This is a genomic window from Roseomonas sp. TF40 (assembly GCF_057219975.1).
Map to the genome: position 1 here is coordinate 109,910 of NZ_JBXVVR010000008.1, position 55,079 is coordinate 164,988.

At 69.3% G+C, this 55,079-nt stretch carries 52 protein-coding genes, 2 tRNA genes and 1 pseudogene (2 of these 55 running past the window's edge); 13 read left to right on the top strand and 42 right to left on the bottom strand.

Annotation, left to right across the window (positions count from 1 at the left end; genetic code table 11):
• On the bottom strand, positions 1-121 hold the 5' end (the start) of the coding sequence (locus AC2D9U_RS20285) for an SDR family oxidoreductase (protein WP_484752298.1). It extends 647 nt beyond the left edge of the window; 121 of the gene's 768 nt are visible here — the first part of the coding sequence; its start codon is at positions 119-121; the stop codon falls past the left edge of the window.
• Between the two features lie 65 nt (positions 122-186).
• On the opposite strand from AC2D9U_RS20285, the gene AC2D9U_RS20290 reads away from it, so the two are divergent.
• Positions 187-1,227, top strand: a complete 1,041-nt coding sequence (locus AC2D9U_RS20290) for a C-terminal binding protein (RefSeq protein WP_484752300.1) — start codon at positions 187-189, stop codon at positions 1,225-1,227.
• Between the two features lie 11 nt (positions 1,228-1,238).
• Positions 1,239-2,000: a class I SAM-dependent methyltransferase gene (locus tag AC2D9U_RS20295; RefSeq protein WP_484752302.1), complete on the top strand. Its 762-nt coding sequence runs from the start codon at positions 1,239-1,241 to the stop codon at positions 1,998-2,000.
• Here AC2D9U_RS20295 and AC2D9U_RS20300 read toward each other — a convergent pair.
• On the bottom strand, positions 1,988-2,746 hold the full coding sequence (locus AC2D9U_RS20300) for a hypothetical protein (protein ID WP_484752304.1): 759 nt from the start codon (positions 2,744-2,746) through the stop codon (positions 1,988-1,990). The two genes, AC2D9U_RS20295 and AC2D9U_RS20300, sit on opposite strands and share 13 nt — an antisense overlap.
• A gap of 166 nt (positions 2,747-2,912) precedes the next feature.
• Here AC2D9U_RS20300 and AC2D9U_RS20305 point away from each other — a divergent pair, with 166 nt between their 5' ends.
• The 3 genes from AC2D9U_RS20305 to AC2D9U_RS20315 all read left to right on the top strand — a co-directional run bounded on the left by AC2D9U_RS20305 (position 2,913) and on the right by AC2D9U_RS20315 (position 7,445).
• On the top strand, positions 2,913-3,371 hold the full coding sequence (locus AC2D9U_RS20305) for a hypothetical protein (RefSeq protein ID WP_484752306.1): 459 nt from the start codon (positions 2,913-2,915) through the stop codon (positions 3,369-3,371).
• Positions 3,371-5,938 carry a glycosyltransferase gene (locus AC2D9U_RS20310; RefSeq protein WP_484752308.1) on the top strand — a complete coding sequence of 856 codons (2,568 nt, stop codon included), beginning with the start codon at positions 3,371-3,373 and terminating at the stop codon, positions 5,936-5,938. Before AC2D9U_RS20305 ends, AC2D9U_RS20310 begins: the two co-directional genes overlap by 1 nt.
• A gap of 73 nt (positions 5,939-6,011) precedes the next feature.
• Complete coding sequence (locus tag AC2D9U_RS20315) at positions 6,012-7,445, top strand: NAD-dependent succinate-semialdehyde dehydrogenase (protein WP_484752310.1); 1,434 nt, start codon at positions 6,012-6,014, stop codon at positions 7,443-7,445.
• Between the two features lie 40 nt (positions 7,446-7,485).
• Here AC2D9U_RS20315 and cysN read toward each other — a convergent pair whose 3' ends face one another.
• A complete protein-coding gene (gene cysN / locus AC2D9U_RS20320) occupies positions 7,486-9,360 on the bottom strand; it encodes a sulfate adenylyltransferase subunit CysN (RefSeq protein ID WP_484752312.1) in 1,875 nt (624 codons plus the stop codon).
• 158 nt (positions 9,361-9,518) lie between these two features.
• On the opposite strand from cysN, the gene cysQ reads away from it, so the two are divergent.
• The 4 genes from cysQ to AC2D9U_RS20340 all read left to right on the top strand — a co-directional run bounded on the left by cysQ (position 9,519) and on the right by AC2D9U_RS20340 (position 14,188).
• The gene (gene cysQ, locus AC2D9U_RS20325; protein WP_484752314.1) at positions 9,519-10,301 is read left to right on the top strand and encodes a 3'(2'),5'-bisphosphate nucleotidase CysQ; all 783 of its coding nucleotides are present in this window, start codon (positions 9,519-9,521) and stop codon (positions 10,299-10,301) included.
• A 67-nt stretch (positions 10,302-10,368) separates the two neighbouring features.
• On the top strand, positions 10,369-11,874 hold the full coding sequence (locus AC2D9U_RS20330; RefSeq protein WP_484752316.1) for a hypothetical protein: 1,506 nt from the start codon (positions 10,369-10,371) through the stop codon (positions 11,872-11,874).
• The gene (locus AC2D9U_RS20335) at positions 11,867-13,144 is read left to right on the top strand and encodes a glycosyltransferase (protein WP_484752318.1); all 1,278 of its coding nucleotides are present in this window, start codon (positions 11,867-11,869) and stop codon (positions 13,142-13,144) included. Before AC2D9U_RS20330 ends, AC2D9U_RS20335 begins: the two co-directional genes overlap by 8 nt.
• A gap of 33 nt (positions 13,145-13,177) precedes the next feature.
• Positions 13,178-14,188, top strand: coding sequence for a glycosyltransferase (locus AC2D9U_RS20340; RefSeq protein WP_484752320.1), 1,011 nt, complete (start codon positions 13,178-13,180; stop codon positions 14,186-14,188).
• A gap of 48 nt (positions 14,189-14,236) precedes the next feature.
• Here the strand turns inward: AC2D9U_RS20340 and AC2D9U_RS20345 are convergent, their stop codons facing one another.
• From AC2D9U_RS20345 to dnaE, 3 genes are all read right to left on the bottom strand, one after another.
• A complete protein-coding gene (locus AC2D9U_RS20345) occupies positions 14,237-15,367 on the bottom strand; it encodes a hypothetical protein (protein WP_484752322.1) in 1,131 nt (376 codons plus the stop codon).
• A gap of 8 nt (positions 15,368-15,375) precedes the next feature.
• The gene (locus AC2D9U_RS20350; protein ID WP_484752324.1) at positions 15,376-16,056 is read right to left on the bottom strand and encodes a hypothetical protein; all 681 of its coding nucleotides are present in this window, start codon (positions 16,054-16,056) and stop codon (positions 15,376-15,378) included.
• 113 nt (positions 16,057-16,169) lie between these two features.
• On the bottom strand, positions 16,170-19,619 hold the full coding sequence (dnaE, locus tag AC2D9U_RS20355; RefSeq protein ID WP_484752326.1) for a DNA polymerase III subunit alpha: 3,450 nt from the start codon (positions 19,617-19,619) through the stop codon (positions 16,170-16,172).
• Positions 19,620-19,652: 33 nt separating this feature from the next.
• On the opposite strand from dnaE, the gene AC2D9U_RS20360 reads away from it, so the two are divergent.
• Entirely contained in the window at positions 19,653-20,120 is a 468-nt protein-coding gene (locus AC2D9U_RS20360) for a nucleoside deaminase (RefSeq protein WP_484752328.1), read from the top strand.
• A gap of 2 nt (positions 20,121-20,122) precedes the next feature.
• Here the strand turns inward: AC2D9U_RS20360 and AC2D9U_RS20365 are convergent, their stop codons facing one another.
• The 25 genes from AC2D9U_RS20365 to AC2D9U_RS20485 form a co-directional block, all read right to left on the bottom strand.
• The gene (locus AC2D9U_RS20365; RefSeq protein WP_484752330.1) at positions 20,123-20,989 is read right to left on the bottom strand and encodes an O-fucosyltransferase family protein; all 867 of its coding nucleotides are present in this window, start codon (positions 20,987-20,989) and stop codon (positions 20,123-20,125) included.
• 4 nt (positions 20,990-20,993) lie between these two features.
• A complete protein-coding gene (locus AC2D9U_RS20370) occupies positions 20,994-21,674 on the bottom strand; it encodes an ABC transporter ATP-binding protein (protein WP_484752332.1) in 681 nt (226 codons plus the stop codon).
• A complete protein-coding gene (locus tag AC2D9U_RS20375; RefSeq protein ID WP_484752334.1) occupies positions 21,667-22,917 on the bottom strand; it encodes a lipoprotein-releasing ABC transporter permease subunit in 1,251 nt (416 codons plus the stop codon). Before AC2D9U_RS20375 ends, AC2D9U_RS20370 begins: the two co-directional genes overlap by 8 nt.
• A 2-nt stretch (positions 22,918-22,919) precedes the next feature.
• Entirely contained in the window at positions 22,920-24,224 is a 1,305-nt protein-coding gene (gene proS / locus AC2D9U_RS20380; protein ID WP_484752336.1) for a proline--tRNA ligase, read from the bottom strand.
• 453 nt (positions 24,225-24,677) lie between these two features.
• The gene (locus tag AC2D9U_RS20385) at positions 24,678-24,977 is read right to left on the bottom strand and encodes a DUF1467 family protein (RefSeq protein WP_484752338.1); all 300 of its coding nucleotides are present in this window, start codon (positions 24,975-24,977) and stop codon (positions 24,678-24,680) included.
• A 6-nt stretch (positions 24,978-24,983) separates the two neighbouring features.
• Positions 24,984-25,577 carry a YdeI/OmpD-associated family protein gene (locus AC2D9U_RS20390; RefSeq protein ID WP_484752340.1) on the bottom strand — a complete coding sequence of 198 codons (594 nt, stop codon included), beginning with the start codon at positions 25,575-25,577 and terminating at the stop codon, positions 24,984-24,986.
• Between the two features lie 4 nt (positions 25,578-25,581).
• Positions 25,582-27,219, bottom strand: a complete 1,638-nt coding sequence (locus AC2D9U_RS20395) for a ribonuclease J (protein ID WP_484752342.1) — start codon at positions 27,217-27,219, stop codon at positions 25,582-25,584.
• An 80-nt stretch (positions 27,220-27,299) separates the two neighbouring features.
• Positions 27,300-28,100: a type III pantothenate kinase gene (locus tag AC2D9U_RS20400; RefSeq protein WP_484752344.1), complete on the bottom strand. Its 801-nt coding sequence runs from the start codon at positions 28,098-28,100 to the stop codon at positions 27,300-27,302.
• Between the two features lie 5 nt (positions 28,101-28,105).
• Entirely contained in the window at positions 28,106-28,819 is a 714-nt protein-coding gene (locus AC2D9U_RS20405) for a biotin--[acetyl-CoA-carboxylase] ligase (RefSeq protein WP_484752346.1), read from the bottom strand.
• Complete coding sequence (gene nuoN / locus AC2D9U_RS20410) at positions 28,816-30,234, bottom strand: NADH-quinone oxidoreductase subunit NuoN (RefSeq protein WP_484752348.1); 1,419 nt, start codon at positions 30,232-30,234, stop codon at positions 28,816-28,818. The genes AC2D9U_RS20405 and nuoN overlap by 4 nt, the downstream gene beginning before the upstream one ends.
• Positions 30,235-30,239: 5 nt before the next feature.
• Positions 30,240-31,751, bottom strand: coding sequence for an NADH-quinone oxidoreductase subunit M (locus AC2D9U_RS20415; protein WP_484752350.1), 1,512 nt, complete (start codon positions 31,749-31,751; stop codon positions 30,240-30,242).
• Positions 31,748-33,664, bottom strand: coding sequence for an NADH-quinone oxidoreductase subunit L (gene nuoL / locus AC2D9U_RS20420; RefSeq protein ID WP_484752352.1), 1,917 nt, complete (start codon positions 33,662-33,664; stop codon positions 31,748-31,750). Before nuoL ends, AC2D9U_RS20415 begins: the two co-directional genes overlap by 4 nt.
• Before the next feature lie 4 nt (positions 33,665-33,668).
• Complete coding sequence (gene nuoK / locus AC2D9U_RS20425; protein WP_484752354.1) at positions 33,669-33,980, bottom strand: NADH-quinone oxidoreductase subunit NuoK; 312 nt, start codon at positions 33,978-33,980, stop codon at positions 33,669-33,671.
• The gene (locus AC2D9U_RS20430) at positions 33,980-34,660 is read right to left on the bottom strand and encodes an NADH-quinone oxidoreductase subunit J (RefSeq protein ID WP_484752356.1); all 681 of its coding nucleotides are present in this window, start codon (positions 34,658-34,660) and stop codon (positions 33,980-33,982) included. Before AC2D9U_RS20430 ends, nuoK begins: the two co-directional genes overlap by 1 nt.
• A gap of 10 nt (positions 34,661-34,670) precedes the next feature.
• Positions 34,671-35,159, bottom strand: a complete 489-nt coding sequence (nuoI, locus tag AC2D9U_RS20435) for an NADH-quinone oxidoreductase subunit NuoI (protein WP_484752358.1) — start codon at positions 35,157-35,159, stop codon at positions 34,671-34,673.
• A gap of 2 nt (positions 35,160-35,161) precedes the next feature.
• Entirely contained in the window at positions 35,162-36,178 is a 1,017-nt protein-coding gene (gene nuoH, locus AC2D9U_RS20440; protein WP_484752360.1) for an NADH-quinone oxidoreductase subunit NuoH, read from the bottom strand.
• Between the two features lie 6 nt (positions 36,179-36,184).
• Positions 36,185-38,209: an NADH-quinone oxidoreductase subunit NuoG gene (nuoG, locus tag AC2D9U_RS20445; protein WP_484752362.1), complete on the bottom strand. Its 2,025-nt coding sequence runs from the start codon at positions 38,207-38,209 to the stop codon at positions 36,185-36,187.
• A complete protein-coding gene (locus tag AC2D9U_RS20450; protein WP_484752364.1) occupies positions 38,209-38,481 on the bottom strand; it encodes a pentapeptide repeat-containing protein in 273 nt (90 codons plus the stop codon). Before AC2D9U_RS20450 ends, nuoG begins: the two co-directional genes overlap by 1 nt.
• Positions 38,482-38,486: 5 nt before the next feature.
• A complete protein-coding gene (gene nuoF, locus AC2D9U_RS20455; protein WP_484752366.1) occupies positions 38,487-39,785 on the bottom strand; it encodes an NADH-quinone oxidoreductase subunit NuoF in 1,299 nt (432 codons plus the stop codon).
• Entirely contained in the window at positions 39,785-40,396 is a 612-nt protein-coding gene (locus tag AC2D9U_RS20460) for a complex I 24 kDa subunit family protein (protein ID WP_484752368.1), read from the bottom strand. The genes nuoF and AC2D9U_RS20460 overlap by 1 nt, the downstream gene beginning before the upstream one ends.
• The gene (locus AC2D9U_RS20465) at positions 40,393-41,634 is read right to left on the bottom strand and encodes an NADH-quinone oxidoreductase subunit D (protein WP_484752370.1); all 1,242 of its coding nucleotides are present in this window, start codon (positions 41,632-41,634) and stop codon (positions 40,393-40,395) included. The genes AC2D9U_RS20460 and AC2D9U_RS20465 overlap by 4 nt, the downstream gene beginning before the upstream one ends.
• On the bottom strand, positions 41,631-42,326 hold the full coding sequence (locus tag AC2D9U_RS20470) for an NADH-quinone oxidoreductase subunit C (protein WP_484752372.1): 696 nt from the start codon (positions 42,324-42,326) through the stop codon (positions 41,631-41,633). Before AC2D9U_RS20470 ends, AC2D9U_RS20465 begins: the two co-directional genes overlap by 4 nt.
• Complete coding sequence (locus AC2D9U_RS20475; protein WP_484752374.1) at positions 42,268-42,843, bottom strand: NuoB/complex I 20 kDa subunit family protein; 576 nt, start codon at positions 42,841-42,843, stop codon at positions 42,268-42,270. The genes AC2D9U_RS20470 and AC2D9U_RS20475 overlap by 59 nt, the downstream gene beginning before the upstream one ends.
• On the bottom strand, positions 42,840-43,208 hold the full coding sequence (locus AC2D9U_RS20480) for an NADH-quinone oxidoreductase subunit A (protein ID WP_484752377.1): 369 nt from the start codon (positions 43,206-43,208) through the stop codon (positions 42,840-42,842). Before AC2D9U_RS20480 ends, AC2D9U_RS20475 begins: the two co-directional genes overlap by 4 nt.
• Before the next feature lie 307 nt (positions 43,209-43,515).
• A tRNA-Asp gene (locus AC2D9U_RS20485) sits at positions 43,516-43,592 on the bottom strand.
• Between the two features lie 221 nt (positions 43,593-43,813).
• Between AC2D9U_RS20485 and AC2D9U_RS20490 the strand changes: the two genes are divergently transcribed.
• On the top strand, positions 43,814-44,131 hold the full coding sequence (locus AC2D9U_RS20490; RefSeq protein ID WP_484752379.1) for a hypothetical protein: 318 nt from the start codon (positions 43,814-43,816) through the stop codon (positions 44,129-44,131).
• A 164-nt stretch (positions 44,132-44,295) separates the two neighbouring features.
• On the top strand, positions 44,296-44,460 hold the full coding sequence (locus AC2D9U_RS20495; protein ID WP_484752381.1) for a nucleotide-binding protein: 165 nt from the start codon (positions 44,296-44,298) through the stop codon (positions 44,458-44,460).
• Between the two features lie 486 nt (positions 44,461-44,946).
• On the opposite strand, the gene AC2D9U_RS20500 is transcribed toward AC2D9U_RS20495, so the two are convergent.
• The 8 genes from AC2D9U_RS20500 to AC2D9U_RS20535 all read right to left on the bottom strand — a co-directional run bounded on the left by AC2D9U_RS20500 (position 44,947) and on the right by AC2D9U_RS20535 (position 51,662).
• The gene (locus AC2D9U_RS20500) at positions 44,947-45,981 is read right to left on the bottom strand and encodes a D-2-hydroxyacid dehydrogenase (protein WP_484752384.1); all 1,035 of its coding nucleotides are present in this window, start codon (positions 45,979-45,981) and stop codon (positions 44,947-44,949) included.
• 406 nt (positions 45,982-46,387) lie between these two features.
• A complete protein-coding gene (locus AC2D9U_RS20505) occupies positions 46,388-47,089 on the bottom strand; it encodes an ABC transporter ATP-binding protein (RefSeq protein WP_484752386.1) in 702 nt (233 codons plus the stop codon).
• 5 nt (positions 47,090-47,094) lie between these two features.
• Entirely contained in the window at positions 47,095-48,228 is a 1,134-nt protein-coding gene (locus AC2D9U_RS20510) for an ABC transporter permease (protein ID WP_484752388.1), read from the bottom strand.
• The gene (locus tag AC2D9U_RS20515) at positions 48,225-49,349 is read right to left on the bottom strand and encodes an efflux RND transporter periplasmic adaptor subunit (protein WP_484752390.1); all 1,125 of its coding nucleotides are present in this window, start codon (positions 49,347-49,349) and stop codon (positions 48,225-48,227) included. The genes AC2D9U_RS20510 and AC2D9U_RS20515 overlap by 4 nt, the downstream gene beginning before the upstream one ends.
• Before the next feature lie 176 nt (positions 49,350-49,525).
• Positions 49,526-49,993, bottom strand: a complete 468-nt coding sequence (locus AC2D9U_RS20520; RefSeq protein WP_484752392.1) for a DUF411 domain-containing protein — start codon at positions 49,991-49,993, stop codon at positions 49,526-49,528.
• A 10-nt stretch (positions 49,994-50,003) separates the two neighbouring features.
• Positions 50,004-50,912 carry a CopD family protein gene (locus AC2D9U_RS20525; RefSeq protein WP_484752394.1) on the bottom strand — a complete coding sequence of 303 codons (909 nt, stop codon included), beginning with the start codon at positions 50,910-50,912 and terminating at the stop codon, positions 50,004-50,006.
• On the bottom strand, positions 50,909-51,265 hold the full coding sequence (locus AC2D9U_RS20530; protein ID WP_484752396.1) for a copper resistance CopC family protein: 357 nt from the start codon (positions 51,263-51,265) through the stop codon (positions 50,909-50,911). The genes AC2D9U_RS20525 and AC2D9U_RS20530 overlap by 4 nt, the downstream gene beginning before the upstream one ends.
• 166 nt (positions 51,266-51,431) lie before the next feature.
• Positions 51,432-51,662, bottom strand: a complete 231-nt coding sequence (locus AC2D9U_RS20535) for an ATP-binding protein (protein WP_484752399.1) — start codon at positions 51,660-51,662, stop codon at positions 51,432-51,434.
• A gap of 13 nt (positions 51,663-51,675) precedes the next feature.
• Here AC2D9U_RS20535 and AC2D9U_RS20540 point away from each other — a divergent pair.
• Positions 51,676-51,939 (top strand): annotated as a pseudogene (locus AC2D9U_RS20540) (integrase core domain-containing protein); the annotation flags it as partial.
• A gap of 146 nt (positions 51,940-52,085) precedes the next feature.
• Here the strand turns inward: AC2D9U_RS20540 and AC2D9U_RS20545 are convergent.
• From AC2D9U_RS20545 to lon, 3 genes are all read right to left on the bottom strand, one after another.
• Positions 52,086-52,160, bottom strand: a tRNA-Val gene (locus AC2D9U_RS20545).
• 109 nt (positions 52,161-52,269) lie between these two features.
• Positions 52,270-52,545, bottom strand: a complete 276-nt coding sequence (locus AC2D9U_RS20550) for an HU family DNA-binding protein (RefSeq protein ID WP_484752401.1) — start codon at positions 52,543-52,545, stop codon at positions 52,270-52,272.
• A 269-nt stretch (positions 52,546-52,814) separates the two neighbouring features.
• Positions 52,815-55,079, bottom strand: partial view of an endopeptidase La gene (lon, locus tag AC2D9U_RS20555; RefSeq protein WP_484752403.1) — the 3' portion only. Its footprint extends 168 nt past the window's final position; the window shows 2,265 of its 2,433 coding nt (coding positions 169-2,433); its start codon lies off the right edge, out of view — the gene reads right to left on this strand; it ends in the stop codon at positions 52,815-52,817.

The window sequence follows — 55,079 nt, forward strand, 5'->3', positions numbered from 1 at the left end:
GGCGGCCGGTGAGGACCAGTTCCGCCCCCTCCTCCGCCAGGGCCAGGGCGGCGGCCTCGCCGATGCCCGAACCGGCGCCCGTGACCCAGGCAATCCGTCCCTCGAGACGTGGCATCTGCATGTCCTCCCCTTGATGCGTCCCGGAGCCTAGAGCAACGTCGCGCAACTGACACCGGGGGACGCGCCATGCGCACATTCACCATCCTGACGCCCAAGGCGCCGGCCTATACGGCCGCGAATGGCTATGACTACGAGATGGAGGCGCTGGCGCGGCTTGGCGCCGAGATCGTCGAATGCGAGGCGACCGAGGCCGCCTTCATCGCCGCCGCGCCCACGGCCGATGCGGTCTATGCCAAGGGTATGAAGTTCACCCGCCCGATGATCGCCGCGCTCAGCCGCTGCCGCATCATCGCCTGCGCCTCGGTCGGCGTGGACTACGTCGATGTCGTGGCCGCCACCGAGCACGGCATCCCGGTGACGAACTGCCCGGACACCTTCATCGAGGAGGTCGCCGATCACGCGATGATGCTGCTGCTGGCGACGCATCGCCGCTGCATCGAGCAGGACCGCATGGTGCGCGAGGGCCGCTGGGGAGAGGGCCGCCCGGCGCTCTACCAGGTGCCGCGTCTGTTCGGCCTCACGCTCGGCTTCGTCGCCTTCGGCCGCGTCGCGCGGCTGGTGGCGCAGCGGGCCAAGCCCTTCGGCCTGCGGCTCATGGCCTATGATCCCTTCGTGGACGAACTCACCATGTCGGCGCTGGGCGTGCAGCCGGCGAGCCTGGACGAGGTGCTGACCCAATCGGATTTCGTCTCCATGCACGCTCCCGCCACGCCCGAGACGGGGCGGATGCTGGGTGCTGCGCATTTCGCCCGCATGAAGCCCAGCGCCATCTTCATCAACACGGGGCGCGGGCCGACGGTGGATGAGGCCGCGCTGATCGAGGCGCTGGCGACCCGGCGCATCGCCGGCGCCGGGCTCGACGTGCTGGAGCAGGAACCGCCAGCGCGCGACAACCCGCTGCTGGCGATGGAGCATGTGATCCTCTCGCCGCACAACGCCTCGGCCTCCGCGCGCTTCGACCCGGCCCGCAAGCGCCGGGCGGGGCAGGAGATGGCGCTGGTGCTGAGCGGACGCTGGCCGATGTCCTGCGTGAACCCCACCGTGCTGCCCAGCGGCGGGCTGAAGCGCTGGCAGCCCTATGCTATGGAACGCGGACCGAACAGCTAGGAGCCGCCTCGATGCAGCATGCGGATGTGCTCGCCTATCTTCGCGGACCCTTCCAGCAGGTCGGCGGCTGGTGCTCGCCCTGGCTCTGGCAGCTCATCACGCCGCTGGCGGAGCGCCAGGCAGCGCTGGGCTGCCACGCGCCGGTGGCCGAGATCGGCGTCTATCACGGCAAGTTCTTCCTGGGCCTGGTGAAGACGAAGGGCGTGGGCGCGCACAACTACGCGATCGACGTCTTCGACATGCAGCAGTTCAACCTCGATGGCGCCGGCAAGGGCGACATGGAGCAGTTCCGCGCCAATATCGAGAAGGTCGGCCTTGCCCCGGGGGCGGTGACCATGCTGCGCGCCGACAGCATGGCGCTCGGCGCTGCGGATATCGAGCAGATCCGCATCGCCGCGGGCGGATTCTCCTTCTTCAGCGTCGATGGCTGCCACATGGTGGAGCACACGATCAACGACGTGCGGGTGGCCATGCAGTTGACGGTGCCGGAGGGCATCATCTTCGTCGACGACTACACCAACCAGGACTGGCCCGGCGTGCAGGAAGGCATCGCCAAGCTCTACCTGATGGACAGCCCGCGCTTCGTGCCGCTGGCCGTGCTGCACAACAAGCTCTTCCTCTGCCACATCAGCCATCACGGCGCCTATCTGAAGCACATCCAGGCGGCCGCGGCGAAGCTGACCGGCGCGCGCACCAAGCTGGTGCAGCGCTTCGGCTACCCCTCACTGAACCTGTTCCCGGCGGTAGCGGGCAGCGAGGCCTATCTGGGCTGAAGGGAGCCGTCGAGCTGGCGGTGCATCCAGGCCACCAGTTCGAACAGGTGCTGGTCCTGGCGATTGGCCGCGTGGAAGGCGGCCGCGAGATCCGGGCCGAGCGCCTCCTCGGCCGCGGCAATGCGCGCGGCAAGCTGGTCATCCGCCGCGCGGGTGGTGTTGGCCCGCACGACCTCCAGCGACTGCCCGCCAAGCTGTTCCGACAGCTTCAGCGAGAAGACGTGCATGGAAAAATCATAGGTCTCGACCAGGCCGATGAAGGGCAGGCGTCGGATGCAGTCCAGCGCGCTCAGCAGTTCCTCGGCCGTGTCGGGGGCGGCGTTGCGCGGCAGGTGGCTCAGCTTGTTGGTCTGGAAGTTGCGGATCGAGCGGTCATGCGGCTGGGCGAGGCGCGCGCGCACATAGCCGGCGAAGTCATGCGTCTTGGCCAGCCGCGTGCCTTGCGTGTCCGCCACCTGCTTGCGCTCGAACTCATAGGCGGAGCGCACGCGGTCCAGCGGGTGGCGGAGCAGCACGATCGGCAGCAGGCGCACGCCCGGCACCTCGAAGGGGGGGCGGAAGGTGTGGGAGGAGAGCGCGCGCAGCTCAGGCTCGCCGGCCAGCAGCGCGCCAAGGTCGGCCGCGGTGAGTTCCCGCCCCTCCCCTTCAACATTTCGCCAGCGTGGGCCGAAACAGCGCCGCAGTGCGACATCCACCGAGGTGCCGGCGTTCTTGAACAGGTGGTGGTGGAAGATGACGCTGCGCATGGTCCCTGACTTATACAAACCGCGGGCCGGGGCCGCTACCCGTCCGGGCCGGGGGGTCCCCGCCCCCGGAAACGGGCATGTCATTTCCCCTTCAAATCAACATCCTCGTGCGCTTGCCAAGCTCCGCGCGCCTTCGCTACCAAAGCGCGGCGTGGCGGGAGATTTCATGCAACCCCTGAGTGCAACGATCTACCGTATCGGCTCGGAACTGGAGTTCGGGCCGAACGGCAATGGCGCCGCCCTGCTGCACAGCGGCTGGTCCACACCCGAGCCGGATGGCTTCACCTGGTCGGACGCCCCGGATGCCGTGCTGCGCTTCACCATGGCCACGCCCACGCGCGACCTCGCCTGCCATATCTCGTTGATGCCCTTCGTCGCGCCCGGCGTGGTGCAGGAACAACGCGTCAGCATCTTTTTCAACCACTTCCGCGTCGGCTATGCTGAGTTGCGGGCAGGGCGGCAGACCGTCTCCTTCGCCCTGCCGCGGGAGTTGTTCATCATGCGATCGGCCTCTCTGTTGCTGCATATTCCGGGTGCGGCCTCGCCCCATGACCTGGGCATCGGCGATGACCGGCGACGCCTCGGCGTGGCGCTGTGGTCGCTGCTGATCGCACCGGCCGGCTGATGGCGCGCAGCAGCGCCGCCCCGCCCGCGGCCGAGGAAGCCGCGCCGGTCGAGATCGCCGAAGCCCCCACCACCCCGCCGGCACGCCCGCATGGCATGGTGGAAGGCTCCACCGACGCCAATGTCTGGGGCTGGGCGCTGGACCCCGCCAATCCGCATGTCCCCGTCTCCGTCGAGTTGTGGGACAGCGAGCAGCTGGTCGTGCGGCTGCGCGCCGACACCTATCGCCCGGACATCGAGGTCGGCGGCAAGCCCGGCCTGTGCTGCGGCTTCAACCTGCCTATCCCGCAACACCTGCTGACCTCGCCGCGCCATGTGCTGCATCTGCGCATCGCCGGCCAGGCCGAGGATCTGGAGAACTCGCCCCTCGTCGTGCAGGCCGATCGCCCGCCGCTGAGCTGGGAGGATTTCCAGGCCCTGCTGCCGCGCGTGGAGGCCGCCGCCGAGGCCGCCACCTCCACCGCCGCGCTGCGCGACCTGCTCGGCCCCGTGATGGGCACGCTCGGGGCGCTGCTGCCGCGCTACCTGGCCGTCGCCGAGCGCAATGGCGAGGCACCGGTCGAGGCGATGCTCGACCTCGCCTTCTCCTATTCCGACCGGATCGGCGAGCTGGTGCAGGACTTCACGCGCCGCTATCCGCGCCTCGTGCTACCCGAGCATGAGGCGCCCGAAGTCAGCGTCATCATCCCGGTCTATGGCAAGTTCGCCTACACCTACCAGTGCCTCGCCTCGATCGCGAAAGCGCTGCCGCGCGCGAGCATCGAGGTCATCATCGTCGACGACTGCTCGCCGGACGAGACCATCTTCACCGCGAGCGTGGTGGGGGGCGGCATTCGCTACCTCCGCGCGCCGCGCAATGGCGGCTTCATCGCCTCCTGCAACCTGGGTGCCGCGGCGGCGCGCGGGGCGCAGCTGCTGTTCCTCAACAACGACACCGAGGTGCAGGAAGGCTGGGTCGATGCGCTGCTCGACACCTTCCGCGACATGCCCGAGGCCGGGCTCGTCGGCTCCAAGCTGCTCTTCCCCGATGGGCGCGTGCAGGAAGCGGGCGGGATCATCTGGCGGCTCGGCGATGGCTGGAACTATGGCCGCAATGCCGAGGCCAATGACCCGCGCATCAACTATTTGCGCGAGGTCGACTACGTCTCGGGTGCGGCGATCATGGTGCCCAAGGCGCTGTTCGACGATCTGGGCGGCTTCGACACGCACTACGCCCCCGCCTATTACGAGGACACCGACCTCGCCTTCCGCATCCGCGCGGCGGGCAAGCGCGTCTACTACCAGCCGCGCAGCGCCGTGGTGCACCATGAGGGCGTGACCTCGGGCACCGATGTGAAGGGCACGGGGGCCAAGCGCTACCAGCTCGTCAACGGGCGGAAGTTCTTCGATCGCTGGCGCGGCGTGCTCGCCAGCCACCGCCTCAACGGGCAGGAGCCGGAGCTGGAGAAGGAGCGCCAGGTGCGCCGGCGCGTGCTCTTCATCGACGAGACCACGCCCACGCCGCAGGAGGATGCCGGTTCGGTCGCCGCCCTCAGCCATATGCGCGCGATGCAGCGGCTGGGCGCCAAGGTCACCTTCGTGCCGGCCGACAACATGGCGCATCTCGGCGCCGTTACCGAGCATCTGCAGGGCCTGGGCATCGAGGTGCTGCACGCGCCCTGGTACTGGTCGGCCGAGGAGGTGGTGCGCAAGCGCGGCGCGGAATTCGACGCCGTCTACCTGCACCGCTTCGTCAACGCCTTCAAATATGCCGGCGTCATGCGCGCGGCGATGCCACATGCGAAGCTGATCTACTCGGTCGCCGACCTGCACCATCTGCGCCTGGAGCGCGAGGCGGCGATCACCAGCTCGCCCGAGATCGCCGAGAAGGCCGCCGCGGTGAAGGCGCGGGAGATGGCGGCCCTGGCCGCCGTCGATCAGGTCATCGTCCACTCGGCGCATGAGGGCGACTACCTCGCGAGTCTCGTGGAGCCGGGGAAGCTGAACGTGATCCCCTGGGTCGTGCCCGCCGCCCCGCCGAAGACCGGCTTCGCGACGCGCCGTGACGTGGTGTTCCTCGGCGGCTACCGGCATCCGCCGAATGTCGATGCGGTGAATTTCTTCGTGGGCGAGGTCATGCCCATCCTGCGCCAGCTCGTGCCCGGGATCGGCCTGCGCATCGCGGGCTCGCACATGCCCGACAGCTTCCACGACCTTGCGGCCGCCGATGTGGTGCTCGACGGGTTCATTCCCGACCTCGACGCCTATTTCGCCGATATCCGCGTCATGGTTGCGCCGCTGCGCTACGGCGCCGGGGTGAAGGGCAAGGTGCTGGACAGCCTGGCGCGCGGCCTGCCCTGCGTGGCCACCTCCGTCGCCGCCGAGGGCATGGGCCTGGCCGATGGCGTGGAGATCGCCATCGCCGACAGCCCCCGCGCCATCGCCGAGGCCATCGCCTGGCTCTACCAGGATGAGGAAGCCTGGACCCGGCTGCAGCAGGGTGGGCTCGGCTATATCGAGCGCACCTGCTCGGTCGGTGCGATCACCGGGCTGTTCGGGCAGATGTTCGCGCGTCTCGACCAGGGCTGAGTTGCGCGGGCGGGTGTTCCCTGCCCCGCCGCGCTGTGCCAGTTTCCGCCCGACCGTGAGCCGGAGGAAACACATGTACGCCGACGTCCAACTGTTCATCGATGGCACCTGGCGCGCCGCCCGCGCCGGTCGCTCCATCCCCGTGATCAACCCCGCGACCGAGGAGGTGATCGGCCGCGTCGCGCATGCCGGGACCGACGACCTCGACGAGGCGCTGGACGCCGCGGCCAAGGGCTTCGCCGCCTGGAAGCGCGTCTCGGCCTTCGACCGTTCGAAGCTGATGCGCAAGGCCGCCGAGATCTTCCGCACCCGCGTGGAAGAGACGGCGATGCTGATGACGCTCGAGCAGGGCAAGCCGCTCGCCGAGGCGAAGATGGAGGCGCTGGCTGCCGCCGACATCATCGACTGGTTCGCCGAGGAAGCCCGCCGCGCCTATGGCCGCGTGGTGCCCGCGCGGGCCGAGGGTGTGTACCAGCTGGTGGTGAAGGAGCCGGTCGGCCCCGTCGCCGCCTTCACGCCCTGGAACTTCCCGATCAACCAGGTGGTGCGCAAGCTCTCCGCCGCGCTGGCCACGGGCTGCTCGATCATCGTCAAGGCGCCGGAGGAGACGCCGGCCTCGCCCGCCGCGCTGATCCGCGCCTTCGCCGATGCGGGGCTGCCCGCGGGGGTCGCCAACCTCGTCTTCGGCGTGCCGGCCGAGATCAGCGAATACCTCATCCCCCATCCGGTGATCCGCAAGGTGACCTTCACCGGCTCCACCCCGGTGGGCAAGCATCTGGCCGCGCTGGCCGGGGCCCATATGAAGCGCGTGACGATGGAACTCGGCGGCCATGCGCCGGCGATCGTCTTCGGCGACGCCGATCTCGACCATGCGGTGAAGACGCTGGCCGGCGCCAAGTTCCGCAATGCCGGGCAGGTCTGCGTCTCGCCGACGCGCTTCCTGGTGCAGGACTCGCTCTATGAGGGCTTCGTCGAGCGCTTCGTGGCGCACGCCAAGGCGCTGAAGGTGGGCGATGGCACGGCGGCCGACACGCAGATGGGCCCGCTGGTGCATGACCGGCGCATCCCCTGGATGGACAGCCTCGTGGCCGATGCCCGCACCAAGGGCGCCGAGCTGCACACGGGCGGCGGGCGCGTGGGCAACAAGGGCTATTTCTACGCGCCGACGGTGCTGACCGGCGTGGCGAAGGAGGCGCGGATGATGAATGAGGAGCCCTTCGGCCCGCTGGCCATGATCGCGCCCTTCCACGACCTGGATGAGGTTGTGGCGGAAGCCAACCGCCTGCCCTATGGCCTCGCCGCCTATGCCTTCACGCGCAGCGCCAAGACCGCGAATGCGGTGGCCGCGCGGGTCGAGACCGGGATGATGACGATCAACCATCTCGGCCTCGCGCTGCCGGAAGTCCCCTTCGGCGGCGTGAAGGACAGCGGCTATGGCAGCGAGGGCGGCTCGGAGGCGATCGAGGCCTATCTCAACACGAAGTTCGTGACCCAGGCCGGGCTGTAAGCAGGCGAGGCCGCGCGCGCCCCAAGGCGCGCGCGGCGCTTCACCCCTGCACCGCGCCGCGCAGATGCGCCAGCACCTGCGCGGCCGCTTCCTCGGGCGTCAGCCCCACCGTCGTCACGCGCAGTTCCGGCGATTCGGGCGCCTCATAGGGGCTGCTCACCCCCGTGAAGTTCTTGATCGTGCCGCGCATCGCCTTGGCGTAGAGGCCCTTCGGGTCGCGCCGCGCGCATTCCTCGAGCGGCGTGTCCACGAACACCTCGATGAACTCGCCCGGCGCCAGCATCTCGCGCACCATCCGCCGCTCGGCGCGGAAGGGCGAGATGAAGGAGCAGATGACGATCAGCCCCGCATCGACGAAGAGCTTCGCCACCTCGCCCACGCGGCGGATGTTCTCCACCCGGTCCTGGTCGGTGAAGCCGAGGTCGCGGTTCAGCCCGTGGCGGAGATTGTCGCCATCCAGCGTGTAGGTGTGCCGGCCCTCGCGGTGCAGCACCTGCTCCACCAGCTTCGCGATGGTGGACTTGCCGGAGCCCGAAAGCCCCGTGAACCACAGCACCATCGGCTTCTGGTGGTCGAGCGCGGCGCGCGCCGCCTTGTCCACCAGGAAGGTCTCGGTGTGGATGTTCGTGGCGCGGCGCAGCGGGAAGTCGATCATGCCCGCGCCGGCGGTGCGGTTGGTGAAGCGGTCCACCAGCACGAAGGCGCCGGTCAGCCGATTCTCCGCATAGGGGTCGAGCGGCACGCGCTGCGTGGCGGCGAGGTTGCAGAAGCCGATCTCATTCAGTTCGAGCTTCTTCGCCGCCTGCTGCTCCAGCGTGTTCACATCCACGCGATGCTTGATCGCGGTGACCGAGGCGGGCGTCCAGAGATTGCCGATGCGCATCAGGTACTGCCGCCCGGGCAGCATCGCCTCCTCATCCATCCAGAGGAGGTGCGCGGCGAACTGGTCCGCCACCTCGGGCCGGTCGGCGAGCGGGGCGAGCACGTCGCCGCGCGCCACATCCACTTCATCGGCGAGCGAGATGGTCACGGCCTCTCCGGCGCTGGCGGTGGATTGGTCGCCATCGGGCCCCAGGATGCGCGAGACATGCGAGGTGCGGCCCGAGGCGGCGACGACGATGTTGTCGCCCACCGCCACGCGCCCGCTCGCCACCGTGCCGGAGAAGCCGCGGAAATCGAGGTTCGGGCGGTTCACCCACTGCACGGGGAAGCGGAAGGGCTTGTGCTGCAGGTCGCCCTCGACATCCACCGCTTCGAGATGCGCCATCAGCGTCGGGCCGCGATACCAGGGCGTGTTGCCGGATTTCGTGGTCACGTTGTCGCCGAAGCGCGCGGAGATCGGGATCGGCACCATGGTCTGGAAGCCGAAGCCGCTGGCGAAGGTCAGCCAGTCGCCCACGATGCGGTCGAAGACGTCGCGGTCGAAGCCCATCAGGTCGATCTTGTTGATCGCCAGCACGACATGGCGGATGCCGAGCAGCGAGCAGATGTAGCTGTGCCGCTTGGTCTGCGTCAGCACGCCCTTGCGCGCATCCACCAGGATGATGGCGAGGTCGGAGTTCGACGCCCCCGTCGCCATGTTGCGCGTGTACTGCTCATGCCCCGGCGTGTCGGCCACGATGAAGCTGCGCCGCGGCGTGGCAAAGAAACGGTAGGCCACATCGATGGTGATGCCCTGCTGGCGCTCGGCCTCCAGCCCATCGACCAGCAGCGCAAGGTCGATATCCTCGCCCACAGTGCCGTGCTTGCGGCTGTCCTTGGCGATGGTCGCCAAGGTGTCTTCCATGATCAGGCGGCTGTCATAGAGCAGGCGGCCGATCAGCGTGGACTTGCCGTCATCGACCGAGCCGCAGGTGAGGAACCGCAGCAGGCCATGCGTCTCGCTGCCCGTGCTCAGTTCCATCGGCGTGTCCATCGGCGGTCGGTCCTCATGCTTGCGCAACCCAGGCCCGGGACACGGGCCGGTTGCCCCGTGGTCATCCCACGATCAAGCTGAAGGCGGCAAGATGCGCCGCCATCGTGAACAGGCTCTTCACGCACCTATGGCATGATGGAAAACCCCTCGCGGATTCGATGATGCACGACCTCCCTGCCCTGCTTGAACGCCTCGTGCCGCTCGCCGCCGAGGCCGGCGCGCGCATCGTCGCCATCCGCGCCCGGCCGCATGAGGTGCAGGCCAAGGCCGATGGCAGCCCGCTGACCGAGGCCGATCTCGCCGCCGAGGCCATCATCGCCGCTGGCCTCCCCGCCGCCGCGCCGGGCATCGCCGTGGTGTCCGAGGAAGCGGCCGCGCATGTGCTGCCCGCGGGCGGCGCGCCCTTCCTGCTGGTCGATCCGCTGGACGGCACGCGCGAATTCGTGGGCCCCTCCGGCGAGTTCACGGTGAACATCGCCCTCATCATGGGGGGCCGCCCGGTGGCGGGCGTGGTCTATGCCCCGGCGCTCGGCCGCATCTGGCGCGGTGCGGCGGGCCATGGCGCGGCGATGGCCGAGCTGCCCCCCAACGCCCCGGTCGCCGCTGCCGCCTGGCAGCCGATTCGCGCCCGGCCCCGGCCCGAGGGCGGGCTTACCGCCGTCGCCAGCCGCAGCCATCTCGACCCCGAGACCACCGCCTTCCTCGCCACCCTGCCCATCGCCGAGCGCCGCTCCATCGGCTCCTCGCTCAAATTCTGCCTGGTGGCGGAGGGGGTGGCCGATGTCTATCCGCGCTTCGGCCCGACCATGGAGTGGGACACGGCGGCGGGCCAGGCGGTGCTGGAAGCCGCGGGCGGGCGCGTGACCGACCCCACCGGCGCGGCCTTCACCTACGGCAAGACAGCCTTCCGCAACGGCGCCTTCATCGCCTGGGGCGGTTGACAGCGACCGGCTAAGGCTTTTGACCACAGGCGCGGCGCCCGCGCCGCAGGATGGAGACCCTCGGCGCGTGTCCGGCGATGCCCTGCTGCACCTCGGCCTGGAATGCCTCGCCCCGCTCAGCCCGCGGCGCTGGATCGCCTATGGCGTGGCCGAGGCGCCGCGCGGCCAGCCGGGCCGGCTCTCGGTCACGGCCGGCGGCGGCGGCGATTGCGCGATCGAGCATGTCGCCTTCCACCCCGACCCCGCCGGGGGCGAGGCCGGGCGCGCCCGGCACCGCTTCACCCTGGTCTATGCCGTCCCCGAGGGCAGGCAGGCCGAGGCGCTGATCCTCTCCGCCGGCGGCGCCACCATGCACGCCGATTTGCGCGCGCCGGGCCTGCCCGCCGACCTCGCCGCCGCCACCACGACGCGGGACTGGTCCGCGACCTTCGCCCTCTTCGCCGCCTGCGCCGAGACACCCATCCTCGCACCCCTGCTCCAGGGCGGCGATTTCGGCGTCTTCGCGGGCTGGCTAAACGCCCTGCCCGCCCTGCCCGGCCGCGGCGGCAAGACCGGCCCCTTCCAGGAGATCGAGGCGCTCTGCTCACCGGCCGGGGAGGTGCTGCTGGTGCTGCGCGGCCTCGCCCCCCTGCCCGCCGGCGCCGGGGGCCGCATGGCCCTGGCGGCGCGGCCGGACCCGGCCGAGGCGCCGCGCGTGCTGCCGCTGCTCGACCGGGCGGAGGGCGCGCATCTGCACGGCGTGGTGCTCTATGGCCGCGTCCCGGCCGAGCATCGCGGCCGGCTGCACGGCGCCGAGATCCTGGCCGACATCGAGGCCGGGCCGGGCCAGGCGCTGCGGCTGCGCGCGCATCCGCGGCTGGTCGCCGCCCCTGATCTCCTCGACGCCGCCGCGCGCCTTACCGCCAGCCCGGGCCCGCAATCGGGCGCCCTCGCCCTGGCCGGCGCGGCGCTGGTGGCGCGCATCCTGGCGACGCGCGAGGCGGCCTTCGCCCCCCTGCTCGCCGCCGCCCCCTGGCCCGCGGCCCCGCCCGGCCAGCCGCGCCTGATCGCCCTGCTCAATGCCGATGACCCGCTGGCGGCAAGGCTGTTCCAGGTCACCGCCGGGGCCTTCGAGACCCGCGCCGAGCGCCTGCTGATCCTGGGCGAGGCGGCGGATGAGGTGGCGGCGGTTTTCCTCCGGCGCGGACGCATCGCCGTGGAGACCGGCGCCGCCGCCCTCGCCAGCCTGCGCGGCGCGGCGCAGGGCGTGATCGCGGTGGAGGCGGCGCATTTCGCCGAGGCCGTCATCGCCGACCGGCTCGACCATGCCTTCGCCGGGGTGGTGGAGGCCGGCGCGCTGGCCCGGCTGCTCACCCTGCATGATCTCGCGGGCTTCAGCCTCGCCTTCGATGACAGCCTCGCCCGGCTGCTGCGCCGCGCGCGGATGGCCGGCGAGGGCCGCGGGGCGGAGGCCGCGCTGGTGCCGCTGGTGCGCGCCTGGAGCAGCGCGCTCGCGGCGGAGCGCGTGCATGACCACCTCGCCCGCCTCTGGGCCGGGCTGCCCGCGGCGGAGAGGAGCCCGGTAGATGCCTGATCCGCGCCCCGCGCCCTTCGCGGGCGGCATCTGCATCCTCAGCCACTCGCACCCGGATTTCTCCAAGGGCGGCGGCGAGTTGGCGGCGATGAACCAGTTCACCGCGCTGCGCGCCGCGGGGCGCAAGGTGGTGATGGTCTCGGCCAGCGAACCGGCCTCCCACTACGCCACCAGCCGCCCGGTGGAGACCATCCTGCGCCATGCCGGGGACGAGTATTTCTACAGCTTCGCCGGCATGACCGATGACCGCCTCGCCTGGGCCGATCACCAGCAGCGGCGGCTGCTGGTGGAGTTCCTCGCCGGGCTCGGCTGCGCCGTCTACCACCTGCACCATTACTGGCGCGTCGGCACCGACCTCATCACCGAGCTGATGGACGCCCGCCCCGACGCCACCTTCGTGCTGACGCTGCATGAGATGCTCGCCATCTGCCTCAACCGCGGCCAGATGGTGATGACGCGCTCCGACGAATTGTGCCGGCGCGAGAGCCTGATGCGCTGCCTCGCCTGCTTCCCGGAACAGTCGCTGGACCGCTTCGCCTTCCGCAAGGCGACGCTGCTGGCCACGCTGCGCCGCTTCGACAGCCTGCTCTACCCCAGCGACTTCATCCGCGACCGCTACGAGGCCTGGGGCCTTGTTGGCCCGCGCGCGGCGGTGGTCGAGAACTACCTGGGAGATGCGGTGCTGGCCGAACCCCGCCCGGCCACGCCCGCGCCAGGGGCCACCGCCACCCATTTCGGCTTCTTCGGCGTGCCGAGCGCGTTCAAGGGGCTCGACGTGCTGGTGCGCGCCCTGCCGCTGGCGCTGCGCGCCCGGCCCGACCTGACGCTGACCGTCTATGGCGCGGACCGCGCCGATGCGCTGCGCGGCTTCCCCGCGCTGGAGCCGCTGCTGGACTCGCTCGGCCCCGCCGTGACCTTCGCCGGGCGCTACGACCCGGCCGATGCGGTGGCGCTGATGCGCGGCGTGGGCTGGGTGGTGATGCCCTCCATCTGGTGGGAGAACTCGCCCATGGTGATCCAGGAGGCGCGCCATGCCGGGACGCCCCTGATCGTCTCCGACATCGGCGGCATGGCGGAGAAGGTGCTGCCCGGCGTGGACGGGCTGCATTTCCGCCGCGGCTCGGGCATGGATCTCGCCCGCGCGCTGGTCGAGGCGGCGGATCCCGCACTGCGGGCGCGCCTCGCCGCCAGCATCCGCCCCGTCATCGACCAGGCCAGCTTCCTCGCCGCGCTCGACGCGGCCTACCAGCCCCGCCCGCGGGCCATCTGAAGGATCCGCTCCGCCTTGCGCATCGCCATCGTCATGAGTCACGCCAGCCGCAAGCTGCTCGGCGCACTGCGCGACCTGCACTTCACCGCGGCGCTGCGCCGCCAGGGGGCGGAGGCGCGGATGTTCCGCGTGCATGGCGGGACGGCGGTGGAGCACGAATGGCACCTCGACGGCGCGGTGCAGGCCAGCTTCTGCCCGGCTGACAACCCCGACCAGATCCCGCATCGCCAGGTCTCGGAGGCGCTGCGGCGGGAGGTCGCGGCCTTCGCGCCCGACATCGTGCTCTACAAGGGCCTGGGCTACGCGGTGAACGCGCATCTGCAGGCCGGGCTGCCGGCGGGCACGCGCTTCGGCCTCGTCATCGGCGGCAGCGTGAAGGACCCGATGGCCGGGCAGGCGGCGCTGATCCTGGGCGAGTATCGCGAGCAGTTGATGGCGCATTTTCCGGCCGCCTTCCGCGCCGGCCACGCGCTGGTGCTGCCGAAATACGTGGACCTCGCCATGGCCGGGCCGGGCACGCCGGTCGCCGCCGAGGCCGCAGCCTACGACATCATCAATGTCGGCACCTTCGCCGAGAAGCGGAAGAACCAGGAGGCGCTGCTGCCCTTCGCGGCGCGCCATCGCCTGGCCTTCGTCGGCGCCGGGCCGCGCCTCGCCGAGATCAAGGCCATGGTGCCGCAGGCGGACCGCGCCCGCGCCCTGTTCCTCGGCCACAAGCCGCATGAGGGCGTCTTCGCCGCGCTGCGCCAGGCGCGGGTGATGGTGCATGTCTCGAGCATGGATGGCCTGCCCCGCGCGACGGTGGAGGCGATGGCCTGCGGCGTGCCGGTGATCGCCCGGCGTGCGACCATCGCCGGGGGCATCCCGGCCGCCGCCGGGCTGCTGGTGAGCGACGAGGCCCTGCCCCATGCGGTGGAGATGCTGCTGGCGGATGAGCCGATGCGCCTGCGCCTGGGCCGCGCCGCGCGCCGCCATGTCGAGCAGCGGCACAGCATCGCCGCGCTGGAGGAAACCGCCGCGGCGGTGCTGCGAATTCTCGCTTGATCGCGTGATTCAGACCTCCGGTGCCTGCGCACCTTCGGTCATCACGCTTCAACGCAACCGCCGCTCCGCGTCCCGTGCCGCGGCGAGGTCCCAGGGGAGCTGGTGCGTCAGCTCGTCATGCCCCCAGAACTGCCGCAGCGAGCCGCGCAGCGCGTCGGGCGGCAGCACGGGCCGCTGGCCGTCCGGCGCCGTGACATCCAGCAGCGGCGCCAGCAGATCCCGCCAGAAATCCGCCCAGAGCCAGGCATGGGGCACGGAGGCATGCAGCCCCGGCGCCAGGGCGGCGCGATCGCGCGCGATGCGCATCGGCGGCGTGCCGAGGAAGATGCCCTCCTTGCCGAAGAAGCGCGCCTCGGCCACCACGGAGGAGGAGATGCCGATCACCCGCTGCACGCTCTCCTGCGCCAGCAGCACATAGATGTTCTCGCTGACCTCGCGGATGCGCGCGAGCGGCAGGCCGATGTCGTGCAGGCCGAAGCCGCCCGGATTGTAGGGGTGCGGCTTGAACAGCACGCGGCCCCTGGGACCGATCAGCCCATGCAGCGGCGCGGCGAATTGCGCGAGGTCGAGCAGGGCGCCGGCGCGGATCAGCGCGCGGTCGATGCGCGTCTGGCCGATGATGAGCGTGCTCTCCTGCACCGGCAGCAGCGGCGGCAGCTTCACCGCCGTGGCCGCCACCAGATCCGCGAAGGGTTCGAAATGGCTGTCCGGCGCGTGATGCGCGGCCAGCGCGCCCAGCACCTCCCGGTCCTGCGTCTGAATCGCGAACAGCACGTCCGGTCCGAAGCGGTAGGGGTGGATGTTGAGGTCGATCCACACCACCCCCATCCGCTCGAGGATGCGCTTGAGCAGCGGCGGCAATTCGAAGCCGATGACGCAGGCCGCGCCTTCGAAGGCGGCCGCGAGCATCGCCGCGGCCTCGCGCGGCAGGTCCGGCGCGTCGTAGAGGCTGACCCAGCCCTCGATATCCGGCGCGATGCCGGCCAGGGCGTAGAAGGCCGGCGTGTCGAAGCCGCCCGGCCCGCCCCAGAGCAGCGGCGTGACCTCCAGCCCCGACGCCGCGGCCAGCGGCCGGCGCAGCAGCCGGTGCAGCCATTGCGTGTTGCCATTCTGCGAGGCGCGGAAGGCCTCGTCCTGCGGCCGCAGGATGTCGCCCACGACCAGGATGCGCGCGGCCATGCCCCGCGCTAGCCCCGTTCGATCCGCACCCAGGCGAGGCCGAGGCCCAGCACGCGCGTATCCCGGCGCGGCCCGCTGGCCGGGTCTACATCCTGCCGGCCCATCAGCAGCAGCGTGACGCGCGAGCCCGTCGGGGCGGCGGGCAGGGTGATCCGCGCCTCGAAGATTCCCGTGGTGCCGTCATTGCTCACGGTCGTCAGGCTGAGCGGCACGCCATCGAGGAACCAGTCATGTTCAGCCATGTCGAGCTTCACGCCGAAGGGCGAACGCAGCGCCAGCGTCAGCAGCAGCGCCCCGCCGCCGAGCGCCGGCAGGGCGAGGCTCGCGCAGCGCGCCGCGCCGGACCAGCGCAGCGAGCCGCCCTCCGTGCGGTCGGGCGTGAACCAGCCATGGCCGGCGAAGGCCGGATCGGCCGCATCGATGGCCACCGCATCGGCCGCCTCGGCCTGCTCGGGCGCGGCGGCGGCGCGCAGGCGCGGGCCCGGGACGTTCCGCAGCGGGTCGATGCGCAGCCGCTCGGCGCGCGACAGCGCGGCCTCCCGGTGCTGCTGCGCCAGCGCATCCAGCCCGGCGGCAAGGCGCGCGATCTCCTCCACCAGATGCTCGCCGAAGATCCGCGCGGCCGGGTCGAGACCCGCGAGCAGCGGCGCGGCATCGGCGCGCAGCCGCGCGGCATGCTGGCGCTCCATCGCCGCATCGATCAGCGTGGCCGCCAGGCGATCGGGCGAGAGGTCGAGCAGGGCGCGGGGGTCGGTCAGCTTGCGTCTCCTTCTGCGGTGAGCCTAGCCGTGCGGGGCGGGGCTCACAATTCCTGCACCTCGGCGATGCCAGGCAGCACCTTCATCGCCTGCATCAGCCGCGGCGAGACGTTGAAGAAGCCGGGCAGCGCGATCTCCACCTCCTGCCCCGGCCCGGTCATGGGGACGAGGATGACGCGCCCGCGCCCCTTGCCCTCGCGGCCCAGCATGGTGCGGATGTGGTCCACCGCCTCGGCGGTCTCGAACCACAGGCGCAGCCCCTGGCCGAGATTCTGCGCGACCTTCTCCAGCGGCTCGACCTCCTGCGCCGTCAGCCGCACCGTGTCGCCATCCACGCGCACCTCGGTGGTCACCAGCAGCGCCTGGCCCTCGCCCAGCAGGCCATCGGCACGGGCCAGCGTCTCGCTGAAGAAGGTGATCTCGAAACTGCCCTGCGCGTCGGAGAAGCGGACCCAGGCCATCTTGTTGCCGCTCTTCGTGCGCCCGCTCTTCACCGCCACCACCGTGCCGGCAAGCTTCATGCGGCCATTGCCGCCGCGCGCGCGTTCGGCGATCTGCGCCGAGGGCACCGCCCCCAGCTTCTGCAGCACGCGCTTGTAGGTATCGAGCGGATGGGCGGAGAGGTGGAAGCCCACCGCCTCGGCCTCGAAGGAGAGCTTCTCCAGCATCGGCCAGTCGCCGGCCTCGGGCAGGCGCAGCGGCACGGGGGTGGTCTCGGCGCCGAACATGTCGCGCGTCGGGTTCAGGCGCCGCTCCGCGGCTTCCTGCGCGGCGCGCAGCACGGCCTCCGCCCCCTGCACCAGCTTCGCGCGGTTGCGCTCCAGGCTGTCGAAGGCGCCGGCCTTGGCCAGGTTCTCAAGCTGCATCTTGTTGAGCAGCTTCGGGTCCACGCGCGCGGCGAAATCCGACAGCGAGGCGAAGGGCCCGCCGGCGTCGCGCGCGCGCACCAGATCCTGCATCGCGCCCAGCCCCACGCGCTTGATCGCGGCCAGGGCGAAGCGGATGGCCGCCTGCCCGTCCTCGCGCGTCTCCAGCGTGAATTCGGCGGCCGAGCGGTTCACGTCGGGCGGCAGCACCGGGATGCTCAGCCGCGCGGCTTCCTGCATGTGGCCCGCGAGCTTGTCGGTATTGCCGAGGTCGAGGGTCATGGAGGCCGCCAGGAAGGCGACCGGGTGGTTCGCCTTCAGCCAGGCGGTCTGGTAGGCGACCAGCGCATAGGCGGCGGCGTGCGACTTGTTGAAGCCGTATTCGGCGAAGCGCTGCATCAGGTCGAAGACCTCGCCGGCCTTCGTGCCGTCCACGCCATTCGCCACGGCACCTTCCACGAAGGTGGCGCGCTGGCGCTCCATCTCCTTCATGTCCTTCTTGCCCATGGCACGGCGCAGCAGGTCCGCCCCACCGAGCGAGAAGCCCGCCATCACCTGGGCGATCTGCATCACCTGTTCCTGGTAGACCATGATGCCGTAGGTCTCGGCCAGGATGGCGTGGATCGAGGGGTGCGGGCTTTCCCACGCCTCGCCATGCTTGCGCTGGCAATAGGCGGGGATGTTCGCCATCGGCCCCGGTCGATAGAGCGAGACGGCGGCGATGAGATCCTCGAAGCGGTCGGGGCGCATCATGCGCAGGCAGTCGCGCATCCCCTGGCCTTCGAACTGGAACACCCCGGCGGCGTCGCCGCGGGCGAGCATCGCATAGGTCCTGGCGTCATCGAGCGGCAGGCGATCGAGATCGACCTCGATCCCCTGCCCTTTCAGCAACGCCACGGCGCGCTGCAGCACGGTCAGCGTCTTGAGGCCGAGGAAGTCGAACTTCACGAGGCTCGCCTGCTCGACATACTTCATCGAGTACTGCGTCACGAGCATGTCGTTGCGCGGGTCGCGATAGAGCGGCACGATGTCGAGCAGCGGCTTGCGCCCGATCACCACGCCGGCGGCATGGGTGGAGGCGTTGCGGTAGAGCCCTTCCAGCTCCTGCGCCACCTCGAGCAGGCGCGCCACCTGCTCGTCATTCGCCTGCATGTCCTGCAGCTTCGGCTCACCCGCGATGGCCTGGCCGAGGGTCACGGGCTTGGCCGGGTTGAAGGGGATGAGGCTGGCGATGCGATCCACCTGGCCATAGGGCAGGCCCATCACCCGCCCCACATCGCGCACGGCGGCCTTCGCCTGCAGCTTGCCGAAGGTGATGATCTGCGCGACGCGATCCGCGCCATATTCGCGCACCACGTAGCGGATCACCTCGTCGCGCCGGTCCTGGCAGAAATCGATGTCGAAATCGGGCATCGACACACGCTCGGGATTCAGGAAGCGCTCGAAGAGCAGGCCCCAGCGCATCGGGTCGAGATCGGTGATGGCGAGCGCCCAGGCGGCCACGGAGCCCGCGCCCGAGCCACGCCCCGGCCCCACCGGAATCCCCTGCGCCTTCGCCCATTGGATGAAATCCGCGACGATGAGGAAGTAGCCGGAGAAGCCCATCTTCTCGATGACGGTCAGCTCATAGGCCAGGCGCTCGCGATAGGGCGCGCGTTCGGCCTCGGGCCGGCCTTGCGCGTCCATGCGCGCCTCCAGCCCCTGGCGCGCCATCTCGGCCACCGTCTCGGCCTCGGTCATGCCGGGGCGGACCTTGGGGCAGATCGGCAGTTCGGGCTTCTTCGATTCCGCCATCACCGCGCAGCGCCGTGCGATGGCCAGCGTGTTGTCGCAGGCCTCGGGCAGGTCGGCGAAAAGCTCGCGCATCGCCGCAGCGGGCTTGAACCAATGCTCGGGCGTGACGCGCCGGCGCTCGGGCTCAGCGATCACGCGCCCGGCCGCGATGCAGAGCAGCGCGTCATGCGCGGCGTGCATCTTCGATTCGGCGAAGTAGACGTCGTTGGTGGCGACGATCGGCAGGCCGGCCGCCTCCGCCAGGGCGAGCAAACCGGGCTCGACGATCTTCTCGATGGGCAGGCCGTGGCGCTGGAGCTCCACCACCAGGCGATCATCGAAGCTCGCCTTCAGCCGTTCCAGCAGCCGCGCCGCGGCGTCGCGCCGGCCTTCGGCGAGCAGCCGCCCGAGCGGGCCCGTGGTGCCGCCGGTGAGCAGGATCACGCCCCCGCTGTGTTCCTCGAGCTGGGCGAGGGTGATGCAGGGCTCACCCGAGGGATCGTCGTTCAGGAAGCTCTTGGAAGACAGGCGCTGGAGATTCTCGAGCCCCTGCGGGTTCATCGCCAGCGCCACCAGCACGTCGGGCCGGTTGCGCTGCGCGTCACGCGCCGCGCCCCCCTCATCGGTCGCGCTGCGGCCGAGGAAGAGCTGGCAGCCCATGATGGGCTGCACGCCCTTCGCCGAGCAGCCTTGCGCGAATTCCAGCGCGCCGAAGAGATTCGCGGTATCGGTCAGCGCCACGGCGGGCATGCCCAGCTGCGCGGCCAGGGCGGGCAGCTTCTCGGCCTTGATCGCGCCCTCGCTCAGCGAGTAGGCGGAATGGACATGCAGGTGGATGAAGCCGGTGCCGCTCATGGCGCCAATCTACCATGGCAGCGGAGGTTGGACATGTCGGATGACGAGCGCCTGTTGCGAGAGGCGATCGCGCTCGCCGCCGAGAGCCGTGCGGCGGGCAACCACCCCTTCGGCGCCCTGCTGGCCGATCCCGGCGGGCGGGTGCTGATCCGCGAGGGCAATGGCTTCCACCCGCATGGCGATGGCACCGCCCATGCCGAGCGCCTGGTCGCCACCCGCGCCTGCATCGAGCTTTCGCCCGCGCAGCGCGCCGAGGCGACGCTGTATTCCTCAGCCGAGCCCTGCGCCATGTGCGCGGGCGCCATCTACTGGGCCGGGATCGGGCGCGTGGTCTATGGCCTGGCCGAGTCGCGGCTCAAGGCCATGATCGGCCCGCATCCGGAGAACCTGACGATGGACCTGCCCTGCCGCAGCGTCTTCGCCGCCGGGCAGCGACGGATCGAGGTCGTGGGCCCAATGCTGGAAGAGGAGGCCGCGCTGGCGCATCGCGGCTTCTGGTAGCGCTACAGGACCACGTTCGTCTGCACGAGTTGCAGCGCCGCATCGCGCGAGAGGTCCTGCCCGGCCTCCTTGCCGCCGATCACCTCGGCAAGCTCGGCCTCGGTGCCCTTCCAGTCGCCATGCGGCAAGAGGTGGAAATGGTAACGCGGGTCGGTCAGCGGCAGCAGGTCCACATCGGCGCGCTGGCGCGGATGCAGCATGCCGGCCAGCGGCAGGTGGATGCTCTGCGCCTGCGAGAGCCAGGCCGCGAGCCAGGAGAAGGTGCTGACCGCGACGCAGATGTGGGATGAGGCGCGCAGCGTCTCGAAATCCGCCATCGGCCCGCGCGAGGGCACGAACGCCGCCTGCGGAAAGCGCGCGCGCAGCGCATCGGAATAGCGATCCTCGCCGATCTGGCCGAGGAAGACGGGGTGCAGCCCGGTCTGGTCGATCAGCCGCGCGAAGAAGGCGAGCGGCAGCGGGCGATAATCCTTGTGCCGCGCGCCGAGAATCTCATCGGCGCGGACATTGATGACGAGGGTATCCGCGCCATAGCCCTGCATGGGCGGGCCGGGTGCGCGGAACAGGGCGCGCACGCGCTCCAGCGGCTCCAGCAACTCCATGCGGCAGCCGAGCGCGGTGGTCTCGATGCCCTCGATCAACCCCTGGTCGATCAGGTAGCGCAGCCGCCCGATATCGATGCGGTGCCCGCCGAGCTTGATGTGGCGTGCGGGCAAGGCACGCCGCCGGGGCGCGATTTCCCATTCCGGCAGCGCCTCGCCGGTGACGAGGCAATCGCCGAGTCGCCGGGCCAGGCTGTGCGCCAGCATGATCTCGAACATGCGGTTGCCGAGGCGACCGCCGAGCACGTAGCGGATGACGGTCGGCATCGGCTCAGCCCGCCACCACCCTGCCCTCGCGCAGCGTCACCACGCGATCCATGCGCGCGGCGAGTTCGGGATTGTGGGTCGCGATCAGCGCCGCCATGCCGCGGCCGCGCACCGCCTCTAGCAATTCGTGGAAGACGCGATCGGCGGTGCCGACATCGAGATTGCCCGTCGGCTCATCGGCCAGCAGCACGCGCGGATCATTGGCCAGGGCGCGGGCGATGGCCACGCGCTGCTGCTCGCCGCCCGAGAGCTTGCCGGGGCGATGCTGCTCCCGCCCCTTCAGGCCGAAGGCGCCGAGCAAGTCATGCGCCCGCGCCATGGCGGCCGCGCGCGCGACGCCATTGGCCATCTGCGGCAGGGCGATGTTCTCCTCGGCGGTGAATTCCGGCAGCAGATGGTGGAACTGGTAGACGAAGCCGATGCCCTGCCGGCGGATCGCGGTGCGCGCATCGTCCGAGAGCGTGCCGGCCGGCTGGCCCTGGTAGAAGACCTCCCCGCCATCGGGTTTCTCGAGCAGCCCGGCCAGGTGCAGCAGCGTGGACTTGCCGGTGCCGGAGGGCGCGACAAGCGCCACGATCTCGCCGGCCACCAAGCTGAGATCCGCCCCGCGCAGCACGGCAAGCTCGCCGGCCTCGGTGCGGAAGCGGCGCTCGACGGCGCGGAGTTCAAGTGCCACGTCACTCATTGCGCAGCGCCACCACCGGGTCCGTCTTCGCCGCGCGCCAACTCGGATAGATGGTGGCGAGCAAGGAGAGGCCGAGGCCCATCGCCACCACCTGCATGACCTCGTTCGGGTCCACCACCGCCGGCAGGCGCGTGAGGAAATAGACCTCGGCGCTGAACAGCTCGGTGCCGCTCAGCGCCTGGATCGCCTGGCGGATGCTCTCGATGTTCGCACAGAAGGCGATGCCGATGAGGAAGCCGATCAGCGTGCCGACAACGCCGACACTCGCGCCGCAGAGCAGGAAGATGCGCAGGATCGCACCGCGTGTCGCCCCCACCGTGCGCAGCACCGCGATGTCGCGCCCCTTGTCCTTCACCAGCATGATCAGGGAGGAGACGATGTTGAAGGCCGCGACGATGATGATCAGCGTCAGGATCAGGAACATCACGTTCCGCTCCACCTGCACCGCGGCGAAGAAGCTGCTGTTCGCGTCCTGCCAGTCCAGGATGCGCACCGGCGTGCCCTGCAACGCGCTGCGGATGCCGCGCGTCACGGCGCGGACATTGGTAGGGTCGGCGACGAAGACCTCCACCTGCGTCGCGGCATCGCCGGTCTGGAAGAAGGTCTGCGCGGCGCCCATCGGCAGGAAGACGAAGGAATTGTCGTATTCATGCATGCCGATCTGGAAGACCGCGACCACCGTATAGGCGCGCACGCGCGGCACCGTGCCGAAGACCGTCGTGCGGCCCTGCGGCGAGACCAGCGTCACCTTGTCGCCGACCGTGATGCGGAAACGCTGCGCGAGGCGCGAGCCGATGACGATGGCATCGTCGCCCTCGAATCGGTCGAGGCTGCCATTGACGATGCTCTGCGCCACGATGCCGCGTGCGCGCAGATCCTCGGGCTTCACCCCGCGCGCAAGCCCGCCCGAGGCACCACCCTGCTCGGAAGTCAGCAGCACTTGGCCCTCGACGATCGACGTGGCGGAGACCACCCCCGGCACGGCGCGGATACGCCCGGCCATGGCGTCGTAGTCGGTGATGTTGCGCTCGAGCCCATGCACGCCGAGATGGCCGTTCAGGCCCAGGATCCGGCCCAGTAATTCCTGGCGGAAGCCGTTCATCACGCTCATCACGATGATCAGCGTGGCGACGCCCAGCGCGATGCCCACCAGCGAGAAGATCGCGATCACCGAGACGAAGCGCTCGCCCTTGCGCGCGCGCAGGTAGCGGAAGGCGACGGCGCGCTCGAAGGGGCCGAACATGCTCAGCCGAGGATCTTCGCCAGCGCATCCTCGGGCGAGACTTCCTGCTTCTCGCCCGTCGCGCGGCGCTTCAGCTCGACCACGCCGGCGGCCGCACCGCGCGGGCCGATCACGACCTGCCAGGGATGGCCCATCAGATCGGCATCGGCGAATTTCGGGCCGGCACGCTCGGTGCGATCGTCGTAGAGCGCCTCTGGGATCGCGTTGTACAGGCGCTCGCTCAGCGCGTCGCAGGCGGCATCGCCCTGCTTGAGGTTGATGACCACCGCCTTGAAGGGTGCAACGGCATCCGGCCATTTGATGCCGGCCTCGTCGTGGTTGGCCTCGATCGTCGCCCCCACGAGGCGCGAGACGCCGATGCCGTAGCTGCCCATCTCGGGCGCCACAGTCTTGCCGTCCGGCCCCTGCACGGAGAGGCCCATGGTCGCCGAATACTTGGTGCCGAAATAGAAGATGTGCCCGACCTCGATGCCGCGGGCGGAGACGCGCTTGTCCGCCGGCACCTGCTCCCAGGCCACGGGGTCGTGCATTTCCTCGGTCGCGGCGTAGTGGCTGGTCCAGGCCTCGACCGCGGGGGCGAGGTCCGCGCCGTAATCGGGCGCGCTCGCCAGCGCATCCATGTCGAGCAGGTCCTGGCTCACGAAGACCTGGCTTTCGCCCGTCTCGGCCAGGATGATGAATTCATGGCTCAGATTGCCGCCGATGGGGCCGGTGTCGGCGCGCATCGGCACGGCCTTCAGCCCCATCCGCGCGAAGGTGCGCAGATAGGCCAGGAACATCTGGCGATAGCTGTGCTGCGCGCCTTCCTTGGTGACGTCGAAGGAATAGGCGTCCTTCATCAGGAATTCGCGCCCGCGCATCACGCCGAAGCGCGGGCGCACCTCATCACGGAACTTCCACTGGATGTGGTAGAGGTTGCGCGGCAGGTCGCGGTAGCTTTTCGCGAAGCTGCGGAAGACGTCGGTGACCATTTCCTCGTTGGTCGGGCCGTAGAGCATCTCGCGGTCGTGGCGGTCCTTGAGGCGCAGCATCTCGGGCCCATAGGCGTCGTAGCGGCCGGACTGGCGCCAGAGATCGGCGGACTGGATCGTCGGCATCAGGATTTCCTGCGCGCCGGCGCGGTCCTGTTCCTCGCGCACGATCTGCTCGATCTTCTGCAGCACGCGCCAGCCCAGCGGCAGCCAGGCATAGATGCCCGCCGAGGTCTGGCGCACCAGGCCAGCACGCAGCATGAGGCGGTGCGAGGCGATGGTCGCCTCGGCGGGGGTTTCCTTGAGCGTCGGCAGGAAGGCGCGGGAGAGGCGCAAAGCGCGGGCTCCTAGATCCAGGTCGTTGTGCGGCGGAACCTAGTCTCGGGGCCCGGCTGACGCCAGCGGGGGAAGGCGGACCACGCGCGCTTATCCGCGCAAATGCCGGTCCCGGGGTCCGGATTGCCGCAGCGCAGCAATTTTATTGCGCAACTTTCGGAATGCTCGACACGAAGCCGGGGGGAATTCTGCCGGATGGCGAAGATTTCCCTTTGCACCCTGCGGCGATTTCGTTAAAAAAACGGGCCGCATCCAGGGGATGCGGCCCGAGTTAAGGGAGGAAACGCCAGTCACACGGCAGAGCGAGGATCAACCTCTCTCTGTGGTTGAGAATGGCGCCAGGACTGACCGCGGCACAATAAGAAACGCGGCGCCGAGGGACCAAAAAACAGGCCCTCAGACTAAACTTGCTCCAAAATGAGGCGGCGCCTGGAAAACCCCAGGTTGGCCGCCTTATCTTTGTGCACCGCCCGGCATCGGCGAGGAAATCCCCGGCCCCTGATAGGCCCACCAGCCTTCCCGGAAATCGACCCAGCCGCTCAGGATCACCGCATGGATGCAAAGCCAGATCACGCTGGCCAGCACCGTGGTGGCGATCAGCTTGCGTACCAGCAGCGGCCGCGCCGGCGCGCCGCGCCAGCCGCCGGCCTCCGGATCGGGGTCCTCGACCGGCCGCGTGCCGAAGGGCAGCACGCAGAAGAGCGCGGTCCACCAGACCATCACAAAGACCAGCACGCCCGAAAAACCCGACATCGCCCCCTACTTCCCCCTGCTTTCCGGGAAATTCGCCCGCAATCCCAACCCCGCCAGCCGCGCCGTCTCGGCGATGCGCCGGTCCCGCGTGGCCGGCGTCTTCGCCGCCGCGATCCACCACAGGATCCCCTTGCGAGCGGAGGGCGCGAAGCCCGACCAGGCCTCGGCCGCCCCGGGCACCCCGGCCAGCGCGACGGTCAGCGCCGCGGGCTCCGCCAGCGATTCGGCGGCCTCATACACGTCCCAGGAGCCATCCTCCAGCGCGGCCGCGACGCGCGCCTCACCGGGCGGGGCCATCAGCCCGGCCGCGCGCAGCCGCGCGATTCGTGCCTTGTTCACCCGACTCCAGGGGCTGCGCGGCTTGCGCGGGGAGATGAGCAGCATCCAGCGCGCCGCATCGAGCTTGCGCGGCAGGCTGTCGATCCAGCCGAAGCAGAGCGCCTCCTCCACTGCCGCGTCCTGGGTCAGCGGCGGCGCCGCACCCTTGTTCAGCACCAGCCAGACCGGCGCCCGCCGCGCGTGATGCGCCGCGAGCCAGGCCCGCCAGGCCGCGCGATCCGCCGGCTCCAGGCGCTCGACCTGCTCGGCCGCCCGCGCCACGGCGCTAGACCCGCAGCAGATGCACCTCGACGGTCGGGCGCTTGCGAAGCCGCCGCCCGACCGCGCGGCGCACCGCGCTGCGCGCCGCTTCCCGCAGCGCGCCATCCTCGCGCTTCAGCGCGCTCGGCATCTCGTTGACCGCGCGCGCAAGATCGCCGGCGATCTGCCCCGTCTCCGCGCCGCTGTCCTCGAACAGGCCGGGGGCAGAGATCTGCGGCTGGCCCAGCACCCGCCCGCTGCCATCCACCGCCAGCGAGGCCACGACCACGCCGTTGAAGAGCATCTTCTTGCGCGCCGCCAGCAGGTCGCCATCCAGCGGCAGCAGGCGGTCCCCGTCCACGGCGAGCCGGCCGACGGGCACGCTCTCGACGATGTCAGGCTTGCCGGGGGCGAGCTTCAGCACGTCGCCATCCTCTATCACATGGGCGATCGCCTGGAGGCTCTCGGCCAGGTTCGCGTGCTCGTTCATGTGCCGCCACTCGCCATGCACCGGCACGGCGTATTTCGGGCGGACCAGCTGGTAGAGCCGCTTGAGTTCGTCGCGCGCCGGATGGCCGGAGACATGGACCATGTGGTCGTCGGCGGTCATCACCTCGACCCCCGCGCGCGAGAGTTCGTCCTGCACGCGCAGGATCGCACGCTCATTGCCCGGGATCATGCGGGAGGAGAAGATCACCGTGTCGCCCTCCCCCAGCGAGATATGCGGGTGGGTGTCGGCGGCGATCTTGGACATCGCGCTGCGGGCCTCGCCCTGGCTGCCGGTGCAGATGACCAGCAGCTTGTCGTCGGGCACGTCCTCGGCCTCATCCTCGGAGAGGAAGGGTGGGATGGTGGTGAGGTAGCCGCATTCGCGCGCCGCCGCCTCGGCATTGCGCAGCGAGCGGCCGAAGAGCGCCACCTGCCGCCCCGCCGCGCGGGCCGCCACCGCCAGCGACTCGACGCGGGCGAGGTTGGTCGCGAAGCAGGTGACGGCGATGCGCCCCTTCAGCCCCTTGATCAGCGCGGTCAGGTTGCGCCGGACCTCGGCCTCGCTGCCGGAATGGCCCTCGACCAGCGCGTTGGTGCTGTCGCAGACCATGGCGAGCACCCCCTCATCGCCGAGGCGCGCGAAAGCCGCCTCATCGGTGGGCGGGCCGATCAGCGGCTGCGGGTCGAGCTTCCAATCGCCGGTGTGCAGCACCGTGCCGTAGCTGGTGCGCAGCACCAGCGCCTGCGCCTCGGGGATGGAATGCGCGACGCGGAGGAATTCGAGGTCGAAATTGCCCAGCCTCCAGCGCGTGGCGGGCGGCTGGGTCACCAGCTCGACCTGGTGGATCAGCCCGGCCTCGCCCAGCTTGCGACGCAGCACAGCGGCGGCGAAGGGGCTGGCATGGATCGGGCAGCGCAGCTGCGGCCACAGATGCGCCACCGCCCCCACATGGTCCTCATGCGCATGGGTGATGACGAGGCCCACCAGCCGGTCCTTGCGCTCGGCCAGCCAGCGCGCATCGGGCACCAGGACCTCGACCTCCGGATGTTCCGGCCCGCCGAAGCCCAGCCCGCAATCCACGGCGAGAAGCTGCCCGTCGCAGCGATAGACGTTGAGGTTGAGTCCGATCTCCCCCGTTCCGCCGAGCGGAATGAAGGCCAAATCTCCAGTCATTGTTCTTCCAGTACCTGTACGTGTCGTTTTCTGCGTGCGCGGGCGCCGCGGCCCCTGCCCGGCCGTGCTCGGCCGTAGGCTCAGGGGTCGAAGCGCGAACTGCCGGTGAAGATGGGGGCGGGGTTGCGTTGCGCCAACAGGCGCAGGCCGTCGAGCGTCGTATCCTGGTCCGTCGTCTCGATCACCGTGGTGCCTTCGGCGAAGAGCGGCGCCAGCCCGCCGGTCGCGATCACCTTCAGGCTGCCGCCATGCTCCGCACGGATCCGGGCGACGATCCCCTCAATCAGCCCGACATAGCCCCAATAGATGCCCGACTGCATGGCCGCCACGGTGTTGCGCCCGATGGCCGATTGCGGCCGCCCGATGCCGATGCGCGGCAGGCGGGCGGCGGCGCGGTGCAGCGCCTCGATCGAGAGGTTGATGCCCGGCGCGATGACCCCGCCCAGATAGGCGCCGTCATGCTCCACCACGTCGAAGGTGGTGGCGGTGCCGAAATCGATGACCACCAGGGGGCCCCGGTAGCGGTGGTGGGCGGCCAGGGCGTTGAGCAGGCGGTCGGCGCCGACCTCGTTCGGCGCATCGACGCGGATGTCGAAGCCCCAGTCGAGATGCGCGCGCGCGATCAGCGGCTCGCAGTTGAACCACTCGCGGGCCAGCCGCCGCAGGCCGTAGAGCGCGGCGGGAACCACGGTGCCGATGGCGCAGCGGTCGATATCCGTGGCGCGCAGCCCCGCATGCTGCAGCAGGGCCAGCAGCCAGACGGCGTATTCGTCGCTGGTGCGTTCGGCATCCGTGCGGATGCGCCAGCGGCCGCGCCACTCCGCACCGTCATGCACGGCGAAGACGACGTTGGTGTTGCCCGCATCGATGACCAGCAGCATCGGCCTCAGTCCACTTCACCACTCATGACGGCGTGTAGCCGATCGCCGGCCGCGATCAACAGGCTGCCATCCTCGCGCAGGCCCCGGTAGCCGCCGGCAAGCCCGCCGCGCAGCACCAGCGCCGTATCGGGGGCAGGGCCGCGGGCCTCCCAGGCCGCGCGGATCGGCGCGAAGCCCTCCGCCAGGAACAGCCGGCGCCAGGTCTCGAAGCGCTCCAGCAGCCGGGAAGCCACCACCTCCGGCGCCGGGCTGCCCGGCAGGCAGGCAGTGGCACGCCCTGGCATGGCGGGCGCATGGGCGAGGTTGGCGCCGAGCCCGAACACCAGCCACTCGATCCGCCCGGCCGCATCGGTGCTGCTCTCACAGAGCATGCCGGCGAGCTTGGCCTCGCCCCGCATCACGTCATTCGGCCATTTCAGCGTCAGCGGCGCCGGCGAGAAGGCCGAAAGCGCATCGTGCAGCGCGACGGCTGCCAGCAGCCCCCATTGCGGCGCCTGCCGGGCCGGCCCGCCCGGACGCAGCAGGAGCGAGATGTGCAGATTGCCTGCCTCGCCGCGCCAGACCCGGCCATCCCGCCCGCGCCCCGCGGTCTGCCGGCGCGCCAGAACGGCGAGACCCTCCGCCTCCCCCGCCGCGGCGCGGCTCAACAGGTGGTCGGAGGTCGAGCCGAGTTCCTCATGGCATTCCAGCCGCCAGGCGAGAGGCGCGGCCGCACTCACCCGGCGATGGAGGCGATGGCTGCGCTCGCTGCCCCAAGCAGCGGCGCGGGCATGAGGAAGAAGAACAGCGTGAACAGGCCGCTGACCGCCATGACCGTGGTCAGCCCGGCCGTCCGCGCATCCAGCGCGCCCAGCGGCTTGTCGAAATACATCACCTTGACGATGCGCAGGTAGTAGTAGCTGCCGACCACGCTGGTCGCGATGCCGATCAGCGCCAGCACCCAGAAGCCACCCTGCACCGCGGCGAGGAAGACGTAGAGCTTGCCGAAGAAGCCGGCGAGCGGCGGGATGCCGGCCATGGAGAACATGAAGATCGCCATCCAGAGCGCCATGCCCGGATCCGTGCGGCCGAGCCCGGCGAGGTCCTCGACCTGCTCGAGCGCCCTGCCCTGCCGGCGCATCGCGACGATCACCGCGAAGGCGCCGAGGTTCATCACGACATAGATGGCGAGGTAGACCAGCACGCCGCGCAGGCCATTGTCGGAGACCACGGCCAGGCCCATCAGCGCGTAGCCGACATGGCCGATCGAGGAATAGGCCATCAGCCGCTTGATGTTGCGCTGGTTCAGCGCGGCGAAGCTGCCCAGGATCATGGAGGCCGCGGAGGCCACCCAGATCACCTGCTGCCACTGCCCGGCGAGATCGCCGAAGGGCCCGGCCAGCACCCGCACCATCAGCGCGAGCGCCGCCACCTTGGGCGCCGTGGCGAAGAAGGCCGTCACCGGCGTCGGCGCGCCTTCGTAGACATCGGGCGTCCACATGTGGAAGGGCGCGGCCGAGACCTTGAAGGCCAGCCCCGCCACCACGAAGACGAGGCCGAGCACGAGGCCCATGCTGACGGAATCGCCAGACAGGCCATCGGCGAGGCGGTCGAAATTCGTCGTGCCCGCGAAGCCATAGACCAGCGAGGCGCCGTAGAGCAGCAGGCCCGAGGCCAGCGCGCCGAGCACGAAATACTTCAGCCCCGCCTCCGCGCTGCGCGGGTTGTCCCGGTCGAAGGCGGCGAGGATGTAGAGCGAGAGCGACATCAGCTCGAGCCCGACATAGAGCGACATCAGGTCATTGGCCGAGACCATGACCATCATGCCGAGGGTCGCGAAGAGCACCAGCACCGGATACTCGAAGCGCGCCGTGCCCGCCCGCGCGTTGAAGTCGAGCGCAAGCACCACGCTGAGCGCCGCGCCCAGCAGGATCAGCACCTTGGCGAAGCGCGAGAAGCCGTCGGAGACGAACTGGCCCATGAAGGCCGTGCCCTCGGGCTCGCCCAGCACTAGCGCGGCGGTGAAGACCAGCGCGGCGATCACGGCCATGCAGACGGGGAAGAAGGTCTCCTTCTTCGGGATCACGCCGCCGAGCAGGATGGCGAGGCCCGCGACCGCGAGCACGATCTCGGGCAAGGCGAGGGTCCAGTTCATCGGCATCACATCCCGGCCAGTCGTGCCGCGCCGAGCGCAGCCTCATGGCGCATGACCAGCGCGCTGACGCTGGCCTCGAACACGTTGAGGAAGGAGGAGGGGTAGATGCCCATCCACAGCGTCAGCACGATGAGCGGCGCGAAGATCGCGTACTCACGCGGGCTGAGATCGAGCAGCGAGCGCAGATCGTCGCGCGTGATCTTCCCGAAGGCCACGCGGCGATAGAGCCAGAGCATGTAGGCCGCGCCGAGGATCATGCCGAGGGCGGCACCCAGGGCGACCCAGGGGTTCACCTTGAAGGCGCCCACGATCACCAGCAACTCGCCCGGGAAGCCCGCCGTGCCGGGCAGCGCGACCGAGGCCATGGTGAAGAGCATGAAGATCATCGCATAGGCCGGCATGATCTTCGCCACACCGCCGTATCGGGCGATGTCGCGCGTATGGACCCGGTCGTAGAGCACACCGACGCAGAGGAACAGCGCGCCGGAGACGACACCATGGCTCAGCATGGTGAAGAGCGCGCCCGAGATGCCCTGCACGTTGAAGGTGAAGATGCCGAGCGTGACGATGCCCATATGCGCGACCGACGAATAGGCGATCAGCTTCTTCATGTCCTCCTGCGCGAAGGCGACGAGGGAGGTGTAGACGATGGCGATGACGGACAGCGCGAAGATCAGCGGCGCGAAATCCGCCGAGGCCTGCGGCAGCATCGGCAAAGAGAAGCGCAGATAGCCATAGGCGCCCATCTTCAGCAGCACGCCGGCGAGGATGACCGAACCAGCCGTCGGCGCTTCCACATGCGCATCCGGCAGCCAGGTATGCACGGGCCACATCGGCACCTTCACGGCGAAGGACGCCATGAAGGCCAGGAATAGCCAGAACTGCATGTTCCGCGGGAAGGCGGTCTCCATCAGCGTCGGGATGTCGGTGGTCCCCGCCGTGAACCACATCGCGAGGATCGCGAGCAGCATGAGCACGCTGCCCGCCAGCGTGTAGAGGAAGAACTTGAAGGCGGCATAGACGCGCCGCGCACCGCCCCAGACGCCGATGATCAGGAACATCGGGATCAGCACGGCCTCGAAGAAGATGTAGAACAGCACGAAGTCGAGTGCCGCGAACATGCCCACCATCATGCTCTCGAGCACGAGGAAGGCGACCATGTATTCGCGCACGCGCTCGCGCACGCTCTCCCACGACGCCAGGATGCACAGCGGCGTCAGCAGGGTGGAGAGCAGGATGAACAGCATCGAGATGCCGTCCACGCCCATGTGATAGCCCACGCCGAACTCGCCGAACCACTCGGCGCGCTCGACGAACTGGAACTCGGCGCTGCTGCTGTCGAAGCCCAGCCAGAGCAGCAGCGACAGCGCGAAGGTGATGGTGCTCGCCCAGAGCGCCGCCCAGCGCGCATTGCGCGCCACGACCTCTTCCTCGCCGCGGATGGTGAGGATGATCGCCGCCCCTGCCAGCGGCAGGAAGGTGACAAGCGAGAGCAGGGGAAAGCCGGCGGCGTTCATCGGGGCAGGCCCAGCAGCAGGAGAGTGGCGAAGAGCACGAGGCCCACGATCATGGTGAAGGCGTAGTTCGCCACGCGGCCGGTCTGCAGCCGCACCGCGCCGCGCGCCGCCTGCACCACGAGGCTCGCCGCGCCATTGGGCATGCCGTCGATGAGCCGCGCATCGCCGGTCTTCCACAACGCCTCGGCGACGTAGCGCATGGGGCGGACGAAGAGCGCGTCGTAGAGCTCGTCGAAATACCACTTGTTCAGCAGGAAGCGGTACGCCCCGCCGAACTGCGCGGCGAGCCGGCCCGGGATGCCGGGGGCGAACATGTAGAGGACATAGGCGAGCGCGATGCCCGCGAGGCCCACCACCGTCGGCGCCAGCGGCACCCAGGCGGGCACGTGGTGCGCGTGCTCCAGCACATGGTTGGTCGCCGCCGTGTGGATCGCGCCATTCCAGAAGGCCGCCTGGTCGTGGCCCACGAACATCGGATAGAAGACCGCGCCCGCGAAGATCGCGCCGAGCGAGAGCACCAGCAGCGGCACCAGCATCACCCAGGGGCTCTCATGCACATGCTCCATGGTGTGATGGTCTGCCCGCGGCGCGCCATGGAAGGTCAGGATGATCAGGCGCCAGGAGTAGAAGGCGGTGAGGAAGGCAGCCAGCAGGCCCATCACGAAGGCATAGGCGCCAACCCCGGAATGCGCCGCATAGGCCACTTCCAGCACCATGTCCTTCGAGAAATAGCCCGCGAAATAGGGCACGCCCGCCAAAGCCAGGCTGCCGATCCACATCATGGCGTAGGTGATCGGGATCTTCTTCCAGATGCCGCCCATCCGCCGGATGTCCTGCTCATCGGACATGGCATGGATGACCGAACCCGCACCCAGGAACAGCAGCGCCTTGAAGAAGGCGTGGGTGAACAGGTGGAACACCGCCGCCTGGTAGACGCCCACGCCCACCGCGAAGAACATGTAGCCGAGCTGCGAGCAGGTCGAGTAGGCGATGATCCGCTTGATGTCGTTCTGCACGCAGCCGATCGTCGCCGCGAAGATGGCGGTGCTGGCGCCCACCAGCGTCACGATGGCCAGCGCCGTCGGCGCGTATTCCATCACCGGCGACATGCGCGCCATCAGGAAGACGCCCGCGGTCACCATCGTCGCCGCATGGATCAGCGCGGAGACCGGTGTCGGCCCCTCCATCGCATCCGGCAGCCAGGTGTGCAGGCCAAGCTGCGCCGACTTGCCGCACGCGCCGAGGAAGAGCAGCACGCCGATGACCTCAAGCGCGGGCAGCCCCAGGAAGCGCGCCTCCTTCGCCGCCTCGACGCCGGCGAAGATCGCCTCGAACTCCACGGACTGGAAGGTCCAGAAGGTGAGCGCGAGGCCGAGCATGAAGAACAGGTCGCCGACGCGGTTGACGATGAAGGCCTTCATCGCCGCGCGGTTGGCGCTCTCCTTCTCGTACCAGTAGCCGATGAGCAGGTAGCTCGCGAGGCCCACGCCCTCCCAGCCGAAGAAGAGCTGCACGAGGTTGTCCGCCGTCACCAGCATCAGCATCATGAAGGTGAAGAGCGAGAGATAGGCGAAGAAGCGCGGGATCGTCGCGTCATGCGACATGTAGCCCACGGAGTAGAGGTGGATCAGCGTGGAGATGAAGGTGACCATCGCCACCATCACCACGCTCAGCGTGTCGTAGCGCAGCGACCAGGAGACCTCGAAGCCGCCGACATCGATGAAGGTCAGCAGCGTGACGACGCCCGGCGCGCTGCCCAGCGCCACCTCGACGAAGGCGAAGATGCCGCAGGCGGCGGCGAGCGCCATGCAGGCCACGGTGACCCACTGCGCGGCCTTGTCGCCGAGCCAGCGGCCGAAGAACCCGGCGAGGCAGGCGCCCAGCAGCGGGAAGAAGATCGCGCCGACATACATGCGCTCAGCCCTTCAGGGTGGAAACGTCTTCCACCTCGATCGTGCCGCGGTTGCGGAAATAGACGACGAGGATGGCAAGCCCGATGGCCGCCTCCGCCGCCGCGACGGTCAGGATCAACATGGCGAAGACCTGCCCCGAGAGATCGCCAAGCTGCGCCGAGAAGGCGACCAGGTTCAGCGTGACGGAAAGCAGGATCAGCTCGACCGACATCAGGATGACGATGATGTTCTTCCGGTTGAGGAAGATGCCGAGGATGCCCAGCACGAAGAGGATGGCGCTGACCGTGAGGTAATGCGCGAGGCCGACCGCGAGCATCAGTGGTGCCCTCCGCCATGATGCTCGACACGCTTGGCCTCGGGCGGTGCCGCGACCGGCGGGCGCTCGATGCCAAGCTCACGCAGGCCCGCGCCACTCGCCACCTGCCGCAGGTTGACGCTGCCGGCGCGCGCGACCTGGGCCGCGATGTCCTGGCGCTTCGAGGTGCTGCGCCCGCGCAGCGTCAGCACGATGGCGCCGATCATCGCGACGAGCAGGATCAGCCCCGAGATCTGGAACAGGAAGACGTGGTCCGTGTAGAGGATCCGCCCCAGGGCGCGCGTATTGTCCACGCCCTCCGGCATCGGGTTGAGGCGCAGGCCCGCGGAATCCTCCGCGAAGCGCCAGCTCGCGAAGGCGAAGACCAGCTCCAGGAACAGGATGCCGCCGACCACGGCGCCGATCGGCGCGTAGCGCTGGAAGCCCTGGCGCAGCGCCGCGAAATCCACATCCAGCATCATCACGACGAAAAGGAACAGCACCGCGACCGCGCCGACATAGACGATCACCAGGATCATCGCGAGGAACTCGGCCCCCGCGATCAGGAACAGGCCCGCGGCGTTGAAGAAGGCCAGGATCAGGAAGAGCACGCTGTGCACGGGGTTGCGACTGGTCACCACCATGAACGCGCTGGCGATCAGGACGGCGGCGAAGAGGTAGAAGGCGGCGGCGGCGATCATGGTCGTGCGATCACCGGTACGGCGCGTCGAGTTCGAGACGCCTGGCGAGTGCCGCTTCCCAGCGGTCGCCATTCTCGAGCAGCCTGGCCTTGTCGTACATCAGTTCCTCGCGCGTCTCGGTCGCGAACTCCAGGTTCGGACCCTCGACGATGGCGTCCACCGGGCAGGCTTCCTCGCACATGCCGCAATAGATGCACTTCGTCATGTCGATGTCGTAGCGCGTGGTGCGGCGGCTGCCATCCTCGCGCGGCTCGGCCTCGATGGTGATGGCCTGCGCCGGGCAGATCGCCTCGCACAGCTTGCACGCGATGCAGCGCTCCTCGCCATTCGGGTAGCGGCGCAGCGCGTGCTCGCCCTTGAAGCGCGGCGAGATCGGCGACTTCTCATAGGGATAGTTCAGCGTCGCCTTCGGCTTGAAGAACTGCTTGAGCGTCAGCGCCATGCCGCCGACGAGCTCACTCAGCAGCAGGCTCCGCGCGACGCGGTCGAGTGTGGCCATGGTCAGGCTCCCCCCGGCAGCCAGCCGAACAGCTTGAGCGCGGCGGCGGTCAGCACCAGCCAGAGCAGGCTGAAGGGCAGGAACACCTTCCAGCCCAGCCGCATCAGCTGGTCGTAGCGGTAGCGCGGGAAGGTCGCGCGCACCCAGATGAAGATGAACAGGCAGAAGCAGATCTTGAAGATGAACCAGATCGGCCCGGGTATCCAGGTGAAGGGCGCGATGTCGAAGGGCGCGTACCAGCCACCCAGGAACAGGATGGTGATGAGCGCGCTCATCAGGATCATGTTCGCGTATTCGCCGAGGAAGAACAGCGCGAAGGACATCGAGCTGTATTCGACGAAGAAGCCCGCCACCAGCTCGCTCTCGCCCTCCGGCAGGTCGAAGGGCGAGCGGTTCGTCTCCGCCAGGGCGGAGATGAACATGATCACGAACATCGGGAAGAGCGGGACGATGAACCACAGATCCGCCTGCGCGCGCACGATCTCGGTGAGGTTCAGCGACCCCACGCAGAGCAGCACGGTGACGATCACGAAGCCCATCGAGACCTCGTAGCTCACCATCTGCGCCGCGCTGCGCATCGCGCCCAGGAAGGCGTATTTCGAATTGCTCGCCCAGCCGGCGATGATGATGCCGTAGACGCCAAGCGAGCTGATCGCGAAGAGGTAGAGGATGCCGACATTGATGTCGGCGATCGCCCAGCCGTCATTCACCGGGATCACCGCCCAGGCCAGCATGGCGAGCATGAAGGTGATCATCGGCGCCATGATGAACAGCACGCGGCTGGCCCCGGCGGGGATGATCGTCTCCTTCATCAGCATCTTGATGGCGTCGGCGAAGGGCTGGAACAGGCCGAAGGGGCCGACCACGTTCGGGCCCTTGCGCATCTGCATCGCCGCCAGGACCTTGCGCTCGGCCCAGGTGAGGTAGGCGACGCCGATCAGCAGCGGCACCAGCAGCGCCATCGCCTGCGCGACGGTCAGGGCGAGATGCCCGATTGGCGTGGCGAGGAAAGCATCCATTCGGGGTTACTCCGCCGCCAGGGCGGGCGGCGCATAGGTCGCCGCGCATTGCGCCATGACCTCGGAGGCCCGCGCGATGCTGTCCGCCAGGTGGTAGTTCGTGATGGCCGGCGCGAAGGGCGCGGCGCCCAGCGCCGCCGGGTCGCCTGCGGGACCGCGCGTATCGGTGCAGCCGCGTTGCGCGAAGGCCGCGTCCAGATCCGGCATCGCCGCACGAAGCGCGGCCAGGTCATCGAAGGCCAAGGTCACGCCGAGCGCTTCGGCCGCGGCACGGATGACGCGCCAATCCTCGCGCGCCTCGCCCGGCGGATGCACCGCCATGTGGCCGCGCTGCGGGCGCCCCTCGGTGTTGAGGTAGGTGCCGTCCTTCTCGGTATAGGCCGCACCCGGCAGGATCACATCGGCGCGCGCCGCGGCGCGATCCCCGTGATGGCCCTGGTAGATGACGAAGGTGCCAGGCGCGATCGCCGCCGGGTCGAAGCCATCGGCGCCGAGCAGCCACAGCGCGTCCACGCCACCGGAGAGCATGGCGCCGAGATCCTTGCCCCCTGCCCCCGGCACGAAGCCGAGCGCGAGCGCGCCCACCTGCCCGCCGAAATGGTGCAGCAGGTTGAATCCGTGCCAATCCTCGCGCAGCGCATTGGCGCGGCGCGCGATCTCCCAGGCCGCGGCCAGCACCGCCGCGCCATCGGCGCGCGCCAGCGCCCCGCGACCGAGGAGCACCATCGGCCGCTCGCCGCCGAAGGCCTGCGACCCGTCGAGGATCGCGCGCAGCGCCGCCGGCCCCTCACCGAGATGCGCGTGCGGATAGGTCAGGTCGACGCCCGCCGGCCCAATCCGGGAAACGCTGAACTTCCCGGCCAGGACGCGCTTGCGGATGCGCGCATTGATCACCGGCGCCTCGGTGCGCGGGTTGGCGCCGATGATGAGCAGCGAGTCCGCCTGGTCGATGCCGGCGATGGTCGTGTTGAAGCGATAGAAATCCGGCCGCGACGCATCGATCGCCGCGCCATCCTGCCGGCAATCGAGATTGACGGAACCGAGCCCCGCCATCAGCGCCTTCAGCGCGAAGACGCTCTCCATCTCCACGAGATCGCCCGCCACCGCGCCGATGCGCGCGCCGGGCATGCCCTTCAGCTTCGCCGCGATGGCGCCGAAGGCCTCGCCCCAGCTCGCCGGCTTGAGCTTGCCATCCACCCGCAGCCAGGGCCGGTCGAGCCGCTTGCGCTTGAGACCGTCGAAGGAGAAACGGCCGCGATCGGCCATCCACTCCTCGTTCACGTCCTCATTGATGCGCGGCAGGATGCGCAGCACTTCGGGCCCGCGCGTGTCGATGCGGATATTCGTGCCCGTCGCGTCTTGCACGTCGATGCTGTCGGTCTTGCGCAACTCCCAGGGGCGCGAGACGAAGGCATAGGGGCGCGAGGTCAGCGCGCCGACCGGGCAGATGTCGATGAGGTTGCCGGAAAGCTCGCTGGTCAGCGCCTTCTCGACATAGGTGCCGATTTCCATCGCCTCGCCACGACCGGTCGCGCCCATCTCCGGCACGCCGGCGACCTCGGCCGCGAAGCGGACGCAGCGCGTGCACTGGATGCAGCGCGTCATGATCGTCTTGATCAGCGGCCCGATATTCTTGTCCTTCACCGCGCGCTTCGGCTCGGCGTAGCGACCGCGATCGGAGCCATAGGCCATCGCCTGGTCCTGCAGGTCGCATTCGCCGCCCTGGTCGCAGATCGGGCAATCGAGCGGATGGTTGAGCAGCAGGAATTCCATCACGCCGCGTCGCGCGTTCCGCACGACGGGGCTGTCGGTCTTCACCACCATGCCGTCCATCACCGGATAGGCGCAGGAGGCAACCGGCTTGGGCGCCTTCTCCACCTCGACCAGGCACATGCGGCAATTGCCGGCCACGCTCAGGCGCTCATGGTAGCAGAAGCGCGGGATCTCCTTGCCCGCGGCCTCGCAGGCCTGCAGCACCGTGGCGCCGTTCGGGACCTCGACCTCGATCCCGTCAACCGTGACCTTCGCCATCACCCCACCTTCCGATAGGCGGCGATCAGCGCATCCACCGACAGGCCGTTGATCGTCATGCCCGCGAAGCCCGATCCCGTGATCTCCACGCCGCTGAGGTCGCAGGCGACGAACTTCGCCCCGCCGAGCGTGGTGCCTTCAAATACCGCACCGCCGAGGTTGCAGCCCTCGACGCGCGCCCCGGTCATCATCGTGCCGCGGATCACGCTCGCCGGCGCGTTGCACCCGGCGATGGTGATGGGGCCGGCCTTGCCGGTGATCTCCGTCGTCATACCGCCTACTCCGCCGCCAGCGGCAATGACCGCGCCGCCTTGTAGGCTGCGATGCGCTCTTCCATCACCGGGCGGAAATGCCGGATCAGGCCCTGCACCGGCCAGACACCGCCATCGGCGAGCGCGCAGATCGTGTGCCCCTCGATGCGCCGCGTCACTTCCTCGAGCACGTCGATCTCGGCCACCTCGGCGCGGCCTTCGACCATGCGTTCCATCATGCGGCTGACCCAGCCCATGCCTTCGCGGCAGGGGGTGCACTGGCCGCAGCTCTCATGCTTGTAGAATTTCGACAGACGCGAGATCGCGCGGATGATGTCGGTGGACTTGTCCATCACGATCACGCCCGCCGTGCCCAGGCCCGAGCGGTGCTCGCGCAGCGCGTCGAAATCCATCAGCACGTCGTCGCAGATGTGCTTGGGCAGAAGCGGCGTGGAGGACCCGCCAGGGATGACGCAGAGCAGATTGTCCCAACCGCCGCGCACGCCGCCCGCATGACGCTCGATGAGCTCCCGCATCGGGATGCTCATCTCCTCTTCCACGTTGCAGGGCTTGTTCACATGGCCCTGGATGCAGAAGATCTTGGTGCCGGAATTCTTCGGCCGGCCGAACTGCGCGAACCAGCCCGCGCCACGGCGCAGGATGGTGGGCACCACGGCGATGGTTTCGACATTGTTGACCGTGGTCGGGCAGCCATAGAGGCCGACGGCGGCGGGAAAGGGCGGCTTGAGCCGCGGCATCCCCTTCTTGCCCTCGAGGCTCTCGATCAGCGCGGTTTCTTCACCGCAGATATACGCGCCAGCCCCGCGATGGACATACAGATCAAAATCCCAGCCCGAACCCGCGGCATTTGCGCCCAGCAGGCCGGCCGCATAGGCTTCCTCGATCGCCGCTTCGAGCACGCGGCTCTCATTGTAGTATTCGCCGCGGATGTAGATGTAGCCCGCATGCGCGCCCATGGCGAAGCCGGCGATCAGGCAACCCTCGATCAGCGTGTGCGGATCGTGGCGGATGATGTCGCGGTCCTTGCAGGTGCCGGGCTCGGATTCATCGGCATTGACCACGAGGTAGTGCGGCCTCTCCGAAGCCTGCTTGGGCATGAAGGACCACTTCATGCCGGTGGGGAAGCCCGCGCCACCACGGCCGCGCAGACCGGAATTCTTCATCTCCTCGATGATCCAGTCGCGCCCCTTGCCGAGGATCGTGCTGGTCCCATCCCAGTTCCCGCGCCGCTGCGCGGCCGGCAGGCGCCAATCCTGCAACCCGTAGAGGTTGGTGAAGATGCGGTCGCGATCCTGCAGCGCCATCAGCGCTCTCCCTCCAGATCGACCAGGGTCAGCGGCCCGCCTTCCGGCGCGCTGGTCTGGCGGCCGATGCTGCTGCCGGCGCGCGGCTTCTCGCCGCGCTTGAAGGCCTCGAGCAGCGCGACCGTTCGGTCGTAGTCGAGATCCTCGTAGTAGTCGTCATCGACCTGCAGCACCGGCGCGTTGACGCAGGCGCCGAGACACTCGACCTCGGTCAGCGTGAACATGCCATCCGCGCTGGTCTCGCCGAATTTGACATGAGCCGCGTCGTGGCAAGCGCGGGCAACGTCGTCCGAGCCGCGCAGCATGCAGGGCGTGGTGCCGCAAAGCTGCAGATGGTGCCGGCCGATCGGCTTCATGTTGAACATGAAATAGAAGGTCGCGACCTCATAGACGCGGATCGGCGGCATCGACAGGCGCTCGGCGATCACGTCCATCGCCACCTTCGGCACCCAGGCGCTGCCGGTCAGCCGGCCCATCTGGCGCTGCGCGACATAGAGCAGCGGAATCACGCCGGAGGCCTGTTTGCCCGCCGGGTAGCGCGCGATGATCTTGCTGATTTCCGCTTCGCTCGCCGCGTCGAAAGCGAAGGAGGTAGGTTGCTCGACGCTCACCGGTCGATCTCCCCGAAGACGATGTCGAGGCTGCCGATGATGGCCACGGCATCGGCCAGCATGTGCCCCTTGGAAAGCGCTTCCATCGCCTGCAGATGCGCGAAGCCAGGCGCGCGGATCTTGCAGCGATAGGGCCGGTTCGTGCCGTCGGCGACCATGTAGACGCCGAACTCGCCCTTCGGGGCTTCCGTCACGGTGTAGGTGGCGCCCGCCGGCACATGGTAGCCCTCGGTGTAGAGCTTGAAGTGATGGATCAGGCTCTCCATCGAGCGCTTCATCTGCCCACGCGAGGGCGGCGAGATCTTGTTGTCCGCGATCTTCACCGCGCCGGGCTTGATGTGGTTGAGGCACTGCTCGACCAGGCGCAGCGACTGGCGCATCTCCTGCACCCGCACCAGGTAGCGATCATAGCAATCGCCGTGCACGCCCACGGGGATCTCGAAATCGAGCCTGTCGTACATCTCATAGGGCTGCGCCTTGCGCAGGTCCCAGGCACAGCCCGAGGCGCGCAGGCAGGGGCCCGAGAAGCCCCAGGACATCGCCTGCTCGGCCGTCATCACGCCGATATCGACGGTGCGCTGCTTGAAGATCCGATTCTCGCTGAGCAGGCCTTCAAGATCGTCGATGAATTTCGGGAATTGCGCGCACCACTTGCCGATGCGCTCCTCCAGCCCCGCGGGCAGGTCCTTCGCCACGCCGCCGGCGCGGAAGTAGTTCACATGGTAATGCGAACCGCCGACCTGCTCGTAGAATTCCAGCAGATGCTCGCGCTGCTCGAAGCCCCAGAGGCTCGGCGTGATCGCACCCACATCGAGCGCATAGGTCGTGATGTTCAGCAGGTGGTTCAGGATGCGCGTGAGTTCCGCGAACATGGTGCGGATCCAGCGCGCGCGCTCCGGCACCTCGTTCTCGATACCCAGCAGCCGCTCGGTGGCGAGGACGAAGCTGTGCTCCATGCACATCGGCGAGACGTAGTCGAGGCGATCCATATAGGGCATCGCCTGGAGATAGGTCTTGTACTCGATCAGCTTCTCGGTGCCACGATGCAGCAGGCCGATATGCGGGTCGGCACGCTCCACCACCTCGCCCTTCATCTCGAGGATGAGGCGCAGCACGCCATGCGCAGCCGGGTGCTGCGGGCCGAAATTGATGGTGTGGGTATCGGCGTCGAAGAGTCGCTGCGCCTCGTTGCGCGTATCCGGCGGCAGCGGGATGCCGGCGACGATCTCGGTGCTCATCGCGGGCCCTCCAGCTGGCCGCGTTCGGCGCGGATCTGATGCACCTTCTCGTCGCCCGGCAGCGTCGTCATGCCCTCCCAGGGGCTGAGGAAGTCGAAGGAGCGGAAATCCTGCGTCAGCGAGACGGGCTCATAGACCACCTGCTTGCGGTTCTCGTCGTAGCGGACCTCGACATGCCCGGTCAGCGGGAAGTCCTTGCGCAGCGGATGCCCTTCGAAGCCGTAATCCGTCAGCAGGCGGCGCATGTCCGACAGCCCTTCGAAGACCACGCCGTACATGTCCCAGCACTCGCGCTCATACCAGGTGGCGGCGGGCCAGAGGGCGGCGAGGCTCGGCACGGCGCTCGCTTCATCGGTCGCGACGATCACGCGCAGGCGCTGGTTCAGCGACAGGCTGAGAAGGTTGTAGATCACCTCGAAGCGCTCGGCCCGCTCGGGCCAGTCCACGCCGCAGATGTCCATCAGCTGCTCGAAGGCGAAGCGCGGATCCTCGCGCAGCAGCAGCATCAGCGGGCGCAGCATGTCGCGCCGGGCGCGCAGCACCAGCTCCGCGCCGCGCTCGACGAAGGCTTCCTCCACCGCCGGGCCGGCGGCGGCGGCGATGGCGAGGCCGAGTTCATGAAGGGTGTTGGAATCAGCCACGGAGGATGGTCCCCGTCCTGCGGATCTTCTTCTGCAATTGCAGGATGCCATAGACCAGCGCCTCGGCGGTCGGCGGGCAGCCCGGCACATAGACATCGACGGGCACGACACGGTCGCAGCCGCGCACGACGCTGTAGCTGTAGTGGTAGTAGCCGCCGCCATTGGCGCAGCTGCCCATCGAGATCACCCAGCGCGGCTCGCTCATCTGGTCGTAGACCTTGCGCAGCGCGGGGGCCATCTTGTTGGTCAGCGTGCCGGCCACGATCATCACATCCGATTGCCGCGGCGAGCCGCGCGGGATGATGCCGAAGCGGTCGAGGTCGTAGCGCGCCATGTAGGCGTGGATCATCGGCACGGCGCAGCAGGCGAGCCCGAAGGTCATCGGCCAGAGCGAGCCGGTGCGCGCCCAGTTCACCACCTTGTCGAGGTTGGCGATGACGAAGCCCTTTTCCTCGATCTCGCCGGTGATGCCCTTCACCACGGCATCCTGCGCGGGCCCGGGCGGCAGGGCTTCCCGGTTCCAGGCGATCCCTTGGGCGATCTGGTTGGCGTCCGACATGCCGCTCATTCCCAGTCCAGGGCGCCCTTGCGCCATTCATAGACGAAGCCGACGGTCAGCACGCCGAGGAAGCCCATCATCGACAGGAAGCCGAACCAGCCGATCTCGCCCAGCGTGATCGCCCAGGGGAAGAGGAAGGCCACTTCCAGATCGAAGATGATGAAGAGGATGGCGACGAGGTAGAATCGCACATCGAAGCGCCGGCGCGTGTCGTCGAAGGGCTCGAAGCCGCACTCATAGGCGGAGAGCTTCTCGGCATAGGGTTTCTGGCGCGCCGCGATCAAGGCGCCGCCGACCATCGCCGAGGCGATGGCGGCCGCGATCCCGAGGAAAACCAGGATCGGGAAATACTCCGCGAGCAGCGGCTGGGTCATGAAACCTCGGCTGTCCTAACCTTGCCTCAACACCGGGGAGCTTCCGTCCCTCGGCCTTCCGCCTGTGCGTCGCGGGGCCGGCGCGCCAGGTCAAAGCCTGTCCCGCCACCCCATGCCGCACTGCAGCGTGGCGGACATTAGCCGCGCTTGCGTCACTTCGCCATAGGGGCGTGGCACAGATGGAAAGCAAGTCATGCAGGCATCGCGCACCACGTGCGGGGCGCGCCCTGACACCTGACTGCATCAGGCGCAAACGGAGGTTGTTTGGGGGGGTCGGCGGCAGCGCTCTGGCGCTCACCTTCGTCGCTGGCGCGAGTGACGGGGCTCGAACCCGCGACCTCCGGCGTGACAGGCCGGCGCTCTAACCAACTGAGCTACACCCGCAGCGACGTGGCGGGAGATAAGGGGGTCACAGGTGGGTGTCAATCCACCCCTCCCGGGCGCATTCGCCGGTGGCGGCGGCCCTGCATCGCCTGCGCGGCCCGCGAAGCAACCAGGTGCTGCGGGGGCCAGGGCCGCATTGTGACACGCGTTGGTTGCGTGATCGGTTTACCCCCCGCCACAAAACATCGGTGCCGAAGCAGCGGGGCGGTATGGGAAGTTGCGTGGACGAAGACATCGGCAAATCGGCGAGCGCCTGCGGATTGAGATTCTTTCCTTATGTGCGCTTCGGTCCCGTGATTGTGGCCGCGCGTCCGCGCCATGTCCTGCGTCTGGCCGCGCCCGCCCCTGAAGCTCGACCTGAGGACGAGTCGCCCGAGGCGGCGCCGCTGCAACTGGCCGGTCCGGCCGATTCGGCACTGGAGGTCCCCGCGCCGCCGCCCGACCCGCCACCGCCGGCGGACGCCGAGTGCCTCCTGCCGCGCTGGCGCCCCCGCCCGTGGCGGCCGCCCCGCCGGCACCGCGGCGATTCGCCCTGCTGAGCAAGGTGTCGGCGGCGCTGAGCGCGCCACGTCCGGCCGGGCGATCCCGCCCGCGCCCGCGCGCCGAGGTGCTCCTGCTGGCGGACCCGCCCGCGAGCCCCCCGCCGGCTGCGCCGCTCGCGCAGGCCGGATGGCGGCTGACGCGACCGGGAGGCCCATAGCCTATGCCGCTGCTCACCTTCGTCTCGCCCGAGGGCGGCGTGGGCAAGACCACGCTGGCCGCCAATGTCGCCGCCCTTCGCGCGGCGCGGCGGTTCGACGTGCTGGTCCTCGATCTCGACCTGCAGAACGGGCTGCGGCTGCAACTCGGCCTGCCGATCTCCGAGTAAGAGGGCTTCGTGGCCGAGCTGGGCGGGCGCAGCCACTGGCGAGCAGCGTTGCGCCCCACGCCCTTCGGGCCAAGCATTCTCCCACATGGCCTTGTCGATCCGCGCCGCATCGTCATCGTGGACAGCCTGCCGGGACCGACCCCTGCCCTCACCGCGGTGCTGCCGCCGGCGGATCTGGAGTTGCCCCGGTTTCGTGGACACCCCGAGGCTTGAGACGGAGGTGTCCGAGATGCCGAAATTCAGGGTTCCCTACCCGCCGGAGTTCCGGCGGCAGATGGTGGAGCTGGTCCGATCAGGGCGAACGCCCGAGGAGCTTGCCAAGGAGTTCGAGCCGACGGCGCAGTCGATCTGGAATTGGGTCCGACGACCCGATCGCGCGCAACCTCGCGCTCGGCAGCGCAGTGACTCATGACAAGGCGGCGGATCTCGACGAGACGCGCGTGATGCTGCGGCTCATGTCGCGCTACTGAGGCAAGGGCCGCCGCTTCAGTACATCAGCCGCGTGTCGAGCCGGTTGCGCATCGCCTCGGGCCGACCTTCCAGCCAGCAGGCGAGGTTGCCCAGGAAGATGTCGACGATGCGCGCATTCTCGCTGGCCACGGTGCTGGCGGAATGTGGGCTGATCAGCACGTTCGGCATGTCCCAGAGCGGGCTCTCGGGCGGCAGAGGCTCGATCTCCGCCACGTCGAGGGCGGCGAAGCCGATATGCCCGCTGCGCAACGCCGCGATCATCGCCGCCTCGTCCACGATCTGCCCGCGCGCGATATTGACCAGCGCCGCGCCGGGCCGCATCGCCGCGATCGCGGCGGCATCCATCATGCGCTCGGTCTGGGGCGTGTGCGGGACGGTGAGCAGCACGGCATCGGCCCGGCCGAGGGCAGCGTGGAAGGCAGTGTTGGGCAGGATCTCGTCGAACAGCGCCGCATGCTCGCGCGCCTTGCCAGGGTCGCGCGCCACGGCGATGACCTGCATGTCGAAGGCCTTGGCGAGGCGCGCCGCACCGCGCGCGAGATCCCCTGCCCCCAGGATCACCAGCGTGCGCCCCGCCACTTCCTCGGCGCAGTAGCGAGTCCAGCGATGCGCGCGCTGCTCGGCCTGCAGATGCGCAAGCCCCCGCCAATGCGCGAGCAGCGCCATGAAAACCCATTCCGCGAGCGGGCGCGCATGCACGCCGCGCGCTGTGGTGACCACGATGTCGCGCTGATCCAGCCCGAGACGCGCGATGGACTGGCCGATGCCTGTCGAGGTGCCCTGGATCCAGCGCAGGCGCGTGGCGGTGGCGATGTCCTCGGCGCTCGGGATGTCCCAGCTGATGGTCGCGCGCGCCAGCATCGCCGCCCATTGCGCGCGCTGCGCGGCATCACGGCTGAAGGGCGCGCCCTTGTGGTCGTTGCGATAGCGCGTGGGCGGCAGCAGTTCCGGCGCGTAGAGAACCTCGACCCGTCCGGGCGCGAAATCGCGGATCCGCGCCACCTGCTCGGGCTCGAGGGGTGAGGAGATGAAGATGGATTCGAGCGACACGGACAGCGACCCTTCGGGGCATGGTCGGCGCTGACGGGATCGAACCGCCGACACCCTGTGGATATGGCCTGCGTCACATCGGCACAAGCCCACTCGCGCCCGAACGAAACCGATGCGCCCACTGGGGGCCGCAGCACCGGGTCGCGTCCCAGGTGGTGGTGCAAGGGCGACAGGGCGCGGGGCGAGTAACGACGCTGTCCCCGCGGCAGCGAGGGCGCCGCATCACTCTCATCTCAACTCGTCACGCGTGAGCTGGAGCAATACCCAATCCCATCGAACGGAATCGGCGGTCGGCGCAGCCAGACTTCCTCCATAGGCTGCCTCAGGGCGCGAGCGGGCTGGAACTGGAGCCGCCATTGGACGTGAAGACGACGCGTGTCTTGAAGCCGCGGCAAGCGTCCCGCCGCTACGGCTTGGGCATGACCTCCGTCTCTATTCGGCCGTCGCGCAGCGCCACCATGCGGTCGAAGCGATCGAAGATCTTCTCGTCATGCGTCACAACCAGGATCGCCGCCTGCTGGTCACGCGCCACCTGGCGCAGCAGATCCATCACCACCCGTGCACGCTCGGAATCGAGCGCCGCCGTCGGTTCGTCCGCGAGGATGACCTGCGGCCGGTTGACCAGCGCGCGAGCGATCGCAACGCGCTGCGCTTCCCCGCCCGACAGGCGCGCCGGCATGGCCGTGGCGCGCTTGCCGACCTGAAGGTAGTCGAGCAGCGCCGCCGCCCTCTCCCGTGCCGCGCTGCGCTCCGCGCCATCCAGCACCATGGCCAGCGCGACATTGTCGATGGCGTTCAGGAACGGCAGCAGGTTGTGGAACTGGAAGATGAAGCCGATCCGCTCCCGCCGCAGCCGGCGCAGATCGGGCACGCGCCAGCGCCCATCCCATACCGCCTCCCCCCCGATGGAAAGCCTGCCGCCGCTGGGCTCCTGGATGCAGGCGATCAGGTTCAGCAGCGTCGACTTGCCGCTGCCGGAGGGCCCCTTCAGCCCGACCACCTCGCCCGCACCCACCTCAAGATCGACATGGTCCAGGGCGCGGACGGCCGTCTCGCCGGCACCGAAGGATTTGCTCAGGCTCTCGACCTGCACCAGCGCGCCGGCCATGCGCCTCAGCCCCCCAGCGCCTGCTGCGGTTCGATCCGCAGGGCGGCGCGGATCGAGATGAGGCTGCCCAGCATGCAGATCACGGCGATGACGGCGGCCATCGCCGCGACCTCCGCCGGTCCGAGGGCGACCGCGCGGGGAAAGACGTCGCGCGCGGAGAACACGATGGCCACTGCCGCGCCGTAGGCGACGCCGCCCAGCAGCAGCGCCTGCTGCAGCACCAGGCCGACGATCGCGCTGTCGGGCGCGCCAATCAGCTTCAGCGTGGCGATCTCGCGCAGCTTGTCCATCGTCATGGTGTAGATGATCAGCGCGATGATCACGGCGGAGACGAACAGCAGCACGACGGTGAACATGCCGAGTTGCAGCCGCGCACGGTTCACGACGGATTGCGTGAGCAGGTTCGACTGCTCCTGGTCCGTCAGCGCGGCGAGGTGCTTCCAGCGCCGCGCGGTCTCCGCCACCAGGGCCGGGTCCGCGTCCGGGTGCAGGCGGGCGATGATGGCGTTCACCGTGTCGGTGCCCCCACTGCCCGCATTGGCCGCGATGGCGCGCCGCGCGGCCGCGGGGGCAAGGCGGAACTGCAGATCCTGGCTGTCGCGCAGATGCATGAAGATCAGCGGGTCGCCACCCGAGGCGACCAGCCCCCGCGTGGTGCCGACCACATGGTAGAGGTGGCGCCCCAGCAGCACCGTGGCACCCAAGGGCAGGCCCGAGCGGGCATCGGCCACGACCTCGAACCGCGCGCCACCAAGCCCCCGCCCGCTTTCGAGCACCGATGGCCCGCCCGGCCGACCGGGCTCGTAGCCGATGACCTGCACGCGGATGGTACCCTGCGGCGCCTGGGCCTCGGCGGTGCGCAGCGTGATCGCCCCGGCCTCGGCCACGCCCGGCAGGCGGGCCACCATTTCCCGCACGTCACCCGGAATGCGCGAGGCTTCGGCGAAGGGGCCCCGCGTGCCGGATTCCACGACCCAAAGATCCGCCCGCAGGCTGCGCGACAGCGCCAGGGCCTCGGTCACCACCCCCTGATAGATGCCCACCATCGACAGCGCGACAGCCATGAGCAGCCCGAGCCCGAAGCAGGTCAGCACGAAGCGGCCCAGCCTGTGCCGGATATCCGCGAGGGCGAGGTTCATGGCGCCGGCGCCGCGCGCGCCGCACGCCCGACAGCGAAGCGTGTGCCGATCCGCGCCACCAGCGCGACATCGTCCGGCAGGCCGTCCGTGATGGCCACACGACCATCGACCAGCCTTGCGGCGATGCTCACCCGCCGCCGCGCCAGGCGCCCCTCCTCGATGGTCCAGACCGTGCCGCCGGCGCCGTCGAAGCCGTGCAGCGCCTGCTCGGGCAGCAGTCGCGCGCGCGGCAGACGCGCCGTCTCGATCACCACCTCCGCCTGTTCGCCCACCACAGGCATGGTCGGGCAGGAGCGGCAGCGCAGATAGACGCGGCGCTCCTCGGTCACGCGATCGGCCTCGAGCCCGATGCGGACGATCTGGGCCTCCATCGGGCGCCCCGGGCGGCTGCGCAGCGTGACCCTGCCGGTCTGGCCAAGCGCGAGATCGCCGGCGCGGCCCTCATCGATGAAGGCCAGCATCCAGATGCTCTCAGGCGCGACCAGGGTGAAGACTGCCTCCCCCGGATTGAGCGCCATCCCGCTCTCCCGTGAGCGGGCGATGACGAGGGCATCGAAGGGCGCGCGAAGCGTGTGCTTCTCGAGCGTGGCGCGCTCCATCTCGAGATTGGCGCGCGCCTCGGCCTGCGCGGCCCGGGCCACGGCCGCGTCGGCGCGATTCACGATCAGGTCGACGCGCGCCAGTTCCAGATCGGTCTCGGCCAGTTCCGCAATCTCCTGGCTGCCGACACCACGATTGGCGAGATCGCGCCGCCGTCGTGCCGTCGCCTGCTTCTGCGTGAACTGCGCCTCGGCGCGCTCGCGCTGCGCATCCGCCCGGGCCGCGGCCGCCTCGGCCGACAGCACCGCCGCCTCGGCGCGGGCCAGCCGCGCCTGCTGGCTGGTCGCGTTGAGACGCGCGAGCACGGCCCCGGCGGCGACGCGATCGCCATGATCCACCGCCAGTTCTACAAGCGTGCCCGGCACTTCGAAGCCGATGCGCGACAGCGTCTGGGCCTCGATCGCGCCGAGACCGAACACCGTCACCGGCACGTCAAGCTGGAACGGCGCCACCGCGACATCGAGGGGGCGCCAGTTCCGCACATATCCGAAGGCGCCGGCCGCACCGACAAACAGGAGCATAGCGGCCACAATCAAGATCAGCCGACGACGCATCGCCATCTCCCTATCGCGGCCGGGACTGCGTCATCCGGTCGATCACGCGCATCGGCACTGGGACTCCGATCGAGGATCCCGATGCCAACAGAAGACCTGCGACGGTCGAGACGCATCGTGCGGCGCCATGCGGCGCGGCAGGCTCACAGGGGTTCCGGACCGCGGAAGCGCAGGAAAGGCAGGTGCGTGCCGTCGGCCCGCCAGCCGATTACGTCATAGGTGTCGGGCTGCCGGCCGGGCACCTCCATCCCCGGCGTCCCGATCGGCATGTCAGGCACCGCCAGACCGACGATGCCCGCGGGCCGCTCGGCCAGCGCACGCCGGATCGCCAGCGCGGGCACATGCCCCTCGATCGCCAGCCAACCCTGCACGCGGGCGGCATGGCAGGACAGGAGATCGGCGGGCGTGCCGAGCATCCGCCGGAAGGGCGCGAGCTGGGGCACGACACGGTCCGTGACCACGAAGCCCTCCGCGCGCAGATGCGCGACCCACCCGGCACAACAGCCGCAGGAGGGGTCTCGCCACACCTCCGCCGTGCCGCTCCGCTGCGCGTGCGCGGCGGCAGCAAGGGATGAGAGGGCCGCAGCGAGGACGAACCGGCGCGCGATCATGGGCATCTCCTCAGTTCTGGACCCGGTGGCCGTAGTCGGTCGGGTGCACGGAAACCATCTCGGCCGCCGCGTAGAAGACGAGCAGCACGGCGAGCATCTCGAGCCGGATCGATGCCGCGAGGCGGGCACCCGCCCCCGCCTCCCCGCGCGCGAGCGCGGGCGTGTGGCGCAGCTTGTTCCAACTCGCGAGGCCAAGGGCGAGCAGCACGGCGGCCACCTTCCAGGCCAAGGCCCAGCCGTGCCAGGCATCGAGGATGCGATCGAGCCGGACCGTCAGGTACCAGGTCAGCAGCACGCCCGTGGCAAGCATCGCGATGACGGCACCCGTGGCGGCACGGCTCCAGTCGCGGAGCAACGCGGCCGCGGCCGCGCTGTCCTGCCGGCGCGCCACCCAGAGCAGCGGCGGCAGCGAGCCGACCCAGAAGGCCACGACGGCGAGGTGCACGACCACCAGCACCGCGATCTCCTGCCGGGGCGCGTAGAGCATCGAGTGCCCCATCGCCGCATAGGATCCGAGCGCGAGCACCACACCGATGGCCGCCACGGCCTCGCGCAGGCGCCACCGCGTGGCCAGTGCCGCGAGCAGCACGAGGCCCGCCACGCGCAGCCAGAAGGCGTCGCCAATCCGCGAGCGCATGACCGCGCCCCACACGCCCGCATCCGTCACGCTGGCCCCCGCGGTCAGCACCAGGACGCGCAACCCCAGCGCCACCACCGAGAGCAAGAGCCCGGCGCCGATGGCGACCAGCAGGAGCCGCCGCAATCCCGCCGCCTCCTGCGGCTCGAGCCGAGGGCCGAAGCCGAGGGCGAAGCACACCAGCCCCGCCGCCCCGACCGTCGCGACATGGTAGAGGCAGCGGACCACGACAGTCAGGCCGTCGAGGAAGGACGGGTCAGGCTGCAGATATTCGAGGATCATGGGCTGCGAGGTGCCTCGACGCGAAAGGGGATGGCGCCGCCCACCGGATGGCCATCGGCCGAGATGATGCGCCACTCCGCGCGATACTCGCCGGGTGGCAGATTCGGCAGCGCGATGGTCTCGCTGCGCGATTCGCGGATGGCGCGACGCGGGAGCGGGATCTCGGCGCCGCCAGGCCGCAGCAGGCGGAGCGCCGTGAGTTGCACGCGCTCATTGAAGTGCAGTTCGATCTGCGCGGGCGGAGCCTCGAGGACCGCACCAGCGGCGGGGACCGAGCGCCGCAGTTCCGAATGCGCGGCGGCGGGCGCCGCCATCGCCAGCACCGGCATCGCCAGGATCCCCCTGCGCCTCATCGGGACGGCAGGCGCTGCAGGATGGCCTGCAGCGTGGCGGCCACACCCTTCGCGCAGCCGCCGCAGGTCATGTTGGCAATGGCAATCCGAACCATGGGCTTCGACCTCTCCGAATCGCCGGCACGATCGGACCTTCCCCCAGGGCAAGGTCAAGCGATGGGCTGGTTCAGCCCCCGTCCCGCGGCAGCAGCAGGCGTACGAGCAATCCGCCTTGCTCTGCCGCGGCCAGTTCCAGGCGGCCGTGGCTGGCCTGGGCAGAGCGCTGCGCGATCGCGAGTCCCAGCCCCACGCCCGAGCCGCCACGCGCGGGGTCGGGCTCCACGAAGGGGGCAAGGGCCCGGCCACGGTCGGCCGCAGCGATACCGCCCCCCGCATCCGCGACCTCGACGGCAAGCATCGGCCCCGCCTCCCGGACCGCCTACATCGAGAAGGCCAGTCCCTGGGAGAATGGGTACGTCGAATCCTTCAATGGCAAGCTGCGCGATGAGCTGCTGAATAGCGAGGTGTTCAACACGCTCAAGGAAGCGCAGGTGCTGATCGAGGAATGGCGCCGGCACTACAACCGGGTCCGGCCGCGCTCGTCGCTGGGATACCGCCCGCCCACCCCAGAGACGGTGCCAATGGCCAGGTCGCAAATCAGCTCAGGAGCAGGCGCGGCGGCGATGGCCCACTAAAATTCCGCCCGGACCGCTCGATGGGGTTGGTCAGGGCGAATCAACCTGATTTCGCCGGATTCCGCCCGTTGCGTGCGCGCATGTTCCGGTGGTTTTGGATGCGCATGAGGGCGCAATGCGGGGTCGTTATTTTTCAGTGCGTTAGATGGTGGGCGCTGACGGGATCGAACCGCCGACCACCTGTGTGTAAGACAGGCGCTCTACCGCTGAGCTAAGCGCCCCGAATGCGTGGCCTATCGCGTCGGGCGCGGTGCGCCAAGAGCCGCGCGCATGAAAAAGGGGCCGCCCCTGCGGGCCGGCCCCTCTCACGCGCTTCGCTGTCGCGAAGGCTCAGTTCACGGCGTCCTTCAGGCCCTTGCCGGCCTTGAAGCGCACGCTGGTCGAGGCGGGGATCTTGATCTCCTCGCCCGTGCGCGGGTTGCGGCCCTTGCCGGCCTTGCGCTTGGAGGTGGAGAAGGTGCCGAAGCCGACGAGGCGAACTTCGCCGCCCTTCTTCGACAGCGCCTTCGTGATGGCGGCGAACACGGCGTCGAGCACGTCGCCGGCCTTCGCCTTCGGCATATCGCCGGCTTCGGCGACAACGGCCACCAGATCCTGCTTGTTCATGGAAACCCCCCTTTGGGTTGCTGTGACGGGCCTTCATGGCCGCCCGACTCCGTGCGGCCCTGACGCCACACTAGGCAGGGGGTTTTCGCATCGTCAACGCCCACCCCCAGGATTCGTGGCGGATAACCGCCAGTTTTGACCCGGCGCCACGGCCAAGGCCGCCCGCGCCGTGCCCTTGCGCGCGCCTCGCGCCAAAAGCCGTGGCGCTGCCTCAAAAAAGGAAAGGCGCGGCCCCGCAGGACCGCGCCCTTCCACCCCAACGGGGCTGTTCAGTGCGGGCGCACGCCCGAGGCATCCGGCACGGCGCCGCTGGCGGCGGCGGCCGGCGGGTCGACCGGCTCCTCCCAGGTGATGGGCTCGGGCGGGCGGGCCAGTGCCTTCGAGATCACCTCATCGACATGGCTCACGGGCAGGATGGTCAGGCCCTTCTTCACCGTGTCGGGGATCTCGGCCAGGTCCTTCTCATTGTCCTTGGGGATGAAGACGGTGGTCACGCCGGCGCGCAGCGCGGCCAACAGCTTCTCCTTCAGCCCGCCGATCGGCAGCACGCGCCCGCGCAGCGTGATCTCGCCCGTCATCGCCACATCCCGGCGCACCGGGATGCCGGTGAGCACCGAGACGATGGAGGTCGCCATCGCGATGCCGGCCGAAGGCCCATCCTTCGGCGTCGCCCCTTCGGGCACATGCACATGGATGTCGCGCTTCTCGAACAGCGTGGGCTTGAGACCGAAGGAGGGCGCGCGCGAGCGCACATAGCTCATCGCCGCGCTCACGCTCTCCTGCATCACGTCGCCAAGCTTGCCGGTGGTCTTGGTCGCCCCCTTGCCGGGCACGACCACGCTCTCGATCGTCAGGATCTCCCCGCCCACCTCGGTCCAGGCCAAGCCGGTGACGACACCCACCATGTCCTCGGCCTCGGCCTCGCCGTAGCGGAACTTCCGCACGCCGGCGAATTTCTCAAGATTCTTGACGGTGACCTGCACCTTCTTCGACTTCTTCGAGACGATCTCCTTCACCGCCTTGCGGGCGATGCCGGCGAGCTCGCGCTCGAGGTTGCGCACGCCGGCCTCGCGCGTGTGGTAGCGCACCATGTCGCGCAGCGCCTCGTCCGAGATGCTCCACTCGCCGGCCTTGAGGCCATTCGCCTCGCTCACCTTCGGGATCAGGTGGCGCTTCGCGATCTCGACCTTCTCATCCTCGGTGTAGCCGGGGATGCGGATGATCTCCATGCGGTCCAGCAGGGGCTGGGGCATGCGCAGCGAATTCGCGGTGGTCACGAACATCACGTCCGAGAGGTCGTAATCGACCTCCAGGTAGTGGTCGTTGAAGGTCGCGTTCTGCTCGGGGTCCAGCACCTCGAGCAGCGCGGAAGAGGGATCGCCCCGCCAATCCGCGCCCAGCTTGTCGATCTCATCGAGCAGGAAGAGCGGGTTGGAGGACTTGGCCTTCTTCATCCCCTGCACGACCTTGCCGGGCATGGAGCCGATATAGGTGCGGCGGTGGCCGCGCACCTCGGCCTCATCGCGCACGCCGCCGAGCGACATGCGCACGAAGTTGCGCCCCGTCGCCTTCGCGATCGACTTGCCGAGCGAGGTCTTGCCCACGCCGGGGGGGCCGACCAGGCAGAGGATGGGCCCGCGGATCTTCGGGCTGCGGCTTTGCACCGCCAGGTACTCGATGATCCGCTCCTTGATCTTCTCAAGGCCGTAGTGGTCGGCGTCGAGCACCTTCTCGGCCGCGACGATGTCGTTGCGGATCTTGGTCTTCTTCTTCCACGGGATCGTCAGGATCCAGTCGAGGTAGTTGCGCACCACCGTCGCCTCGGCGGACATGGGCGACATGGTCTTGAGCTTCTTGAGCTCCTGCAGCGCCTTCTCGCGCGCTTCCTTGGAGAGCTTGGTGGCCTTGATCTTCTTCTCGATCTCCGCCGTCTCGTCCTTGCCCTCCTCGCCCTCGCCGAGTTCCTTCTGGATCGCCTTGAGCTGCTCGTTCAGGTAGTATTCGCGCTGCGTCTTCTCCATCTGCCGCTTCACGCGGTTGCGGATGCGCTTTTCCACCTGCAGGACGCCGATCTCGGATTCCATATGCGCGAAGACGCGTTCGAGCCGCGCGCCCACACCCGGAATCTCAAGCAGTTCCTGCTTCTCGGAGATCTTGAGGTTGAGGTGGCTCGCCACCGTGTCGGCGAGCTTGGAGGGTTCCTCGATCTGGTTGATCGAGACCAGCACCTCGGGCGCGATCTTCTTGTTGAGCTTGATGTACTGCTCGAACTGCGCGACCACGGTGCGGGCCAGCGCCTCCTGCTCCCGCCCCTCGGTGGGGGCGGGTTCGGCGGCGGGGGTGATGAAGGCCTCGAAATAGGGATCGGTGCCCTTGTAGGCGGCGATAGAGGCGCGCTTGCCGCCCTCGACCAGCACCTTCACCGTGCCGTCGGGCAGCTTGAGCAGCTGCAGCACCGTGGAGACGGTGCCGACCTGATAGAGATCGTCGATTCCGGGATCATCCTGCGCCGCGTTCTTCTGCGCGACGAGCAG

What these genes read in the sequence shown, in the direction of transcription:
- AC2D9U_RS20415 (WP_484752350.1), bottom strand. Translation starts at nt 31,751, where the DNA reads ATGAACGCCGCCGGCTTTCCCCTGCTCTCGCTTGTCACCTTCCTGCCG.
- AC2D9U_RS20450 (WP_484752364.1), bottom strand. Translation starts at nt 38,481, where the DNA reads ATGACGACGGAGATCACCGGCAAGGCCGGCCCCATCACCATCGCCGGG.
- AC2D9U_RS20530 (WP_484752396.1), bottom strand. Translation starts at nt 51,265, where the DNA reads ATGAGGCGCAGGGGGATCCTGGCGATGCCGGTGCTGGCGATGGCGGCG.
- AC2D9U_RS20480 (WP_484752377.1), bottom strand. Translation starts at nt 43,208, where the DNA reads ATGACCCAGCCGCTGCTCGCGGAGTATTTCCCGATCCTGGTTTTCCTC.
- AC2D9U_RS20505 (WP_484752386.1), bottom strand. Translation starts at nt 47,089, where the DNA reads ATGGCCGGCGCGCTGGTGCAGGTCGAGAGCCTGAGCAAATCCTTCGGT.
- AC2D9U_RS20295 (WP_484752302.1), top strand. Translation starts at nt 1,239, where the DNA reads ATGCAGCATGCGGATGTGCTCGCCTATCTTCGCGGACCCTTCCAGCAG.
- AC2D9U_RS20475 (WP_484752374.1), bottom strand. Translation starts at nt 42,843, where the DNA reads ATGAGCGGCATGTCGGACGCCAACCAGATCGCCCAAGGGATCGCCTGG.
- AC2D9U_RS20495 (WP_484752381.1), top strand. Translation starts at nt 44,296, where the DNA reads ATGCCGCTGCTCACCTTCGTCTCGCCCGAGGGCGGCGTGGGCAAGACC.
- AC2D9U_RS20300 (WP_484752304.1), bottom strand. Translation starts at nt 2,746, where the DNA reads ATGCGCAGCGTCATCTTCCACCACCACCTGTTCAAGAACGCCGGCACC.
- nuoI (WP_484752358.1), bottom strand. Translation starts at nt 35,159, where the DNA reads ATGGCCACACTCGACCGCGTCGCGCGGAGCCTGCTGCTGAGTGAGCTC.
- nuoG (WP_484752362.1), bottom strand. Translation starts at nt 38,209, where the DNA reads ATGGCGAAGGTCACGGTTGACGGGATCGAGGTCGAGGTCCCGAACGGC.
- AC2D9U_RS20400 (WP_484752344.1), bottom strand. Translation starts at nt 28,100, where the DNA reads ATGCTGCTGGTCATCGATGCGGGCAACACCAACGTCGTCTTCGCCGTG.
- cysQ (WP_484752314.1), top strand. Translation starts at nt 9,519, where the DNA reads ATGATGCACGACCTCCCTGCCCTGCTTGAACGCCTCGTGCCGCTCGCC.
- AC2D9U_RS20315 (WP_484752310.1), top strand. Translation starts at nt 6,012, where the DNA reads ATGTACGCCGACGTCCAACTGTTCATCGATGGCACCTGGCGCGCCGCC.
- dnaE (WP_484752326.1), bottom strand. Translation starts at nt 19,619, where the DNA reads ATGAGCGGCACCGGCTTCATCCACCTGCATGTCCATTCCGCCTACTCG.
- AC2D9U_RS20470 (WP_484752372.1), bottom strand. Translation starts at nt 42,326, where the DNA reads ATGGCATCCTGCAATTGCAGAAGAAGATCCGCAGGACGGGGACCATCC.
- AC2D9U_RS20510 (WP_484752388.1), bottom strand. Translation starts at nt 48,228, where the DNA reads ATGAACCTCGCCCTCGCGGATATCCGGCACAGGCTGGGCCGCTTCGTG.
- nuoH (WP_484752360.1), bottom strand. Translation starts at nt 36,178, where the DNA reads ATGGATGCTTTCCTCGCCACGCCAATCGGGCATCTCGCCCTGACCGTC.
- AC2D9U_RS20535 (WP_484752399.1), bottom strand. Translation starts at nt 51,662, where the DNA reads ATGCTTGCCGTCGAGGTCGCGGATGCGGGGGGCGGTATCGCTGCGGCC.
- AC2D9U_RS20310 (WP_484752308.1), top strand. Translation starts at nt 3,371, where the DNA reads ATGGCGCGCAGCAGCGCCGCCCCGCCCGCGGCCGAGGAAGCCGCGCCG.
- nuoL (WP_484752352.1), bottom strand. Translation starts at nt 33,664, where the DNA reads ATGTATGTCGGCGCGATCTTCTTCCCGCTGCTGGGCGCCTGCCTCGCC.
- AC2D9U_RS20370 (WP_484752332.1), bottom strand. Translation starts at nt 21,674, where the DNA reads ATGAGTGACGTGGCACTTGAACTCCGCGCCGTCGAGCGCCGCTTCCGC.
- AC2D9U_RS20365 (WP_484752330.1), bottom strand. Translation starts at nt 20,989, where the DNA reads ATGCCGACCGTCATCCGCTACGTGCTCGGCGGTCGCCTCGGCAACCGC.
- AC2D9U_RS20360 (WP_484752328.1), top strand. Translation starts at nt 19,653, where the DNA reads ATGTCGGATGACGAGCGCCTGTTGCGAGAGGCGATCGCGCTCGCCGCC.
- AC2D9U_RS20520 (WP_484752392.1), bottom strand. Translation starts at nt 49,993, where the DNA reads ATGATCGCGCGCCGGTTCGTCCTCGCTGCGGCCCTCTCATCCCTTGCT.
- AC2D9U_RS20305 (WP_484752306.1), top strand. Translation starts at nt 2,913, where the DNA reads ATGCAACCCCTGAGTGCAACGATCTACCGTATCGGCTCGGAACTGGAG.
- AC2D9U_RS20335 (WP_484752318.1), top strand. Translation starts at nt 11,867, where the DNA reads ATGCCTGATCCGCGCCCCGCGCCCTTCGCGGGCGGCATCTGCATCCTC.
- nuoN (WP_484752348.1), bottom strand. Translation starts at nt 30,234, where the DNA reads ATGAACTGGACCCTCGCCTTGCCCGAGATCGTGCTCGCGGTCGCGGGC.
- AC2D9U_RS20290 (WP_484752300.1), top strand. Translation starts at nt 187, where the DNA reads ATGCGCACATTCACCATCCTGACGCCCAAGGCGCCGGCCTATACGGCC.
- AC2D9U_RS20430 (WP_484752356.1), bottom strand. Translation starts at nt 34,660, where the DNA reads ATGATCGCCGCCGCCGCCTTCTACCTCTTCGCCGCCGTCCTGATCGCC.
- AC2D9U_RS20515 (WP_484752390.1), bottom strand. Translation starts at nt 49,349, where the DNA reads ATGCTCCTGTTTGTCGGTGCGGCCGGCGCCTTCGGATATGTGCGGAAC.
- AC2D9U_RS20525 (WP_484752394.1), bottom strand. Translation starts at nt 50,912, where the DNA reads ATGATCCTCGAATATCTGCAGCCTGACCCGTCCTTCCTCGACGGCCTG.
- cysN (WP_484752312.1), bottom strand. Translation starts at nt 9,360, where the DNA reads ATGGACACGCCGATGGAACTGAGCACGGGCAGCGAGACGCATGGCCTG.
- AC2D9U_RS20375 (WP_484752334.1), bottom strand. Translation starts at nt 22,917, where the DNA reads ATGTTCGGCCCCTTCGAGCGCGCCGTCGCCTTCCGCTACCTGCGCGCG.
- AC2D9U_RS20465 (WP_484752370.1), bottom strand. Translation starts at nt 41,634, where the DNA reads ATGAGCACCGAGATCGTCGCCGGCATCCCGCTGCCGCCGGATACGCGC.
- AC2D9U_RS20550 (WP_484752401.1), bottom strand. Translation starts at nt 52,545, where the DNA reads ATGAACAAGCAGGATCTGGTGGCCGTTGTCGCCGAAGCCGGCGATATG.
- AC2D9U_RS20395 (WP_484752342.1), bottom strand. Translation starts at nt 27,219, where the DNA reads ATGACTGGAGATTTGGCCTTCATTCCGCTCGGCGGAACGGGGGAGATC.
- nuoK (WP_484752354.1), bottom strand. Translation starts at nt 33,980, where the DNA reads ATGCTCGCGGTCGGCCTCGCGCATTACCTCACGGTCAGCGCCATCCTC.
- AC2D9U_RS20345 (WP_484752322.1), bottom strand. Translation starts at nt 15,367, where the DNA reads ATGGCCGCGCGCATCCTGGTCGTGGGCGACATCCTGCGGCCGCAGGAC.
- AC2D9U_RS20385 (WP_484752338.1), bottom strand. Translation starts at nt 24,977, where the DNA reads ATGTCGGGTTTTTCGGGCGTGCTGGTCTTTGTGATGGTCTGGTGGACC.
- AC2D9U_RS20340 (WP_484752320.1), top strand. Translation starts at nt 13,178, where the DNA reads ATGAGTCACGCCAGCCGCAAGCTGCTCGGCGCACTGCGCGACCTGCAC.
- AC2D9U_RS20350 (WP_484752324.1), bottom strand. Translation starts at nt 16,056, where the DNA reads ATGGAGCGCCAGCATGCCGCGCGGCTGCGCGCCGATGCCGCGCCGCTG.
- nuoF (WP_484752366.1), bottom strand. Translation starts at nt 39,785, where the DNA reads ATGGCGCTGCAGGATCGCGACCGCATCTTCACCAACCTCTACGGGTTG.